Source organism: Spirillospora sp. NPDC052269 (genome assembly GCF_040679435.1).
In the GTDB taxonomy this organism is placed as follows: Bacteria; Actinomycetota; Actinomycetes; order Streptosporangiales; family Streptosporangiaceae; genus Spirillospora.
Map to the genome: position 1 here is coordinate 314,362 of NZ_JBFAUU010000006.1, position 57,671 is coordinate 372,032.

Annotated in this window: 50 protein-coding genes (2 of these 50 only partly in view); 21 read left to right on the forward strand and 29 right to left on the reverse strand. The window is 72.3% G+C overall.

The window, feature by feature from the left end; translation table 11 throughout:
- Positions 1-2,657: the 5' portion of an ATP-binding protein gene (locus AB0L06_RS15305; RefSeq protein ID WP_500231608.1), read on the reverse strand. It extends 709 nt beyond the left edge of the window; only the first 2,657 of its 3,366 coding nucleotides appear in the window; its start codon is at positions 2,655-2,657; the stop codon falls past the left edge of the window.
- Between the two features lie 79 nt (positions 2,658-2,736).
- A complete protein-coding gene (locus AB0L06_RS15310; RefSeq protein ID WP_500231609.1) occupies positions 2,737-4,857 on the reverse strand; it encodes an MMPL family transporter in 2,121 nt (706 codons plus the stop codon).
- 108 nt (positions 4,858-4,965) lie between these two features.
- On the opposite strand from AB0L06_RS15310, the gene AB0L06_RS15315 reads away from it, so the two are divergent.
- Positions 4,966-5,295, forward strand: coding sequence for a cytidine deaminase-like protein (locus AB0L06_RS15315; protein WP_500231610.1), 330 nt, complete (start codon positions 4,966-4,968; stop codon positions 5,293-5,295).
- Positions 5,296-5,334: 39 nt separating this feature from the next.
- Here the strand turns inward: AB0L06_RS15315 and AB0L06_RS15320 are convergent, their stop codons facing one another.
- The 5 genes from AB0L06_RS15320 to AB0L06_RS15340 all read right to left on the reverse strand — a co-directional run bounded on the left by AB0L06_RS15320 (position 5,335) and on the right by AB0L06_RS15340 (position 9,764).
- Positions 5,335-6,018 (reverse strand): hypothetical protein, encoded by a 684-nt coding sequence (locus tag AB0L06_RS15320; protein ID WP_500231611.1) that lies wholly within the window; start codon positions 6,016-6,018, stop codon positions 5,335-5,337.
- Positions 6,019-6,411: 393 nt separating this feature from the next.
- The gene (locus AB0L06_RS15325) at positions 6,412-7,692 is read right to left on the reverse strand and encodes a hemolysin family protein (protein ID WP_500231613.1); all 1,281 of its coding nucleotides are present in this window, start codon (positions 7,690-7,692) and stop codon (positions 6,412-6,414) included.
- Positions 7,689-8,168 carry an rRNA maturation RNase YbeY gene (ybeY, locus tag AB0L06_RS15330; RefSeq protein WP_500231614.1) on the reverse strand — a complete coding sequence of 160 codons (480 nt, stop codon included), beginning with the start codon at positions 8,166-8,168 and terminating at the stop codon, positions 7,689-7,691. The genes AB0L06_RS15325 and ybeY overlap by 4 nt, the downstream gene beginning before the upstream one ends.
- 6 nt (positions 8,169-8,174) lie before the next feature.
- Positions 8,175-9,236 (reverse strand): PhoH family protein, encoded by a 1,062-nt coding sequence (locus tag AB0L06_RS15335; RefSeq protein WP_500231615.1) that lies wholly within the window; start codon positions 9,234-9,236, stop codon positions 8,175-8,177.
- A 171-nt stretch (positions 9,237-9,407) separates the two neighbouring features.
- On the reverse strand, positions 9,408-9,764 hold the full coding sequence (locus AB0L06_RS15340) for a histidine triad nucleotide-binding protein (protein WP_500231616.1): 357 nt from the start codon (positions 9,762-9,764) through the stop codon (positions 9,408-9,410).
- A gap of 418 nt (positions 9,765-10,182) precedes the next feature.
- On the opposite strand from AB0L06_RS15340, the gene AB0L06_RS15345 reads away from it, so the two are divergent.
- Both AB0L06_RS15345 and AB0L06_RS15350 read left to right on the forward strand, forming a co-directional pair.
- Positions 10,183-10,770: a SigE family RNA polymerase sigma factor gene (locus AB0L06_RS15345; RefSeq protein ID WP_500231769.1), complete on the forward strand. Its 588-nt coding sequence runs from the start codon at positions 10,183-10,185 to the stop codon at positions 10,768-10,770.
- On the forward strand, positions 10,767-11,450 hold the full coding sequence (locus tag AB0L06_RS15350; protein WP_500231617.1) for a hypothetical protein: 684 nt from the start codon (positions 10,767-10,769) through the stop codon (positions 11,448-11,450). The genes AB0L06_RS15345 and AB0L06_RS15350 overlap by 4 nt, the downstream gene beginning before the upstream one ends.
- A 45-nt stretch (positions 11,451-11,495) precedes the next feature.
- Here the strand turns inward: AB0L06_RS15350 and AB0L06_RS15355 are convergent, their stop codons facing one another.
- Entirely contained in the window at positions 11,496-12,227 is a 732-nt protein-coding gene (locus AB0L06_RS15355; protein ID WP_500231618.1) for a 16S rRNA (uracil(1498)-N(3))-methyltransferase, read from the reverse strand.
- Here AB0L06_RS15355 and AB0L06_RS15360 point away from each other — a divergent pair.
- Positions 12,147-12,476: a hypothetical protein gene (locus AB0L06_RS15360; protein ID WP_500231777.1), complete on the forward strand. Its 330-nt coding sequence runs from the start codon at positions 12,147-12,149 to the stop codon at positions 12,474-12,476. The two genes, AB0L06_RS15355 and AB0L06_RS15360, sit on opposite strands and share 81 nt — an antisense overlap.
- Here AB0L06_RS15360 and dnaJ read toward each other — a convergent pair.
- Both dnaJ and hrcA read right to left on the reverse strand, forming a co-directional pair.
- Positions 12,463-13,599, reverse strand: coding sequence for a molecular chaperone DnaJ (gene dnaJ / locus AB0L06_RS15365; protein WP_500231619.1), 1,137 nt, complete (start codon positions 13,597-13,599; stop codon positions 12,463-12,465). The genes AB0L06_RS15360 and dnaJ overlap by 14 nt on opposite strands.
- Positions 13,600-14,613, reverse strand: a complete 1,014-nt coding sequence (gene hrcA, locus AB0L06_RS15370) for a heat-inducible transcriptional repressor HrcA (protein ID WP_500231620.1) — start codon at positions 14,611-14,613, stop codon at positions 13,600-13,602.
- A 140-nt stretch (positions 14,614-14,753) separates the two neighbouring features.
- Here hrcA and AB0L06_RS15375 point away from each other — a divergent pair, with 140 nt between their 5' ends.
- A complete protein-coding gene (locus tag AB0L06_RS15375) occupies positions 14,754-15,572 on the forward strand; it encodes a DUF3097 domain-containing protein (RefSeq protein ID WP_500231621.1) in 819 nt (272 codons plus the stop codon).
- A gap of 231 nt (positions 15,573-15,803) precedes the next feature.
- Entirely contained in the window at positions 15,804-16,352 is a 549-nt protein-coding gene (locus AB0L06_RS15380) for a DUF4870 domain-containing protein (protein ID WP_500231622.1), read from the forward strand.
- A gap of 59 nt (positions 16,353-16,411) precedes the next feature.
- Here the strand turns inward: AB0L06_RS15380 and hemW are convergent, their stop codons facing one another.
- Positions 16,412-17,614 carry a radical SAM family heme chaperone HemW gene (hemW, locus tag AB0L06_RS15385; RefSeq protein ID WP_500231623.1) on the reverse strand — a complete coding sequence of 401 codons (1,203 nt, stop codon included), beginning with the start codon at positions 17,612-17,614 and terminating at the stop codon, positions 16,412-16,414.
- 70 nt (positions 17,615-17,684) lie between these two features.
- Positions 17,685-18,143 carry a hypothetical protein gene (locus AB0L06_RS15390; protein WP_500231624.1) on the reverse strand — a complete coding sequence of 153 codons (459 nt, stop codon included), beginning with the start codon at positions 18,141-18,143 and terminating at the stop codon, positions 17,685-17,687.
- A 279-nt stretch (positions 18,144-18,422) separates the two neighbouring features.
- On the opposite strand from AB0L06_RS15390, the gene AB0L06_RS15395 reads away from it, so the two are divergent.
- The 3 genes from AB0L06_RS15395 to AB0L06_RS15405 all read left to right on the forward strand — a co-directional run bounded on the left by AB0L06_RS15395 (position 18,423) and on the right by AB0L06_RS15405 (position 21,625).
- Complete coding sequence (locus AB0L06_RS15395; RefSeq protein WP_500231625.1) at positions 18,423-19,292, forward strand: hypothetical protein; 870 nt, start codon at positions 18,423-18,425, stop codon at positions 19,290-19,292.
- 110 nt (positions 19,293-19,402) lie between these two features.
- The gene (locus AB0L06_RS15400; RefSeq protein WP_500231626.1) at positions 19,403-20,809 is read left to right on the forward strand and encodes a hypothetical protein; all 1,407 of its coding nucleotides are present in this window, start codon (positions 19,403-19,405) and stop codon (positions 20,807-20,809) included.
- Positions 20,810-20,998: 189 nt separating this feature from the next.
- Complete coding sequence (locus AB0L06_RS15405; RefSeq protein ID WP_500231627.1) at positions 20,999-21,625, forward strand: magnetosome magnetite crystal formation protein family; 627 nt, start codon at positions 20,999-21,001, stop codon at positions 21,623-21,625.
- 7 nt (positions 21,626-21,632) lie between these two features.
- Here AB0L06_RS15405 and AB0L06_RS15410 read toward each other — a convergent pair whose 3' ends face one another.
- A complete protein-coding gene (locus AB0L06_RS15410; protein WP_500231628.1) occupies positions 21,633-22,529 on the reverse strand; it encodes a Uma2 family endonuclease in 897 nt (298 codons plus the stop codon).
- A gap of 237 nt (positions 22,530-22,766) precedes the next feature.
- Positions 22,767-24,620, reverse strand: a complete 1,854-nt coding sequence (gene lepA, locus AB0L06_RS15415; RefSeq protein WP_500231629.1) for a translation elongation factor 4 — start codon at positions 24,618-24,620, stop codon at positions 22,767-22,769.
- A 339-nt stretch (positions 24,621-24,959) separates the two neighbouring features.
- On the opposite strand from lepA, the gene rpsT reads away from it, so the two are divergent.
- Positions 24,960-25,226, forward strand: a complete 267-nt coding sequence (rpsT, locus tag AB0L06_RS15420; RefSeq protein ID WP_500231630.1) for a 30S ribosomal protein S20 — start codon at positions 24,960-24,962, stop codon at positions 25,224-25,226.
- A gap of 97 nt (positions 25,227-25,323) precedes the next feature.
- Positions 25,324-25,860, forward strand: coding sequence for an RNA 2'-phosphotransferase (locus tag AB0L06_RS15425; protein WP_500231631.1), 537 nt, complete (start codon positions 25,324-25,326; stop codon positions 25,858-25,860).
- On the opposite strand, the gene AB0L06_RS15430 is transcribed toward AB0L06_RS15425, so the two are convergent.
- Positions 25,857-26,354, reverse strand: a complete 498-nt coding sequence (locus tag AB0L06_RS15430) for a hypothetical protein (protein ID WP_500231632.1) — start codon at positions 26,352-26,354, stop codon at positions 25,857-25,859. The genes AB0L06_RS15425 and AB0L06_RS15430 overlap by 4 nt on opposite strands.
- A gap of 69 nt (positions 26,355-26,423) precedes the next feature.
- Between AB0L06_RS15430 and AB0L06_RS15435 the strand changes: the two genes are divergently transcribed.
- The gene (locus tag AB0L06_RS15435) at positions 26,424-27,290 is read left to right on the forward strand and encodes a LysR family transcriptional regulator (RefSeq protein WP_500231633.1); all 867 of its coding nucleotides are present in this window, start codon (positions 26,424-26,426) and stop codon (positions 27,288-27,290) included.
- 725 nt (positions 27,291-28,015) lie between these two features.
- On the opposite strand, the gene holA is transcribed toward AB0L06_RS15435, so the two are convergent.
- From holA to AB0L06_RS15450, 3 genes are all read right to left on the reverse strand, one after another.
- Positions 28,016-28,975: a DNA polymerase III subunit delta gene (gene holA, locus AB0L06_RS15440; protein WP_500231634.1), complete on the reverse strand. Its 960-nt coding sequence runs from the start codon at positions 28,973-28,975 to the stop codon at positions 28,016-28,018.
- A gap of 177 nt (positions 28,976-29,152) precedes the next feature.
- The gene (locus AB0L06_RS15445) at positions 29,153-29,299 is read right to left on the reverse strand and encodes a hypothetical protein (protein WP_500231635.1); all 147 of its coding nucleotides are present in this window, start codon (positions 29,297-29,299) and stop codon (positions 29,153-29,155) included.
- Positions 29,300-29,537: 238 nt separating this feature from the next.
- Positions 29,538-31,535, reverse strand: a complete 1,998-nt coding sequence (locus tag AB0L06_RS15450; protein ID WP_500231636.1) for a DNA internalization-related competence protein ComEC/Rec2 — start codon at positions 31,533-31,535, stop codon at positions 29,538-29,540.
- Positions 31,536-32,891: 1,356 nt separating this feature from the next.
- On the opposite strand from AB0L06_RS15450, the gene AB0L06_RS15455 reads away from it, so the two are divergent.
- Positions 32,892-33,218, forward strand: a complete 327-nt coding sequence (locus AB0L06_RS15455; protein ID WP_500231637.1) for a hypothetical protein — start codon at positions 32,892-32,894, stop codon at positions 33,216-33,218.
- Positions 33,219-33,268: 50 nt separating this feature from the next.
- Here AB0L06_RS15455 and AB0L06_RS15460 read toward each other — a convergent pair whose 3' ends face one another.
- A complete protein-coding gene (locus AB0L06_RS15460) occupies positions 33,269-33,910 on the reverse strand; it encodes a ComEA family DNA-binding protein (protein ID WP_500231638.1) in 642 nt (213 codons plus the stop codon).
- Between the two features lie 778 nt (positions 33,911-34,688).
- On the opposite strand from AB0L06_RS15460, the gene AB0L06_RS15465 reads away from it, so the two are divergent.
- Entirely contained in the window at positions 34,689-35,048 is a 360-nt protein-coding gene (locus tag AB0L06_RS15465; RefSeq protein ID WP_500231639.1) for a hypothetical protein, read from the forward strand.
- A gap of 8 nt (positions 35,049-35,056) precedes the next feature.
- On the opposite strand, the gene AB0L06_RS15470 is transcribed toward AB0L06_RS15465, so the two are convergent.
- The 3 genes from AB0L06_RS15470 to hflX form a co-directional block, all read right to left on the reverse strand.
- Positions 35,057-35,902 carry a DegV family protein gene (locus tag AB0L06_RS15470; protein ID WP_500231640.1) on the reverse strand — a complete coding sequence of 282 codons (846 nt, stop codon included), beginning with the start codon at positions 35,900-35,902 and terminating at the stop codon, positions 35,057-35,059.
- 168 nt (positions 35,903-36,070) lie between these two features.
- Complete coding sequence (gene hutI / locus AB0L06_RS15475) at positions 36,071-37,285, reverse strand: imidazolonepropionase (protein WP_500231641.1); 1,215 nt, start codon at positions 37,283-37,285, stop codon at positions 36,071-36,073.
- Between the two features lie 688 nt (positions 37,286-37,973).
- On the reverse strand, positions 37,974-39,437 hold the full coding sequence (gene hflX, locus AB0L06_RS15480; protein ID WP_500231642.1) for a GTPase HflX: 1,464 nt from the start codon (positions 39,435-39,437) through the stop codon (positions 37,974-37,976).
- A 333-nt stretch (positions 39,438-39,770) separates the two neighbouring features.
- On the opposite strand from hflX, the gene aceB reads away from it, so the two are divergent.
- The 5 genes from aceB to AB0L06_RS15505 all read left to right on the forward strand — a co-directional run bounded on the left by aceB (position 39,771) and on the right by AB0L06_RS15505 (position 46,030).
- Entirely contained in the window at positions 39,771-41,372 is a 1,602-nt protein-coding gene (aceB, locus tag AB0L06_RS15485) for a malate synthase A (protein WP_500231643.1), read from the forward strand.
- 111 nt (positions 41,373-41,483) lie between these two features.
- A complete protein-coding gene (locus AB0L06_RS15490; RefSeq protein ID WP_500231644.1) occupies positions 41,484-42,938 on the forward strand; it encodes an FAD-linked oxidase C-terminal domain-containing protein in 1,455 nt (484 codons plus the stop codon).
- Positions 42,938-44,092, forward strand: a complete 1,155-nt coding sequence (locus AB0L06_RS15495) for an FAD-binding oxidoreductase (RefSeq protein WP_500231645.1) — start codon at positions 42,938-42,940, stop codon at positions 44,090-44,092. Before AB0L06_RS15490 ends, AB0L06_RS15495 begins: the two co-directional genes overlap by 1 nt.
- 3 nt (positions 44,093-44,095) lie before the next feature.
- On the forward strand, positions 44,096-45,376 hold the full coding sequence (locus AB0L06_RS15500) for a (Fe-S)-binding protein (RefSeq protein WP_500231646.1): 1,281 nt from the start codon (positions 44,096-44,098) through the stop codon (positions 45,374-45,376).
- Between the two features lie 357 nt (positions 45,377-45,733).
- Positions 45,734-46,030, forward strand: a complete 297-nt coding sequence (locus AB0L06_RS15505) for a hypothetical protein (protein ID WP_500231647.1) — start codon at positions 45,734-45,736, stop codon at positions 46,028-46,030.
- Here AB0L06_RS15505 and AB0L06_RS15510 read toward each other — a convergent pair.
- The 5 genes from AB0L06_RS15510 to AB0L06_RS15530 all read right to left on the reverse strand — a co-directional run bounded on the left by AB0L06_RS15510 (position 46,027) and on the right by AB0L06_RS15530 (position 53,065).
- Positions 46,027-47,712 carry an ABC transporter family substrate-binding protein gene (locus AB0L06_RS15510; RefSeq protein ID WP_500231648.1) on the reverse strand — a complete coding sequence of 562 codons (1,686 nt, stop codon included), beginning with the start codon at positions 47,710-47,712 and terminating at the stop codon, positions 46,027-46,029. The two genes, AB0L06_RS15505 and AB0L06_RS15510, sit on opposite strands and share 4 nt — an antisense overlap.
- Positions 47,709-49,781 carry a dipeptide ABC transporter ATP-binding protein gene (locus AB0L06_RS15515; RefSeq protein WP_500231649.1) on the reverse strand — a complete coding sequence of 691 codons (2,073 nt, stop codon included), beginning with the start codon at positions 49,779-49,781 and terminating at the stop codon, positions 47,709-47,711. The genes AB0L06_RS15510 and AB0L06_RS15515 overlap by 4 nt, the downstream gene beginning before the upstream one ends.
- Positions 49,778-50,704: an ABC transporter permease gene (locus AB0L06_RS15520; protein ID WP_500231650.1), complete on the reverse strand. Its 927-nt coding sequence runs from the start codon at positions 50,702-50,704 to the stop codon at positions 49,778-49,780. Before AB0L06_RS15520 ends, AB0L06_RS15515 begins: the two co-directional genes overlap by 4 nt.
- A gap of 8 nt (positions 50,705-50,712) precedes the next feature.
- Positions 50,713-51,711, reverse strand: coding sequence for an ABC transporter permease (locus AB0L06_RS15525; RefSeq protein ID WP_500231651.1), 999 nt, complete (start codon positions 51,709-51,711; stop codon positions 50,713-50,715).
- Positions 51,712-52,021: 310 nt separating this feature from the next.
- A complete protein-coding gene (locus AB0L06_RS15530; protein WP_500231652.1) occupies positions 52,022-53,065 on the reverse strand; it encodes a hypothetical protein in 1,044 nt (347 codons plus the stop codon).
- A 105-nt stretch (positions 53,066-53,170) separates the two neighbouring features.
- Between AB0L06_RS15530 and AB0L06_RS15535 the strand changes: the two genes are divergently transcribed.
- Positions 53,171-53,803, forward strand: a complete 633-nt coding sequence (locus tag AB0L06_RS15535) for a TetR/AcrR family transcriptional regulator (protein WP_500231653.1) — start codon at positions 53,171-53,173, stop codon at positions 53,801-53,803.
- Between the two features lie 167 nt (positions 53,804-53,970).
- Positions 53,971-56,052, forward strand: a complete 2,082-nt coding sequence (locus AB0L06_RS15540; protein WP_500231654.1) for a sensor histidine kinase — start codon at positions 53,971-53,973, stop codon at positions 56,050-56,052.
- A 231-nt stretch (positions 56,053-56,283) separates the two neighbouring features.
- Here the strand turns inward: AB0L06_RS15540 and dapF are convergent, their stop codons facing one another.
- Positions 56,284-57,120 (reverse strand): diaminopimelate epimerase, encoded by an 837-nt coding sequence (gene dapF, locus AB0L06_RS15545; RefSeq protein ID WP_500231655.1) that lies wholly within the window; start codon positions 57,118-57,120, stop codon positions 56,284-56,286.
- 57 nt (positions 57,121-57,177) lie between these two features.
- Positions 57,178-57,671, reverse strand: partial view of a tRNA (adenosine(37)-N6)-dimethylallyltransferase MiaA gene (miaA, locus tag AB0L06_RS15550; protein WP_500231770.1) — the 3' portion only. The gene runs 394 nt beyond the window's last position; the window shows 494 of its 888 coding nt (coding positions 395-888); its start codon lies beyond the right edge, outside the window; the stop codon is at positions 57,178-57,180.

Below are 57,671 nucleotides of genomic sequence, written 5' to 3' on the forward strand. Positions count from 1 at the left end.
AGGAACGCCATGTGCACCTGCTGAAGCTGCAGGTGGGCGAGGACCTGGTAGGACCCCAGCCCGTGCTCGGTCGCGAGCTCCAGCAGTTCGGTCGCGATCTCGTGCCGCCTCTGGCGGTCGCCCGCGCTCCGGTAGGCGTTGATGTAGCGACCGTTCAGGGCGGCGGCCAGGGGCTCCGGACGGCCCAGGCGGCGGGCGAGGACCAGCGCCTGATCGGCCGCCTGCGGGCCCTCGTCTCCGGCCTCGCCCTCCTGCTCGACGGCGATCATGGTGAGCAGCCGGGCGCGCAGCTCGGCGGCGTCGTCCGGCAGTCCCGCGAGGGCCTCGTGCGCCGCGTCCAGCAGCCCGGTGTCGAGGACGCCGTACTCGCGGGCCGTCCACAGCGTCGGCACGTCGAACGCGATGATCGTGCGGGTCAGCAGCTCGACGTCGCCCAGCGCCCGCGCCTCGGCGACGCAGCGGGCGCGCCGCTCCCGGGACGGCACGACCGCCCCGGCCAGCGCGAACGCCCGGATCGCCCGGATCTCCAGCTCCAGCCGCTCCCGGACGCGTCCGGTGTCCAGGGCGGACGCGGCGCGGTCCCAGAGCTCGGCGGCCGAGGCGTAGGCGAACCGGGCTTCCGCGGCGCCCGCCGCGAGCGTCGCGTACCGGACGGCCCGCTCCGGGTCGGTGCCCGCTTCGAGGTAGTGGTGGGCGATCGCGCCGACCTCGCCGGGCGCGTGCGTCTCCATCGCCGCGGCGATCCGGCCGTGCAGGCGGGTGCGGCGGGCCGCCGACAGCCCGGCGGACAGCGTGTCGCGGACCAGGGCGTGCGCGAACCGCATCCGGCCGGGCGCGGGCTCGGTGACCAGCCCGGCGGCGAGGCCCGCCTCCACCGCGTCCAGGACGGCGTCCTCGTCCCCGCCGGACAGCTCGGTCAGCACCCGGACGTCGGTCTCCGCCCCGGCGACGGCCGCGTGCCGCAGGACGGTCAGCGCGTCCCCGGGCAGCCGGGCGAAGCGGCGGCGCAGCACGTCCCCGACGCCCGCGGGCACCCCGCGCGCCGCCGCGTCCGGCCCCTCGGCGTCGAGCAGCCGCGCGGTCTCGCGGGCGAAGAACGGGTTCCCGCCGGTCCGCTCGGCGATCGAGGCCAGCTCCCCGGCGCCGACCTCGGCCGCGCAGGACGCCCTGACCAGCGCGGCGACCTCGGCGTCGGCCAGCCCGGCGAGGTCGATCCGAACCGGCTCGTGCCGGGCCAGTCGCGCGAGGGCGCCCGCCATGCCGTCCGCCTCGGCCGGGCGGAACGTCCCGACCACCATGACGGGCAGCTCGGCCAGCCGCTCCGGCAGCCGGGACAGCAGGACGAGCGTCTCCTCGTCGGCCCAGTGCAGGTCGTCCAGGACGAGCAGCAGCGGCCCGCCGTCCGCGAGACCCGCCAGGTAGTCGCCGACGGCGAGGTGCAGGCGGAACCGCCCGGTCGTGGCGTCGGCGGCGGCCAGGTCGGTGTGCGCGGCGGACGCGTCGTCGAGCAGCGGGGCGAGCCGTCCGGCGAGGGCCGCGTCCGGGACGTTCTCCGCGGCGAGGACGCGCAGGATCTCCACCCACGACCAGGCGGCGGGGGCTCCGTCGGCCTCCTCGGACCGGCCCCACGCGACCCGCCAGCCGTCCGCCGCCGTCCGCTGCGCGAACCGCTCGACCAGCGCCGTCTTGCCGATCCCGGCCTCTCCGCCGACCAGGACGACCTGGAAGCGGCCGTCCCCGGCGCGTTCCGCGGCGCCCGCGAGGCGCGCGGTCTCGGCGTCCCGTCCGACGAAGGCCTCGCCGCCCGGCGGAACGAGGCGCAGCCGCGGCCGCGCGAAGGCCGACGCCGGGGCTGGACGGGCCGTTGCCGGGAGGACTTCCGGCGCGCGCCGGGGCGCCTCCAGGTGCGCGGCCTGCGCGAGGATGTCGGACTCCAGCGCCCGCAGGGCCGGTCCGGGATCCACGCCGAGCTGCTCGGTCAGGCCGTCCCGAGCCCGCCGCAGCGCGCCGAGCGCGTCCCCCTGCCGCCCGGCGCGGTAGAGGGCGAGGGCCAGCAACCGCCAGGCGTCCTCGCGCAGCGGGTTCGCGGCGGTGTGCGTCTCCAGGTCCGGGACGGCCTCGGCCTCCGCTCCCAGCTCGAGCATCGCCTCCGCGCGGCGCTCGGCGGCGAGCCGGTGCAGCTCGTCCAGCCGGGCGGCCTCGGCGGCGGCCCACGGCAGATCGGCGAACTCCGCGTACGCGGGGCCGCGCCACAGGTCCAGCGCCTGTTCGGCGAGTTCGCGCGCCTCGGCGGGGTCGGCGGCCTCGCCGGAGCGCTCCACCAGCTCGTCGAACCGCCATGCGTCCACATCGGACGGCTGGAGCCGCAGGGCGTAGCCGGGCGGGGCCGTCACCAGTACCCGCGCGGGCGTACGAGGCGGACGGTCCGGTTCGAGCGCGCGCCGCAGATGCGACACGAACGACTGGAGACCGGCGGCGGCCCGGGGCGGCGCGCCGTCCGGCCACAGTTCGTCCAGGAGCCGGTCGGCGGGGACGAGGCGTCCGTGCGCGGCGACGAGCCGGGCCAGCACCGACCGCTGGCGGGGTCCGCCTAGCTCGGCCGGCTCCCCGCGCACCACGGCCTCGAAGGCCCCCAGAACCCGCACCGCCACCACCACGGACAAAAGCCTAATAGCCCGGCACTCTGGACGATGAGCTCGCCCCTCGCGCCGGGCTGTTCCAGGCCGTTCCGGACGGTCAGGCGGGTACGGGCGTCCTCTCCTCGCTCTCCTCCACCGAACCGTGCGGGTCGAACGCCGGCAGGACGCGCTCCAGCGGCTTCGGCAGCCACCAGTTCGCCCGTCCGAGCAGCGCCATCGTGGCCGGCACCAGGACGAGCCGGACGAGCGTCGCGTCCAGCGCCACCGCGACGGCCAGCCCCACGCCCATCTGCTTGATCACCAGGCTCGGGTCGGAGGCGAACCCGGCGAACACCGCCACCATGATCAGCGCGGCACTGGAGATCACCCGGCCGGTCGCGGCGAGCCCGGACCCGACCGAACCCCGCGCGTCGCCGGTGCGCAGCCAGTCCTCCCGGACCCGGGAGAGCAGGAACACCTCGTAGTCCATCGAGACGCCGAACAGCACCACGAACATCAGCAGGGTGATGAAGCTCGACACCGGGACGCTGTGCGGCAACCCCAGCAATGTCGCGCCCCACCCCCACTGGAACACCGCGACGAGCACGCCGTACGCCGCGCCGATCGAGAGCATGTTCATCGCGGCGGCCTTCAACGGCGCGACCAGGGACCGGAACACCAGCATGAGCATGATGAACGAGGTCGCGACCACCACGCCGATCACGGGCCAGAGCCGCTCGTCCAGGCGGCGGTTCAGGTCCACGTAGATCGCGGTGAGGCCGGTGATCTCCGCGCCGTCCGGGAGGGCGTGCGCGCGCAGCCGGTCCACGACGGCGGGGCCGCGCTTGTCCTGCGGGCCGTACGCGGGCGTCGCGACCAGCACGGCGGCGCTGCCGTCCAGGGACGTCTGCGGCGGCGCGACGTTCACGACGCCCTCGGTGCGCGCGATGCGCTCCTGGAGCGCGGGCAGCTCGGCGCGGTTCACCTTCCGCAGGTCGACGGCGACGAGCAGCGGACCGTTGGCGCCGGGCCCGTAGCCTTCCGCGAGCAGGTCGTAGGCGCGCCGGACGGTGCTGGACGTCGGCTCGCTGCTGGCGTCGCTCGGCCACGTCCGCATGCCTGCGGCGGGCGCCGCGAGGGTGAGCAGGATCACCAGGCTCGCCAGCAGCCAGGCCCACGGGTGCCGTCCGACATGCCCGGCCCAGCGGCGCACCAGCGGCGCGTCGGTGTGCACGACCGCGTCCGCGGCCCGGTCCCGGCGGCGCAGCACGCGGCGTCCGGCCAGGCCGAGGACGGCGGGCAGCAGCGTGAGCGCGCTCAGCACGGTCGCGGCGACCACCAGGCCGGTCGCGAATCCCATGGTCATGAAGACCGGGATGCCCGACAGCAGCAGCCCGCACAGCGCGAGCAGCACGGTGAACCCGGCGAACAGCACGGACAGGCCCGCCGTCGCCGTCGCGCGTCCGGCCGCCTCCGGCACCGCCAGCCCTTGGGCGAGGCCCTCACGATGCCGGGTCAGGATGAACAGCGCGTAGTCGATGCCGACGCCGAGCCCGACCATCATCGCGAGGGTCGGCGCGGTCGTCGCGATGTCGGTCGCGGCGGCCAGCAGGGTGATCCCCGAGACGCCGACGCCGAGCCCGGCGAGCGCCACCGCGAGCGGCAGCCCGGCCGCGACGACCGACCCGAACGCCAGGAACAGGATGACCAGGGCCGCGACGATGCCGACGCCCTCGCCGACGCCGCCCGGCGAGCTCACGTTCTCCGGCAGCTGCCCGCCGAAGTCGACCTTGTACCCGGCCGCCTTCAGGTCGGCGGTCGCGCCCTTCAGCCGGTCGAGTGACGGCTTGGGCTCGAGGTCGGTCACCTGCACGTCGTACCGGACGGTCAGCAGCGCGGTCGCGCCGCCCTTCCCCGGCGGCGCCTGATCCACCCCCGCCACGTGCGGCAGCGCCTGCAGCCTCGTCCATGCGGCCACCAGCTTGGCCTGGTCCACCTGCCCGGACGGGTTGTGCACGACGACCCGCGCGTCCGCCCCGGACAGCGCCGGGAACCGGTCCGACAGCAGATCGGACGCCTGCTGCGCGCCACTCCCCGAGAGCCGGTAGTTGTCGTGGGTCGCGCCGCCGAACGCGGCGGCCAGGCCGCCGAACGCGCCGATCACGACCAGCCAGACAAGGATCATCCGCCAGGGCCGCAGCGCGGCGGTCTTCCCCAGTCGGTACAGCAAACGGGACATGCTCGGGCCCCCAGAGACGTCGCAAACGGAACGCCGCAAGGCTGCCCCGCCCCTCTTGCCGCCCACTTGGCGGCCGCTTGCGAACGGGCCGTCGGTAGGCTTGCGGGCGTGACCGAGCTGAACGCCGAGGACTCCAAGATCATCACGCTGGCCCGCTCCTCCCGGGCCCGCACCGGCGCCGCCGAGGGCGCGGCCGTGCGCGACGAGACCGGCCGCACCTACGCCGCGACCAGCGTCGACCTGCCGTCGCTCAAGCTGTCGGCGCTCCAGGTCGCGGTCGCCATGGCCGTGTCCAGCGGCGCGGAGGACCTCGAGGCCGCCGCGCTCGTCACCACCGGCACGGCGTCCGACGCGGACGTCGCCGCCGTCCGGGAACTGGGCGCGAAGGCCCCCGTCCTCGTCGCCGCCCCCGACGGCGCCCTCACCGCCACCCTCTGACCTGCCCCTTCACCGGCACCGCCTCCTGGGCACGGCCTTCTACGGCAGCGGCGTCGGCGTCTGCGACTCGGCGGAATCCGGCGTCTCGGTGCGCGTCGGCGTCTCGGTGCGCGTCGGCGTCAGGACGACCTTCTCGTCGTCGTGCGCCTTCACCAGCCTGCGCAGCACCCGCGCCTCCATGGTCCGCAGCCGGCGCTCGCCGCCGCCCGTGAACTCCCCCGGCGCGGCGAGCACCAGCAGGTCGTCGCCCTTCCGCGCGAAGATCACGTCCAGCCCGTACCGCCGGTCGCCGTCCGGATGGCTGTACCGGACGGCCAGCGCGTCGTCCATCCCGCCCGAATGCCTCAGGCGCCTGCGCACGAGGCCCGCCTGGTCGAACCCGCGACCGTCCCAGCCCGCGTCCCCCGACTGGCCGAAATCGATCGCCGGGCAGCCCGCGACCGCCTCCCGCGCCGCGTCCACGCGCTTCGCCGCCTCCCCGGACGGCAGCCGCAGCACGTGCTCCACCAGGCTCGCCGCCGGATCCGCCCGGTAGAACGCCACATGCGTCTGCGGGACGTCCCGGTCCGCGGCGGACGACCTAGCGCTCGCGTCGTCCACCATCTTCAGCAACCGCCCGCAATCCGGATCGGACGGCCGCATCCCCCGGAAGACCTCCTGGTCGTCGGCGGGCAGGAACCCGTCCGGAACGTCCTCCTGGCGTAGCGCCGCAGCCGTCGTCAACCCCGCCGGAACCCGTATCACCGCGACATCCGGGACGGCCGCCCGCCGCACCTCGCCGCACCCGGACGCGGCCGCCGCCGAAAACGCCGAAACGGCCGCGGCGACAAGAACACGGCGACATGCCGAGCACGCCATGGAAACCCCCCGGTTCCCGGACCCCGTGCCGCAGCCCGCCCAGCCGACGTGACGCGCAGGATCATGCCCGTGCGCCCCTCAGGTTTAACCCCGCACGATCACGGGTGAAGGCCCGCCGGAGCTCAGGCGGGCCACACACCAGGGCTCAGGCGGGCCACACGCCGCGGCTCAGGCGGCCCGCACGCGCGGCTCAGGCGCACGCGCGGCTCAGGCGCACGCGCGGCTCAGGCGCACGCGCGGCTCAGGCGCACGCGCGGCTCAGGCGCCGTTCGACCCGGCGTTCTCGCGGTGCACCAGGACGGTCCCGATCCGGTTCCGGCGGCCCGCCCGGGACTCGGCCTTCAGCCGCAGCCCGGCCACGGTCGCCGTCGCCCCCTCGATCGGGACGCGGCCGAGCGCGTACGCCAGCAGCCCGCCGACCGTGTCCACGTCGTCCACGTCGATCTCGACGTCGAACAGCTCGGCCAGGTCCTCCACGGGCAGCCGGGCCATGACCCGCGCGGTGTCGTCGTCCAGCCGGTCCACCGGCGGGATCTCCACGTCGTACTCGTCGGTGATCTCCCCGACGATCTCCTCGAGGACGTCCTCGATGGTGACCAGCCCGGCGGTCCCGCCGTACTCGTCGATCACGATCGCGACGTGGATCCGGCGGGCCTGCATCTCGCGCAGCAGCTCGTCCACCGGCTTGGAATCCGGCACGTACGTCGCGGTCCGCATCACCGACTCCACCGACATGCCGCCGCGCGCCGGGTTCTCGTGCGTGGCCCGGACGATGTCCTTCAGGTAGGCGATCCCGACGACGTCGTCCTCGTTCTCCCCCACCACCGGGATCCGCGAGAACCCCGAGCGCAGCGCCAGCGACATCGCCTGCCGCAGCGACTTGTCCCGCTCGATGAACACCATGTCGGTGCGCGGGACCATCACCTCGCGGACCAGCGTGTCACCCAGCTCGAACACCGAGTGGATCATCTGCCGCTCGTCCGGCTCGATCAGGCTGCGCTGCTCGGCGAGGTCGACCAGGTCGCGCAGCTCCGCCTCGGTCGCGAACGGCCCCTCGCGGAACCCCTTGCCCGGCGTCAGCGCGTTGCCCAGCAGGATCAGCAGCCGCGGCAGCGGCCCGAACACGCGCGCCACCGGCGGGATCACCGTCGCGCCCGCGAGCGCGAACCGCTCCACGTGCTGCAGCCCGAGCGTGCGCGGGCCGACGCCGACCGCCACGAAGCTCACGATGATCATCGCGACCGCGGCGGTGACGTAGGCCTCCCACGTCTCGCCCATCCAGGAGACGCACAGGTCCGCCACGATCACCGTCGCGACCAGCTCGCAGCCGATCCGCAGCAGCAGCACCATGTTCACGTACGGCGCCGGATCGGCCACGATCTCGGCCAGCTTCGCCGCGCCCCGGCGGCCCGCGGCGACCAGCTCGCCGACCCGGTGCCGGGAGATCCGGGCGAGCGCCGTCTCGGTGCCGGCCAGCAGCCCGGCCACGATCACCAGGGCGGCCGCCAGCCCCAGCAGCCACCCTTGCCCTGCCGTCATCGCGCGGAGTTCTTCTCCCGCCAGGACCCGAGGAGCTCGTCCTGGAGCCCGAACATCTCCTTGTGCTCCTCGGGCTCGGCGTGGTCGTACCCGAGCAGGTGCAGGATGCCGTGCGTGGTCAGCAGCTCCAGCTCGGCCTCCGTCGAGTGCCCGGCCTGCTTGGCCTGGCGCTCGGCGACCGTCGGGCACAGCACCACGTCGCCGAGCAGCCCGGGGTCGAGCTCGCCGTCGTCGTTCGCGCCGCCGTCCAGCTGGCCGGGCCGCAGCTCGTCCATCGGGAAGGACAGCACGTCCGTCGGACCCGGCTCGTCCATCCACTTGACGTGCAGCTCGGTCATCGCCTCCTCGTCGACGAGGAGGACCGACAGCTCCGCCAGCGGGTGCACCCGCATCCCGTCCAGCACGTGCCGGGCCAGGTCGGCGATGGCGCGCTCGTCCACGGGCACGCCGGACTCGTTCAGTACCTCGATGCTCACTTCGTCTTACCGTCCCCGTTTGCGCGGCGCGCCCCCGCGCGCCGCCCCCTGCTTCAGTTCCGCCACCTGCGACTCGTCGAACCTGCTGTAGGCGTCCACGATGTCGGTGACCAGCTTGTGCCGGACGACGTCGTGGCTGTTCAGCCTGCAGAAGTGGATGTCGTCGATGCCCTCCAGGATCGACTGGACGACCCGGAGCCCGCTCGCCTGCCCGTTCGGGAGGTCCACCTGCGTCACGTCGCCGGTCACCACGACCTTCGACCCGAACCCGAGCCGGGTCAGGAACATCTTCATCTGCTCGGGCGAGGTGTTCTGCGCCTCGTCCAGGATGATGAACGAGTCGTTGAGCGTGCGGCCGCGCATGTACGCCAGGGGGGCGACCTCGATCGTGCCCGCCGCCATCAGCCGGGGGATCGAGTCGGGGTCGACCATGTCGTGCAGGGCGTCGTACAGCGGACGCAGGTAGGGGTCGATCTTCTCGTAGAGGGTTCCGGGGAGGAAGCCGAGCCGCTCGCCGGCCTCGACGGCCGGGCGGGTGAGGATGATGCGGTTGACCTTCTTGTCCTGGAGCGCCCTGACCGCCTTGGCCATGGCCAGGTAGGTCTTGCCGGTGCCCGCCGGGCCGATGCCGAACACGACCGTGTGCTTGTCGATCGCGTCGACATAGCGCTTCTGGTTCAGCGTCTTCGGGCGGATCGTGCGGCCCCGGCCGGACAGCACGTCCAGGGACAGGACCTCGGCCGGGCGCTCGGCGGTGCCCGTGCGGAGCATGGCCAGGCTGCGCTCGACGGCGTCGGGGGTGAGCTGCGCGCCGCCCTTCAGCAGGTCGATCAGCTCGGCGAACAGGCGGGAGACCAGGTCGGTCTCGGCGGGGGCGCCGGTGACGGTGATCTCGTTGCCGCGGACGTGGATGTCGCTGCGGAACGCCTTCTCGATCACGTGGAGCAACTCGTCCCGGGAGCCCAGGAGGCTCACCATGGAGTGGTCGTCCGGCACCACGATGCGGATCTGGGAGCGGGCGCCGTTCTGCGCGGCGGTCTCGCGCCCCCGGTGTGTTGATTCGACCATCAGCCGGGCCTCGCGGCCTCTCGGACCTGCCTTCTCGTCGCCACGGATATCACGCGGCCGTCGTTGCGGCGGCCACGTCTCCATGGTACCGACCGACGCGTGGCACGGCCTCTCCATTTGATCCGGGCCTGTCCGGCTTTGTTCCGGCCCTGCCGGAGAGGTGCCCCGGGTCTAGCCGGGAGGCCACTCGAGGCCGCGGCCGCCGAGGACGTGGGCGTGCACGTGGAAGACGGTCTGACCGGCGTCCGGGCCGGTGTTGAACACGATCCGGTAGCCCGTCCCGTCGACCCCGTCCTCGGCGGCGACCTCGGCGGCGAGGGTGACCACGTCGGCGAGCAGGGCCGGGGACGCCGCGGCGAGCTCGGCCGCGTTCGGGTGGTGCTCCTTGGGGATCACCAGGACGTGCGTGGGGGCCTGCGGGTTGATGTCGCGGAAGGCCAGCGCCGTCCCGGTCTCCCGGACGATCGTCGCCGGGATCTCCTTGGCGACGATCTTGCAGAACAGGCAGTCGGCCGTGTTCGCGTCCATGCGTCCCTCTTCCTGACCCGCGTCCCGTGACGCGCGTCCCGTGACCCGCTCGTCGCGTGTGTGTCCTAGATCTCGTGAACCGCGTCCGCATCCTAGCGAGCCGGGTTCCGGACCGTCCGACCGGCGCGGCCGGACGACTTTCCCCGCCCCGACCTGCGGCGCCGACTGAGACCGTGACCGGCGGCACGCGCAGCGGGTAAGGTCCTTGATCACCTCGCGGTGGAACCTTCGGTGGAACGGCGCATTCCGGCGTGCCTCTGGATTAGGGTTTCAAGTCAGGCGTTCCCCCCGGCCCGGTGTTCCGAGCCACGCCTGGAGTGGTCGGGTGCGCCTTGTCACGGCCTGCCCCCGCGACCGCCCGAACGGGGGGTGGGGGACGGCAAAGGCGGCGAAATAGGTGACCGAGGCACAGCAGAAGATGCCCTTTCGTAAACCGGACGACGAGGGTGCGCGTCCCACAGACGTGACCGAGACCCTCGTGGCCAGGGGAACGGCGGGGGCAGTCGCCGTCGCCTGGGACGCCGACCAGGCGGTGACCGCGCTCTACAGCGCCAACTACCGCTCCCTGGTGCGGCTCGCCGCCATGCTCGTCCGGGACGCCGGGACGGCCGAAGAGGTCGTCCAGGACGCGTTCGTGGCGATGCACGGCGGCTGGCGCCGGCTCCGTGACCCGGACAAGGCGCTGTCGTACCTGCGGCAGGCGGTGGTCAACCGGTCACGCTCGGTGCTGCGGCACCGCGCGGTGGTGGAGAAGTACGCCCCCAAGGGGCTGCCCGACGCCCCCAGCGCGGAGGCCGGGGCCATCGGCGAGCTGGAGCGCTCGGCGGTGGTGGACGCGCTGCACCGGCTGCCCACGCGCCAGCGTGAGGCCCTGGTGCTGCGCTACTACGCCGATTTGTCCGAAGCGGAGATCGCCGCGACGATGGGCATCTCGAAGGGCGCCGTGAAGAGCCACACGGCGCGCGGGATGACCGCGATGCGCAATGTTCTGGAGCAGTTCTCATGACCACGGGCCCCCACGACGAGCACGGCGAGATCCTGCGCCGTGCCCTGCACGCGGAGGCGGAGCGGGTCACTCCCTCGGCGGACGGCCTGGAGCGCATCCGCGCCCGCGTCGCCGAGCGGGAGCGGCGGAGATTTCCCGGCCGGGCCGGCTGGGACTGGTTCACCGCCAACTGGACGCGTCCGGTCCTGGCGGTGGGCGCGGCCGTGGCCATCGCGGGCCTCGGAGTCTCGGCGCCCCAGACGTTCGACCTGATCCAGTCGCCCATGGGCAACGACGGCCCGTTCTCCAAGGGCCACCACGGCTCCCAGGGCGACAGCGGCGCGGGCTCGATCGACTCCTCCTCGCCGTCGCAGGGCCAGTCCCCCCCGGGGCACGACCCGTCCGGGACGACGCGTCCGACGACCTCCGAGGGGCCGGTGTCGTCGACGGCGTCGCCGACCTGCGAGCCGTCCACGGAGGTGCACTCCTCGGGCGCGCCGTCCCACAGCGCGGCCAGGCACCCGGGGTTCAAGCAGTCCGGCGAGCCGACCTGCCCGACGCACACCTCCACGCCCAGCGGCTCGCCCACGCCGACGCTGCCCCCCAGCCCGACGCCCGACCCGACCGACTCCACCCCGCCGCCGCCCACCACCTCGCCCGAGACCCACGGCAGCGAGGCCCCGGCCTCCACCGGCGAGTAGGCGGGGACGGCCGGTCACCGGCGCGGCGGAGCGGCGCCGGGCGGACTACCAGCGGCCGGTGGCGGCCAGCAGGACGGCCGCGGCGGCGACGCCCGCCGTCGAGGTGCGCAGGACGGTCGGCCCGAGCAGCGCCGGGCGTCCCCCGGCGGCGCCGAGGCGCTCGACCTCGTCCTCGCTGAGGCCGCCCTCGGGGCCGACCACGATGACGATCTCGCCGTCCGCGGGGGGCGCGAGCGCGGTCAGCGGCTCGGCGGCCTCCTCGTGCAGCAGGACGGCCGCGGACGCGGCGGCGACACGCTTCTCGACGTCCGCCGTGGAGGCCAGCTCCGACACGATCGGGAAGTGGGCGCGGCGGGCCTGCTTGGCGGCCTCCCGCGCCGTGTTGCGCCAGCGGCCGAGGGACTTCTCGCGGCGCTCGGGCTTCCACTGCGTGATGCAGCGCGAGGCGGCCCACGGGACGATCTCGTCGACGCCGACCTCGGTCATGGTCTCGACGGCCAGCTCGCCCCGGTCGCCCTTCGGCAGCGCCTGGACGACCACCAGCCGCGGGCTCGGCGCGGGCACCTGCCGCCGGGACAGCACGTCCAGGGTGAGGGACGCCTTGTCGGCGACGGCCACGACGCACTCGGCGACCAGGCCCGCGCCGTCGGTCAGGTCGACGCGCTCACCGGCGCGCAGCCGCCGCACGGCCGCCGCGTGGCGGCCTTCCGGGCCGTCCAGCAGGACGCGCTCGCCCGCGAGGCGGCCCGGCTCGGCGAGGAACACCGGCGCGCTCACCGGCCCCCGCCCTTCGTCGTCACAACGCTCGCGCGCACGGCGTTCGCGCGCACGGCGTTCGCGCGCACGGCGTTCGCGCGCACGGCGTTCGCGCGCACGGCGTTCGCGCGCACGGCGTTCGCGCGCACGGCGTTCGCCGACGCGGTGTTCGCCGACGCGGTGTTCGCCGACGCGGCGGACGACCGCCCGGAGGCCGCCGTCCGCGCCGTTCGCTCAACCGTTCGCCGGAGCGTCATCAGTGCTGGTTGAAGACGTCCCGCAGGCGGGAGAAGACGCCCCGCTGCCCGGGCGCGAACTTGCCGGGCGGGCGCTCCTCGTCGCGGAGCTGGGCGAGCTGGCGCAGCAGGCCCTCCTGCTCCTCGTCCAGCTTCGTCGGGGTCTCGACGTTGACGTGGATGTGCAGGTCGCCGCGGCCGGACTCGTTCAGGTGCCGGACGCCGCGGCCGTAGAGCCGGATCACCTCGCCGGACTGCGTGCCCGGCTTGATGTCGATCTCCTCCGCGCCGTCCAGCGTCTCGACGGTGACGTTGGTGCCGAGCGCGGCGGCGGTCATCGGGATGCCGACCGTGCAGTGCAGGTCGTCGCCCTCCCGCTCGAAGATCGGGTGCGGCTTCTCGACGATCTCCAGGAACAGGTCGCCGGGCGGGCCGCCGCCGGGGCCGACCTCGCCCTCGCCCGCGAGCTGGATGTGGATGCCGTTCTCCACGCCCGCCGGGATCTTGACCTTGACGGTCCGCCGGGTGCGGACCCGGCCGTCGCCGGAGCACTCCGGGCAGGGGTTGCGGATCACCGAGCCGAAGCCGCCGCACTGCGGGCACGGCCGGGACGTCATGACCTGGCCGAGGAAGGACCGCTGCACCTGCTGGACCTCGCCCCGGCCCTGGCACATGTCGCAGGTCTCGGGGTGGGAGCCGGGCGCCGCGCCCTCGCCGTGGCAGGTGTCGCAGACCACGGCGGTGTCGATGGACAGCTCGCGGGTGGTGCCGAACGCGGTCTCGTTCAGGTCGAGCTCGACCCGGAGCGTGGCGTTGCGGCCGCGCCGGGCCCGCGAGCGGGGTCCGCGCGCGGAGGCGGTGCCGAAGAAGGCGTCCATGATGTCGCTGAACGGGAAGCCCGCGCCGAAGCCGCCGGCTCCCGCGCCCGCGCCGCCGCCCGGGGCGAACGGGTCCGCCCCCAGGTCGTACATCTCGCGCTTCTTGGGGTCGGAGAGCACCTCGTAGGCCTGGGTGATCTCCTTGAACTTCTCCTGCGTCTCCGGATCGGGGTTGACGTCGGGGTGCAGCTCGCGGGCGAGCCTCCGGTACGCCTTCTTGATCTCGTCCGGGCCTGCGTCGCGGCGGACGCCGAGGGTCCCGTAGTAGTCGTTTGCCACCTACGACCCCGCCAGGATCTGTCCGACGTAGCGTGCCACTGCCCGTACCGCTCCCATCGTGCCGGGGTAGTCCATCCGAGTAGGCCCGAGTACACCGAGGCGGGCCAGGGTGAGGTCGCCGACCCCGTATCCGGCGGCGACCACGGATGTCGACCGGAGCCCCTCGTCGGGGTTCTCCGTGCCGATCCGAACCGTAACAGTAGAGGAGTCGGCGGACTCCCCGAGCAGCCGCATCAGCACGACCTGCTCTTCCAGCGCCTCCAGGACGTCCCGGAAGCTGCGCGAGAAGTCGACGTGCGCGAGGTTGGCGGCGCCGGCGAAGACGACCTTCTCCTCGTGCTTCTCGACCAGGGTCTCCAGCAGGACCGACAGCACCGCCGCGGCGGCGGGCCGCTCCTCCGGGGAGACCTTCTCGGGCAGGTCGGAGACCGCGCCCGGGACGTCGCCGAACGCCAGGCCCGACAGGCAGGTGTTCAGCAGCGCGCGCAGGTGGCCGACCGACTCCTCCGAGAGTTCGTGGAAGGTCTCGATGAGGCGCTGCTCGACCCGTCCTGTGTCGGTGATCAGGACGAGCAGCACCCGCCCGGTCGCGACCGGGACGAGCTCCACGTGCCGGACGTAGGAGCGGGTCAGCGACGGGTACTGGACCACGGCGACCTGCCGGGTCAGCTGGGCGAGCAGCCGGACGGTGCGGCCGACCACGTCGTCCAGGTCGTAGGCCCCGGACAGGAACGTCTCGATGGCCCGCTTCTCCGCCTTGGAGAGGGGCTTGATCGTCGACAGCCGGTCGACGAACAGCCGGTACCCCTTGTCGGTGGGGATGCGGCCGGCGCTGGTGTGCGGCTGCTGGATGTAGCCCTGCTCCTCCAGGACGGCCATGTCGTTGCGGATGGTCGCGGGCGACACGCCGAGATTGTGCCGATCCACCAGAGCCTTGGAGCCGACCGGCTCGTTGGTGGAGACATAGTCCTCGACTATGGCGCGCAGGACCGCGAGTTTCCGGTCGTCGAGCACGTCGTCACCTCCCCTGCCCCCGCTACTGGCACTCCATACTTCCGAGTGCCAAGTGTACGACCCTGAGGGGACATCCCGGATCCGCCCGAAGCATGGTTCGGTCTGTGAGCCCTCTCGGTGAGTCGTTATTGTCATCCCCCGTGCGGAGCAAGGACTACGGTGACGACGTTCTGGCGGGCGACTGGCGGCGGCCCCTGAAGGGCACGATCCCGGACGTCCCGGCCGATCCCGGCCTGGTCGCCGAGGACCCGGCCAGCGGGTTCTGCGGCGCGGTCGTCGGCTGCGACAAGTTCGGCGTGACGCTGGAGGACCGGCACGGCAGGCGCCGGATCTTCCCGCTGGCCAAGGCGGGCTTCCTGATCGACGGGAAGCCGGTGACGCTCGTCCGGCCGGGGCCGTCCGCGCCGCCCGGGCCGCTGCGCTCGGCGTCCGGGTCGGTCGCGGTCCAGGGGCTGCGCGCGCAGGTCGCCAAGGAGTCGCGGATCTACGTCGAGGGCGCCCACGACGCCGAGCTGGTCGAGAAGATCTGGGGCCACGACCTGCGCGTCGAGGGCGTCGTCGTGGAGTTCCTGGAGGGCGTGGACGATCTTCCCGCGATCGTCGAGGAGTTCGCGCCGGACGAGGGCCGGAGGCTGGGCGTCCTGGTCGACCACCTGGTGGAGGGCTCCAAGGAGAGCCGGATCGCCGCGCGGGTCACGTCCCCGTACGTGCTGGTCACCGGGCACCCGTTCATCGACATCTGGGAAGCGGTCAAGCCGTCCGCGGTCGGCATCCGCGCGTGGCCCCGCGTCCCGCGCGGCCTTCCCTGGAAGGAGGGCGTGCTGGAGGCGCTGGGCTGGCGGATGGAGACCGGCGAGGCGTGGAGGCGCATCCTCGGGCGGGTGAACACCTACGCCGACCTCGAGCCGGAGCTCCTGGGACGGGTCGAGGAGCTCATCGACTTCGTGACCGTCCCGTGACTCTGCGTAACTTTACCATTACCCTCTGCATTTACCCCTGATCTGGCGGAATATCGGACAGCGATCGGTTCGTTACCCGTTGCGAGAGACGTGTTGTGTTCTCACGCCAGAGGGGGGCCGAAAATGACCAGCCGAGGCAGAACACCCACGCAGGGCCATGGGTCCGTCCTCATCGACTCCGCGCGCGCCCACGAGGCGCGTGACCACGAGTCGCGCACACACGAGCCACACGTGGACGAACCGCTCGGGCATGAACGGCGCGAGCACCGGGCGGACGACCCGGCGCCCGGCGTGTACCTGTCCGGCCACTACGTGCCGCCGACGTTCGTCCCCAGCTCCGACTGGACTCAGGTCGAGCTGGGAATGCCGCTGCCGCCGCCCGTCACGCCGTGGGAGCGCGACAAGGCCGGCTGGGCCGAGCTGAGCGGACTGATCGGCATGTCCGCCGCGGCCGTGTTCTCCGCGTTCACGCTGGGGCTGCTGGTCCTGGCCACGTGGATCGCGCCGTTCGTGTTCTTCACGATCTACAAGAACCGTTCGCCGTTCGTCCGCTACCACGCGGCGCAGGCCCTGAACGTCCAGCTCACGGGCATGGTCGTCGGCGTGGGCGCGGTGGCGCTGTCGGCGGCCACGCTCGGCCTCGGCGCCGTGCTCGCGGTCCCGATCACGCTGGTCTTCTGGCTCGTCCAGTTCATCTTCATGATCATCGCGACCTCGCGGGCCGAGGCGGGCGGCTGGTACGCGATCCCGGCCTTCCTGGCCTGGCCGATCGTGCGCTGATCAGACCGGACACCCGGCGGTCCGCGCACTTGAGGCCCGGTCCGCTCGGGTGAGTCCGCTCAGGTGAGGTCGCGGACGACGGCGTCCGCGAGGAGTCGGCCGCGCAGGGTGAGAACCGCGCGGCCGTCGCCCACCGGCTCGAGCAGGCCGTCCGCGACCAGGTCGCGGACGGCTCGCTCGTCCAGCAGGTCGACCGGGCAGCCGTCCGCGAGCCGCAGTTCCAGCATGATCCGCTCGATGTGCCTGTCCTCGTCGGTGAGGAGCTCGCGCGCGTGCGCGGGGGTGACCCCCTCGGCGAGGCGGGACGCGTAGGCGGCCGGGTGCTTGACGTTCCACCAGCGGGTTCCGCCGACGTGGCTGTGCGCGCCCGGGCCGACGCCCCACCAGTCCGCGCCCGTCCAGTACAGGAGGTTGTGGCGGCAGGCGGCGTCGGCGTCCCTGGCCCAGTTGGAGATCTCGTACCAGCGCAGGCCGTGCGCCGACAGCATCTCGTCGGCCATCAGGTAGCGATCGGCCATCGCGTCGTCGTCCGGAGCGGCCAGCTCACCGCGCCTGACCTGCGCGGCGAGGCGCGTGCCGTCCTCCACGATCAGGGCGTAGGCCGAGACGTGATCCGGTTCACACGCGAGCGCCGCCTCCAGGGACGCCCGCCAGTCGTCGTCGCTCTCCCCCGGCGTCCCGTAGATCAGGTCCAGGTTGACGTGCTCGAACCCGGCGGCGCGCGTCCAGTCGACCACCTGCGGGACGCGGCCGGGCGTGTGCGTGCGGTCGAGCACCTTCAGGACGTGCTCGCGCGCGCTCTGCATGCCGTACGAGACGCGCGTGAAGCCGACCTCGCGCAGGCGCGCGAGATACGCCTCGTCGACCGACTCGGGATTGGCCTCGGTCGTGACCTCGGCGCCCGGGGCCAGGCCGAACTCCTTGTCGATCGCGTCCAGGACGCGGCCCAGGTCGTCCGGGGAGAGCAGGGTCGGCGTGCCGCCGCCAACGAAGACCGTCTCGACCGGGAGATCCACGTCTCCCAGCACGCGGCGGGCCATCCGGACCTCGGCGACCGCGGTCTCCGCGTAGGAGTCGCGGCTCGCGCCGGGGCCGAGCTCGGTGGCCGTGTAGGTGTTGAAGTCGCAGTAGCCGCAGCGCGTCACACAGAACGGCACATGGACGTAGAACGCGAACGGGCGCGCACCCAGCCCCGCGAGGGCGCTGCCGGGCAGCGCCCCGTCGGCGGGGACGGGATCTCCGTCGGGAAGGATCGAGGGCACCCTTCAAGTCTGCCCCGCCCCGCCCCCTGCTCGGACCGTCCGGCCCGGGCGCGGCGCCCCCGGTGGGCGGTCAGCGGCCGGAGGAGAGCCCGGACGCGCGGAGCTTGGCCCGCAGCCACCCTGGGATGTGCTCGTCCGCGCGCGGGAAACGATCAAGATCCTGCCGGTAGGCGGACGGCCCGAGCGGCGGGGTGAAGTCGGGCTCGCCGTCGTAGTCGAACTCGGCGCTGAACCGGCCGGACCGCTCGACCGACAGCCGCGCGGTGAACCAGGCGCCCTTGTCGCGCCGGTACATGGCGCGGCGCAGCTCGTCCATCCGGCCGACGGCCTGGCCGGGCGGCATCGCGGTGCGGGTCCGGCCGTCCGGCTCGACGATCTCGAAGGTGGCGCTGTCGATGCCGACCGTCGCGCGGAACTCCAGCCCGAGCCGCTCCCAGTCCTCCGGGGCCGCCGACCGCAGCGCGCGGACGGCGCCGTTCACCGCCTCCCGCTCGCGCGGACTGCGGAGAACCTGCTCGGAGTGGGTCACGGTGGAACCTCCGGACATTGCGGAAGCTGCGGGAACGGCGGACGCGAACCGGCGCCCCGTGGCGTCCCGGGCCTGGCGGCCGGGCCGTCCTGACGACGGTACCGACATCGCGGCGCGGGCCAAGCTCGGCCCGCCGTGTCGCGCCCAACCCGCTCCGTCCGGGCGGGGGACACCTCGGACATCCCGCCGTGATCATCACGAAGGCCCTCCCCCGCGAGGCGCCGTCCGCCGCCTGATCGCCGGGATCGCCCGGCCGTCCGGGGCGGATAGGGTCGCGGAGTGGGATGGGAACGGGGTCTGGTGCCCGCGCGGGTGATGCTGCGCGGCGGCGACGAAGGCTGGGAGTACACGGTCGTCTCCGAGTGCGGACGGTCCAGCGACGAACCGCTGGCCGGGGCCGGCGCGACCTGGCGGACCGGCATCCGCGCCCGGGACCCCCATCCGCCCGCGTGGTGGGCCGGGCATCTGGCCACCATGGCCGAGGGCATACGCATGGTGGTCGAGCGGGAGCTCACCGACCGGACCTTCGCCGAGCTGGGCGTGGAGACCGAGATCTCCTGGTTCGCCGTCCGCGACCCGGTCGAGTGGGAGGGCCTGGTCACGCTCCGCGACCCCGACCCGGCGCGGTTCCCCGGCGAGGTCCCGCCGTTCGTGGTCACCCTCCAGCCGGGCCGCGGCGCCGTGCTCCCGGACGACCACCTGCTGTTCTTCACCGAGGCCGCCGACGCCTGGACGACCCTCGCCGCCATCGCCGAACGCTGTGGCACCGCCGCGCCGCGCGCGTCCTTCCTGTGCGGCTGGGACGGGCACCGCACCATCCACATCGGCCGCGGTGCCCTCTCGGTTTCGACCATCAAGGGCCCGGACGGCGTGGAGCGGATCGGCCAGGTCTTCGCCAGCCGCGTGCCCGGCTGGGGCGGCAATCCCGAGCTGCGTCCCCGGCTGGAGGGCATCGATCTGCTCGACGAGCCCGCCGCCGACGTCACCGGCCTGTTCCGCGAGCTCGGGCACGAGGTCCTCGAGCACGGAGGGTCCACCTCGGTGCCCGCGATGGGCCTCTACCTCACCCGCCCGCACGACGCCCCGGAATCGCCGGTGTTCGGCGGCGCGTCCCTGGAGTTCCCGGGCCTCAGCAGCAGGTACGAGTAGCCGAAGGACGGCGACGGCGCCTCCGGTTCGCCGCTTCCCCACGAAGCCGACACACACCGGGGATCTTCCTTTCACCGGCCCGCAACCAAGCGGGCCTACCTTCCGGGCTCATGGACATTCGCCTGCGCCACCTCACCCTCGGCCTCGCGGCCGGCCTCGCCGCCGTCCCCCTCGTCACCGCTCCCCCCGCGTCCGCCGCGTCCGGGCTGGTCGTGGAACGGTCCGGCCCGGCCCGCTCGCTCTCGTTCACCGCCGCCCGCGACGGCGAGGCGGTGATCGGCTTCACGGTCGCGGCGCCCGGCGTGTCCTGGGCGCGCAAGGGCGCGGAGGCCGCGCTCCTCGCGGTCGAGGTGGACGGACGCCACGTCACCGACCTGCTCGTCCCGTCCGCCGACCCGACGCCCCGGACGCTCGGCCTAGGCGGTGTCAGGCACGGACGACACAAGGTCACCTTCCGGTGGGCCAAGGGCTCCGCGGCGGACGCGAAGCGCGTCGTGCTGTCCAAGCCGAAGGTGCGGCAGCCCAAGGACGACCAGCTCGTCCTGCGGCACGCGCCGGTCGTGGTGGGACGCACGCTCGACACGTCCGGCAAGCCCGGCGGCGACCCCTACCAGAACGGCTACACCGACGCCCCGCTCATCGCCTGGCACGAGACGCTGCCCGCCGCGACGCCCGGCCACAAGGTCCTCGAGTACTCGGTGATCTGGAGCAACGAGGACGGCGGCACCGACACGCCCGCGCTGATGGCCCGCTGGGGCCGCACCACCGACATCGAGTGGGTGTACCGCGTCGAGGTGGACGCGGCCGGGAACCGCGTCCGCGACACCGGCGTCTACCAGGCCCCCGAGCACCAGACGCTCAGGTTCACCGGCCGCTACGAGGGCGACCACCCGGTCATGCAGACCTGCACGCTGAACAACAACATGTGCGACGCGGTCACCCCGGACGCCGAGCTCCGGTTCCTGCTGGACACGACCGAGACGCGTCCGGCCGACCGCGCCCGCGAGTACCTCATGGACCAGAACCCCTGGACGTACCGGATCACCGCCCAGGAGATGGACCGCGAGGGCAAGATCGAGAAGCCGTCGTCCCCGGACACCCAGGCGGTCGGCGACCTCCGCACCTACCTCTACCTGGAGTTCAGCAAGACCACGGGCGCGGCCTCCGGCGCCGGGTCGGCCCCGGGCGTCAGCCTCGGCGTCCGGCTGAAGAGCGACCCGTCCCGCCTCTACCGCTCGGACCACTCCGTGCCCTCGTGGTCGGTCAGCCGGGACGGTTCGCCCGCCACGACCGTCGAGCTCCCGACGGGGACGACCCTCGCCGACGTCGTGTCCGTCGAGGCCGTCCGGCAGCCGACCGGCGACGGCGACAACGGCGCGTCCGCGACCGTGACCTCGATCCGCCGCGGCTTCTTCCTCGACCAGGACTACCTGCCGCAGGCCGGCTCCGGCATCAGCTGGACGGGTTCGGTGACGGTGTCGCCGTCCGCCCCGTCCGCCGTCCTCTGGCATTCCTGATCCCACGGACGGCCCCCCGAGCAGCCTGCTCGGGGGGCCGTCCCATGCCGGAGGTGGAACGCGCGGAACCGCCGAGGTCGTGACCGGGCCGAGACGCCGAGGCCCGGAACCTCGGCGCCTTCGGCGGCGTCGAAAGGGTCGTTACACTTCTCGCTCACCCTTCGCCGCACCCCGGAGAGGAAGCACCGCATGGCCTACGGGCCTCCTCCGCAGCAACCCGGCGCCTGGCAGCAGCCGCAGAACCAGCCGCAGAACCAGCAGTGGCAGCAAGGCGGACGGGACTGGCAGCAGCCGTCCCCCCAGAGCTGGCAGCAGCCCCAGGGCGGACAGCAATCCGCCGGCCAGAACTGGCAGCAACCCCAGGGCGGGCAGCAGCCCGCCGGCCAGGGCTGGCAGCAGCCGCCCGCCGGGGCCGTCCAGGGCGGTCCGCAGGGCGGCTGGCAGGGCGCGCCGCCCGCCGCGGCGCCCGAGCCCGAGCACTACGGCGAGATCGGCTACGACGAGACGACGTGGGCGCTGATGGCCTACATCGGGCAGTTCCTCGTCGCCGTCGTCGCCCCTGCCGTCGTCTACCTCGGCAAGGCCCGGCACCCGTTCGTCCGGCGGCACGCCGCACAGGGCCTCAACATGGGCATCGCGGGCGCCGCGGTGTGGGCCGTCGGCGGCCTGATCTCCCTCGTGTTCCCGGCGATCCTGTGGCTGCTGGTGCTGTTCTCGGCGGTCGTGATGGTCTTCCTGGTCTACGCCGCGCGCGCCGCCAACCGGGGCGAGTTCCGCCAGGTTCCGGCGGTCATCGCCTGGCCGCTCATCAAGTAGCCGCCGCTCAGGCGGCCGCCTCCCCTTCCCCGGGATCCGAGCCCGGGCCCGCCTTGGGCTCGGACCCGGACTTGGACTCGGACTTGGGGTCAGACTCGGGCTTGGGCTTGGCCCCGGGCTCGGGCTCGGCGTCCGGCTCGGATTCGGACGGGCCGGGCAGGACGGTCATCGTGCCCGGCTCGCCGGGCTCCTGGTCCAGCCGGACGACGCGTCCCGGGTAGGCGCGGCTGGCGATGTCGACGTCGCGGTCGTCCCACTCTCCGTAGAAGACGGGACAGCCGTCCCACAGCTCGACCTTCTCCGCGCCCGTCGGCCAGCGCCGTCCGAACGCGTCGATGAGGATCGGGTCCTCACCGTGCGGCAGGTCGGGCCCGACGCGGCGGGCGAGGGAGTCGTCGGGGGCGGTCACCGGGTCGGGCACGGCGGGGCTCCTTCGGGGGGAGGTGCGGCGGGGCTGCCGATCGAAGATCTGGTCGGGGGCCAGCTCGATGTCGAACGGGACGGTCAGCTTGGCGGAGCGTCCCCAGGTGACGAGCGCGCGCTCGGCGTACCGGCCCGTGTCGTCCAGCTCGAAGACCTGGAAGCACGGCTCGTCGCCGCGCAGGTCCACGATCCAGTAGGCGCCGACGCCGGCGCGCTCGAACAGGGCGCGCCTGGGTCCGAGGTCGGCCGCGCGGGACGCGTCGGAGACGACCTCGACGGCCAGCAGCGGCGCGCCTCGGATGAAGCACCGGTCGCCGTCGGCCTGCTCCTTGCGGAAGACCATGAGGTCGCAGCGCAGCCAGGTGTCGTCGGTCAGGCGCGCGCCGAGGCCGGTCCGGGACTCCTGGCCGCCCTGCTGGGCGAGGCCGACCGGAATGACCAGATCGGACACCAGGACCTGGTGCAGGAGGGTATGTGTCACGACGGACAGTGTTGCTCTCGCGGCGTGGCGTCACCACCGCTTTGGACAAAGCCGCATGGCCTGCGGGGAAGGTTCACCGGCCCGAGCGGACACGCTCCGTCCGCGCCGACACGACCCGTTCCCCCTCGAACAGGGACGGCCTGCCCGGCCCGGCATTCTGACCAGGCCAGACAGGCCGCTCCACATGAACAGGGCGGCCCCGCCAAGCGGGACCGCCCTGAAATCAGCGCCGGGAGGCTACTTCTTGCCGCCCTTGTCGGCGGGCGACGAGGACTCGCCGGTGGACAGCGCGGCGACGAAGGCCTCCTGCGGGACGTCCACCCGGCCGATCGTCTTCATCCGCTTCTTGCCCTCCTTCTGCTTCTCCAGCAGCTTCCGCTTACGGGAGATGTCGCCGCCGTAGCACTTGGCGAGGACGTCCTTGCGGATGGCGCGGATGTTCTCGCGCGCGATGATGCGCGCGCCGACCGCGGCCTGGATGGGCACCTCGTACTGCTGCCGCGGGATGAGCTCCTTCAGCTTGGAGGTCATCATCAGGCCGTAGTCGCGGGCCTTGTCCTTGTGCACGATCTGGCTGAACGCGTCGACCGACTCGCCCTGCAGCAGGATGTCGACCTTGACCAGGTCCGACTCCTGCTCGCCCGCGGGCTCGTAGTCGAGCGAGGCGTAGCCGCGGGTCTTGGACTTCAGCTGGTCGAAGAAGTCGAAGATGATCTCGGCGAGCGGCATCGTGTACCGGATCTCGACCCGGTCCTCCGACAGGTAGTCCATGCCGAGCAGCACGCCGCGCCGGGTCTGGCACAGCTCCATGATCGCGCCGATGTGGTCGGACGGGGTGAGGATGGTCGCCTTCACCACCGGCTCGTAGACCCCGCCGATCTTGCCCTCGGGGAACTCGCTGGGGTTGGTGACGACGTGCTCGGTGCCGTCCTCCATGACCACCCGGTAGACCACGTTCGGGGCGGTGGAGATCAGCGTGAGGTTGAACTCGCGCTCCAGCCGCTCCCGGACGATCTCCATGTGCAGCAGGCCGAGGAAGCCGCAGCGGAACCCGAACCCGAGCGCCGCCGACGTCTCCGGCTCGTAGACCAGCGCGGCGTCGTTCAGCCGCAGCTTGTCGAGCGCGTCCCGCAGGTCGGGGTACTGGTCGCCGTCCATCGGGTAGAGGCCCGAGAACACCATGGGCTTGGGGTCCTGGTAGCCGCCGAGCGCCTCGGCCGCGGCCCGGGTCGCGCCGGTGACGGTGTCGCCGACCCGCGCCTGCCGGACGTCCTTCACGCCGGTGATCAGGTAGCCGACCTCGCCGACGCCGAGCCCGGCGACCGGCTTCGGCTCGGGCGAGATGACCCCGACCTCGAGCGTCTCGTGCGCCGCGCCGGTCGACATCATCAGCGACTTCTCGCGCCGCGACAGGTGGCCGTCCACGATCCGGACGTAGGTGACCACGCCGCGGTAGGTGTCGTACACCGAGTCGAAGATCAGCGCGCGGGCCGGGCCGTCCGGGTCGCCGACCGGCGCCGGGACGGTCTCGACCACGCGGTTCAGCAGCTCCTTGACGCCCTCGCCGGTCTTGCCGGACACCTTGAGCACGTCGGACGGGTCGCAGCCGATGATCCCGGCGAGCTCCTCGGCGTACTTCTCCGGCTGCGCGGCGGGCAGGTCGATCTTGTTCAGCACCGGGATGAGGTGCAGGTCGGCGTCCAGCGCCAGGTACAGGTTGGCGAGCGTCTGCGCCTCGATGCCCTGCGCCGCGTCCACCAGCAGGATCGCGCCCTCGCAGGCCGCCAGCGACCGGGACACCTCGTAGGAGAAGTCCACGTGGCCGGGCGTGTCGATCAGGTTCAGGACGTAGTCGGTGCCGTCCTCGCCGCGCCAGGGCAGCCGCACCGCCTGCGACTTGATCGTGATGCCGCGCTCGCGCTCGATGTCCATCCGGTCGAGGTACTGGGCGCGCATCGAGCGGTCGTCGACGACCCCGGTGAGCTGCAGCATGCGGTCGGCCAGGGTCGACTTGCCGTGGTCGATGTGCGCGATGATGCAGAAGTTGCGGATGATCGCGGGGTCGGTCTTGTTGGGCTCAGGCGCAGGCACCGGGATCCGTTCGCAAACTCACAGGTGGACAGGACATGGCAGACTTCCACTACCGTTCTCCATGGTCCCATGTCCAGGGGGATGCTCGGTGCACCGCCCCGGAGCCCCCGCTCCGGCGGGTCCGAGCGGCCCGGAGCCCCGGTCCCACCGCCCCTGGAGACCTGGTTCGACCGGCCGGGTTTTGGGTGGGGGCGGCGGATTGGTAAGCTGTGCGACTGCGTGTGGCGTAGCGTCGTGCCGAGGGGCACCCTCCGCCCCGTTCAACCTTCGTACAATCCCGGGCGCGCGGCCGTCGCACGCCGGGAACCAGGATCGCAACCAAGGCTGAGGCACTACGACGTGGCTAACATCAAGTCCCAGATCAAGCGGAACAAGCAGAACGAGAAGGCTCGCCTGCGGAACAAGGCCGTCAAGTCGGAGCTGAAGACGGCGATCCGCAAGTTCCGCGAGGCCGCCGAGGCCGGCAACGCCGAGGCCGCGGTCGCCGCGCAGCGTGACGCCGCCCGCAAGCTCGACAAGGCCGTCAGCAAGGGCGTCATCCACAAGAACCAGGCCGCCAACCGCAAGTCGGCCATCGCCAAGCGCGCCGCCGAGCTGGCCAAGTAAGGCCGCTCTCCAGGCTTTTCACGACGAGGCCGTCGTCCCTGTGGCTGGGACGACGGCCTCGTCGTTGTGCGTGGACATGCCGGATAGCGTGGCAATCATGGACGAGCGCCGCCTGGTGAAGATCTCGAAGTATCTCGCCAAGCACCTGCGGCACCGTCCGGAACGGATCGGGCTGACCCTGACCGCGGACGGCTGGGCCGACGTGGACGAGCTGCTCGCGGCCGCCCGGCGGCACGGCTTCCCGATCACCCGCGACGAGCTGGAGCACGTCGTCGCGGCCAACGACAAGCGGCGCTACGCCTACGACGGCCGCCGCATCCGCGCCAGCCAGGGGCACTCGGTCCCGGTGGAGCTGGGGCTGCCCAGCGTCCCGCCGCCTCCCGTCCTCTTCCACGGGACGGTCCGGACGGCCCTTCCCGCGATCATGACCGAGGGGCTGCTGCCGATGCGGCGGCACGCCGTCCACCTGTCCCCGGACCGCGCCACCGCCGAACGCGTGGGCGCCCGCCGCGGCGTCCCGGTCGTCCTGGCCGTGGCGGCCGCCGAGATGGCCGCGGACGGCCACGAGTTCCGCCTGAGCGAGAACGGCGTCTGGCTCGTCGCCCGCGTCCCGCCGCGCTACCTGACCCTCTAGACCGCCAGGTCAGCGCGGATCATCGTGACCGCCTCCGGCCAGGTCAGCGGATTGGGCAGCCACTCGGGGACGAGCCCGCCCTGCGGCCCGAACAGGTACCGGCGCCGCACGACCCCGGCCAGCGCGCGATGCACGTCCACCCGGTCGTCGATCATGTGGGTGATGCCCAGCTGGGCGCAGTGGTCCGCCTTCTGCGCCCGCTTGAGGCAGAACCGGATGTTGCGACGCGGCAGCCCGGTCCGTCCGGCGACATCGTGGTGGTCGAGCCACGCGAGGGTCTTCCGCTGGACGCGTTCACCGCACTTGGAGATGATCCACACCTGTCCGCCGAACAGCCCGACCAGCTCCTCCAGCGCCTCGAACGCCCCCTCGGTGGCCGGGGAGGCGAGGGCGTCGCGCATCGTCCCGCCGAGGAACGCCGTGTCCGCGTTCCCCGGCGCCAGCGGGCCGCCCTGAATGACGCGTCCGAAATCGACGCCGAGTCTGGGTTCCATGCCTCAAGCGTCGCGACCCCAGGACTCGAGCAGAACTATCTATCGAGCCGCCACCTATAGTTTCTCGCTATGGAACGCCTGTCGACGGACGCGCTCGCCGCCTTCGCCGTGTTCGCCGCCCACCTCAACTTCACGCGCGCCGCCGAGGACCTGCACATCTCGCAGCCCGCCCTGCACACCAAGATCCGCAAGCTCGCGGACGACCTGGGCCGCCCCCTCTACCTCCGCCGCGGCCGAACCCTCGTCCTCACCCCGGACGGCGAACGCCTCGCCCGCTTCGCCCGCGAACTGGACGACCGGATGTCCGCCTTCCTGTCCGACCTCAACGGGACGTCCCGGACCCGCGTCCCGGTCCTGGCCGCGGGCGAGGGCGCCTACCTGTACCTGCTCGGCCCCGCCATCCGCCGCCTCCACGCCGACACCGGCGTCCGCCTCGTCAACGGCGACCGCGCACGCGTCCTCACCGCCGTCCGAAGCGGCGCCGCCGACGTCGGGGTCGCGGTCCTGGACGTCCTGCCCGCCGACCTCACCGCGACGCCCCTGGCGTCCTTCCCCCAGGTCCTCTCCATGCCCGCCGACCACCCCCTGGCGTCCCGTCCGGCCCTCACCCTGGCCGACCTCGCCGGAACGTCCCTGATCGTCCCGCCCCCGCACGGCCCCCACCGCGCCTCCCTGGAACGCGCCCTCCGAGCCGCAGACGTCCCCTGGACCGTCGCGGTCGAGGCGTCCGGCTGGCCCCTGATCGTCCACCTCGTCACCCTCGGCGCCGGCCTCGCCGTCGTGAACGGCTGCGTCCCCGCCCCGCCCAACCTCGTCCACCGCGAGATCACCGACCTCCCACCCGTCGCCTACCACACCGTCCACCACCCCGACCGAACCCCCGACCCAGCCGTGACCACCCTCCTCACCGCCGTCCACACCCCCAAAGCCACCTGACCCACCACGGCCCTATCCGCGCCCCGCCAACCATCACGAGCCACACCCCACAAACCAGCCACACTCACCCAGGCGGGCTCCAGAACGCGATACGCGGCCCCACCCAAACACGCGGTCGCCACCACACGAAGCGGGCAGGCTCCAGAACGCGATACGCGGCGACCCGGCCACGCTCACCAGTGATCTCACCGACGCCGCACCCAGAACCCCGTACGGGCTACCACCCGAGCACGCAGACCCCGGCACGCGTGGTGTGGACGTCACCACGCCAGGCGCCGTTCCAGCACACGATGCGCGAGCCTCGCCGCACGGAAACGCGCAGACCCCACCAGAACGCGAGGCCTCGCCACGCGAGGCAAGCACGCTCCAGCCCACGAGCCCGGTCTCACCCCGCGCGAGCACGCATTGACGACCTCAGCCCACGAAACACGCGAGCGTCACTGCTCCAGCGCGAGGCCGGCACGCGAACCGGCGGGCATCAGCGCCCGCCACGCACGGACGTCGGTATCGGCACCGCAGCCGCCGCGCTCGCCGTATCAACGGCCGCGCGCAGAACGAGCAGCCGTCAACACACGACATGCATGGGGCGCCAGCGCCCGGAACGAGCGAGCTCAGCCCACGCCACGCACAGGACGTCAGGCCGGAACGGGCGGGCGTCAGCGCCCGGAACGGGCGGGTGTCAGCGTCCCGAACGGGCAGGTGTCAGCGTCCCGAACGGGCAGGTGTCAGCGCGCGGAACGGGCCGCGACGATGTCGGAAACCGCCTTCTCCAGGGCGTATGCCGGATCGGCCGCGCCTCCCTTGACCTGGGCGTCGGCCTCGGCGACCACGGTGAGGGCCCGCGCGACGCCGTCCCCCGACCAGCCGCGCAGCTGGCGCTGCACCCGGTCGATCTTCCATGGGGGCATGCCCAGCTCCTTCGCCAGCGACGCGCCGCGAGCTCCCCGAGGAGCGCCCCCGACCTTCGCCAGCCCGCGCACACCCTGCGCCAGGGCACTCACGATCAGGACGGGCGCGACTCCGGTCGCGAGCGCCCACCGGAGCTGTTCCAGCGCGTCCGCGAGCTGCCCCTCGATCGCCTTGTCCGCGACGGCGAACCCGCTGACCTCGGCCCGCCCCCGGTAGTACCGCGCGATCGCCGCGTCATCGACCTTGCCGCCGGTGTCGGCGACCAGCTGACTGGCCGCGGCGGCGAGTTCCCGCAGGTCGTTCCCGACCGCGTCCACGAGCGTCCGCGCGCCGTCGGCGGAGATCTTCCCCCCGTGCCGCCGGATCTCGGCGCGCACGAAGTCGATCCGCTCCCCGACCTTGGTGATCTTCGGGCACGCGATCTTCCGCGCCCCCGCCTTGGTCAGCCCGTCGGCCAGGGCCTTCCCCTTGGCTCCGCCCGCGTGCACCGCGACGAGGGCCACATCGGGCGCGGGGTTCTTCACATAACCGAGCACTTCGGCCGCGAGATCCTTGTTCAGATCCTGCGACGACCGCAGCACCAGCACCTTCCCGCCGCCGAACAGCGAGGGCGAGGTCATCTCGGCCAGCCGTCCCGGTTCCATCCCCCCGGGCACGAGGTCGATGACCTCGGTCTCCGGATCCTCCGCCCGGGCCACGGCGACCACGTCCCCGACCGCCCGCTCAACGAGCAGCTCCTCGTCTCCGACGATCAAGGTGATGGCGTCCACTGGCACCCCCCAACAATGCCACACCCCTCCCCCCACCCCGACCCAACAGCCCAAACACCCACCGCCCCAACAAGCCTCGCCCTTCCGCTTCCTCCTCCAGCCCAGCCGCCCCGCCCCAGCCGCTCACCCTCAGCCCTCGCCCCCCACCGTTCGCCCCCGATCCCGCCCCCCAACCATTCGCCCTCAGCCCTCGCCCCACCATTCGCCCTCGTCCCCGCTCCCGCCTTCGCCTTCGCCCTCGCCCTCGCCTTCGCCTTCGCCCTCGCCTTCGCCTTCGCCCTCGCCCTCGCCTTCGCCCTCGCCCTCGCCCTCGCCCTCGCCCAGGAGCATCACAGCCAACAGTCACGGACCGGTGGCCGCGCGAAGCGGACGCGAGCCGCCGTCCACGCCAGGAGAGCAGCAATGCCTTGAGTTCGGGGTCGACGCGTGCCTGGACACGGTCGATGACCGCCTGGACGTCGCCGCGAGCCCCCCAGACGTACGCCACCAGCCACGGATCGGTGGAATGGCCCCTTTGGGGACGGAGAGGACGGAGGCCACGCGCGAGCCGAACGCGTCGTCGCCAGGATCAGTGGCGGGCGACCGTGGCTATGCCTGTGCGGGTTCGGACGACGGCGATGTCTCCTTGTTGATCAGTGCGCAACACCCGAATGCCCAGGTGCTGGAGCAGGCCGACGGTGCGAGGGGACGGATGCCCGTAGTCGTTGTGCTCCCCCACGGAGACCAGGCCGATCGAGGCGTGGGCCGCGGCCAGGAAGGGGCGGTGTTGGCTGCGGGAGCCGTGATGGGGAATCTTCAGGACCTGGACGTGAGGCACGGCCGACACCAGGGCTTGCTGCGCCTCGGTTTCGACGTCGCCTGGTAGCAGGGCGCTGAAGCCTGGCCGGGTCGCGACCAGGACGACGCTGGCGTTGTTCATGACCGTGCCGTCGTCATGCTCGGTGAGACGGGGGTTGGACGCGGCGGGAGCCAGAACGTTCAAAGCAAGGTCTCCGATCCGCCAGGTCTCGCCGGGTAGGGCGGGGCGGATGGGAACGCCCGCCGTGAAGCGGGCCTCGCGGCCAAACCCCAGCGGTGTGACCAGCGCCAACCCGACCCGTCGGCCATGGCGGACACCCGGGATCCCACCAATGTGATCGGCATGTGGATGTGTCAGGACCAGCAGCGGCACCTCGCGCACACGCAGACGGCGGAGGCAGCCGTCTATCGCGGCCGGTTCCGGTCCCGCGTCCACGACGACCGCACGTCCCGGGCCTGCTGACAGAACGAGGCCATCACCCTGACCCACGTCACATGCGACGAGCTGCCAGCCCGGCGGAGGCCAGCCTGGGGCGAGGACGTGCATGCACACCACACCCGCCAGAACTCCTGCGATCGCGGCGGCGAACAGGAGTCGCAGGCGTCGTGAGCGCAGCATCCCAATGGTGATGGCGCCCGCGATGAGCAGGCCGGCCGCGCCCAGCGCGCCGCTCGCCCAGGGGAGGGTGGCGTAGGGCAGGGTCGAAGCCGTCCTGGCGACCCAGATGATCCAGCGGACGGGATACTCCGCAGGCCAGAGGATCAGGCCGGCGAGCGACGGGGAGACCGGCGCCGTCACTGCGGCCGCGGCGCCCAGCAACGTCGCCGGGGCGACCGCCGGATCGGCGAGCAGGTTGGCGGCCACCGAGACGACGCCCAGTTCGCCCGACATCATCACCAGGATCGGCGCCACCGCGAGTTCGGCGGCCACCGCCACGGCCAAGGCGTCCGCCACAAGGTCGGGCAGGCGCCGTCGCAGGCGCTCGCGCCAGGCCGGTGCGAGCACGAGCAGCCCCGCCGTCGCCGCGGCTGAGAGCGCGAACCCGTACGACCGGCTCAGCTCCGGATCGACGAGGACGAGCAGGAGCACGGCCCCGGCGAGCGCCGGCACACCCTGACGTGGACGGCCCGTGAACAGGGCCAGGAGGCCGACGGTCGCCATGACCGCGGCCCGGAGCACGCTCGGATCCGGACGCGCGATCACGACGAACCCGACGATCGCGAGCCCCGCGATCAGTGGCGCGCCCCGTCTGCCGAGCCCGACCACCCGGCACAGTGCCAGGACCGCTCCGACGACGATCGCCAGGTTCGCCCCGGAGACCACGAGGAGATGGCTCAGTCCGGCCGTGGTGAAGTCCTCGGCAAGTGTCGGGTCGAGGCGGGAGGTGTCGCCGACGACCATGGCGGGCAGTACTCCGCGCGCGTCCGGATGCAGGATGTTCGCCGCCTGTCTCAGCTTCGCGCGGACGGCCCCGGCGACCCGCTGAATCTTCGACGGCCCGCCGACCACCGAGGGCGGCCCGCGCACAAGCACCACCGCCGCCAGCAACTCCGCCCGCTTGGGCGGCGCGAGCCGTCCCACGTATCGGACCTTCACACTCGGAACCAGTCCACTCCACTTCCGTCCAGAAGCGAGCAGCAGGACCGGAACCCTCGTCCGCACCCACGTCCCATGCCCCTCGAAGCGCTCCACCCGCGCACGAACGATCACCAGATCCCGCCCGCCGACCTGCTTGGTCTTCGGATCGCCCGTGATGACGGCCACCATCGCCGCACCGTGATGCGCCCGCGCCGCGGCGAACACCGGCCCTGACCGCACCGCCGACGTCCGAAGCCCGACTCCGGCCGCGGAAGCCGCCGCACATAGCGACACGACTCCCCCGACCACCAGCCAGACCTCAACCGCCCCGCCGCCCCGGCTACCCAGCCCGCGCAGGCCGACCAACCTTCCAAGAACGCCCGGTCTGCCCGGCCCCTCCAGCCCGCTCGAACCACCCGCCCGGCCAGGGCCCGGAGGTGTCCCTGGATGGCCCGCCTGTCGATGGGCTTCAAACGAAGCGCGAACTCGCCCACGACGCACACGCAGAAAGCACACGCACGCCGCGAGCACACAGGCCCCCGCCAGGAAGTAGCACGTCCAGGCGGCCCGCCCGAGGCAAACAAAGGCCCCAGCCCAGGCGCCCAGAGCGGGACCGATCAACCGCAAGTCATGCTCGACGACCGTCCGCTCCCCCTCCTCAGAGGAAGAAACTCGTGCAGCCGCCGACCCTCGCGTGGCCTCAGACACAGGCACCGCCCCACCTGCCGACGCGGACCTGCACAGCCGCTGCCCCGCCCGCACTTGCCTGCCCTCCCACGGACGCGAATGCCCGTCCAGACACGGCTCCTCCTTCGAATGCAGACCCTCGCGCAGGCTCAGGCAGCGGTGCCGACACAGGTGCCCGGATGCGCAAGACCCCCCTCACGGACTCAGTCCCTCTCGCGAACGCACCCCTCTCACAGGCACGGCCCCGCGGGCAGGCAGGGCCCCTCTTGTCAGCACCAGGCACCACACGAACGCAAAGGTCCACGCGAACGCGAAGGTCCACGCGAACGCAAAGGTCCACGCGAACGCGAAGGTCCACGCGAACGCGAAGGTCCACGCGAACGCGGAGCATTCTGCGGACACGGGCTGTGCACCCGCGGGCCCCTGCACAGACGCAGACTCCTGCGCAAACGCAGGCACTTCAGCGAAGGCGGGCCCCTGCTCGGCCCCGGACCCTAGTGCGGGCGCGGGGGCCTCTACAGACGCAGGGGCTTGCACAGACGCGGAGCTCCGCCGGGACACTGGGGCCTGCGCGGGTGCGAGGGACCGTGCAGGCGGCAGGTCCCCCTCGGATGGCCTCATTCCAACCTTCACGGTTCGTCTTCCTCGGTGGGTGGTTCGGGTTCTCAGTGGTTGGGCCAGAAGCCTCGTTGGTGGCGGAGTGAAGCTGTGTGGCGGAACGCGTGACAGCCCCTTCGTGGTGGGGCTGACCTCGTTCGTGCGGTCAGGTGTGCGCAATGGGTCGAGCTGGGTTCATACGCGATCGGGCTTGGCTCAAGCGCGTGATCAGACCCGAGCCTGGGCGATCAGCACCCGAGCGTGAGCCCCATCGAGGCAGACAGGTGGCTCTGCCTGGACGTGGCCGGCTTGCCGGTCACAGATGCCCAGCTGCCCCCACCACAGCCCGCCAGGCTGGCAGGGGCACCCACGATTGACCGGCCGGTCCTCCAGGGCGAGGCCGAGGTCATCCTGCGTCCAAGCCCGAAGCCGCCCTGCCGGTCCGATCGGGATCACCCCGTCCTCCACGAACAGGGACAGCTCGTTGGCCTGGCCGAAGACGACGTATCGATCAGCGACGAAGTCATCCTGCTGGTCTGCTCCGTCGGCCTGGACGAGGTGTTCTGGCTCTCTTGGTCGGGAGCGTGACGGGCCTACAGCGGGTGGGTGTGGTCGGTTGTGGGCGGGGTCGGTCGTGGTCAGCCGGGGGCGTTGAGCAGGGGTTTGAGGTCTGTCAGGCGGCGGGCTCCTATGCCGGGGACCTCCTGGAGTTGGTCGACGCTGCGGAACGGGCCGTGCTGGGTGCGGTAGTCGATGATGCGGCGGGCCAGGACGGGGCCCACTCCAGGGAGTTGGTCGAGTTGTTCGGCCGTCGCGGTGTTCAGGTCGAGCGGGGCTCCGGGGGACGTGCCGGACGGCGAGCCCGGCATGGTTCCGCCGGGTGGGGCCGGGCCCTGGCCGGGTGGGGGCGCGGGTGGGTGGATCCCGACGGCGATCTGCTCGCCGTCCATGAGCTTGCGGGCGAGGTTCAGTGCGCCGGTGTCGGTGCCGGGGCGGACGCCTCCGGCGGCGTTGAGGGCGTCCGCCACGCGTGATCCTGTGGCGAGGGTCAGGACGCCCGGGCGGCGGACCTTGCCGATCACTTGGACGACCAGTTGCGGCCCGCCACTGGGCCCGGCGGAGGCGTGGCTGCTCGTGTCACTCGCCGACACCGACAAGGACGGGGAAGCTCCGGCGGATGCCGTCACAGGCTCGGGACGTGGGCGTGCCATCCAGAGGTAGCCGACCGCGACCAGCACCGCGACGGCCCCAACGATCATCAGGGCACGGACCCCGCCCATGCCGGGATCCAGGCGATCACGTTCGAGCAGGCCCCGGACGCGCCCCAGAAGTCGCGTGCCGAGGGGCTCGGCGCGTTGGTCAGGGCCCTGGTGATCATGCTGCGGCGTCCGTGGGGCGGACGGTGAATCCGTTCCGGACAGGCGCCGCTTCGGCTTCCTCGGTGCCGCGTCCGGAGGTAGGGCGATGTCCAGTGGGCGTTCGAGGCGAGGCGCCGGTCTCGTGTCGCGTTCCTGCTGCACGCCGGCTTCTGGGTGCGCCCAGCTCTCGAAGCGGGCGGTCGCTTCGGCATCCACCCGCGCGGAGGGGCGTCTCCCCTCGCCGACATGAGCCTGCGCAGCGAAACGCGATCCCTCACCGGTATGAGCCTGCGCGGCGAAACGCGATCCCTCGCCAAGGTACGTCTGCGCTGCGGGACGCGCCCGTTCGTCGCCGTGGGGCCCTGTGGTGGGTTGCGAACGGCGTTCCGGACGAAGACTCGCCTCGCGCTCGGCGCTCGCATCCAGTAAGGAGGCGGCCTCGGGCCCTGCCAGGCCGTTCGAAGGCCCGGCGTCCGGCATGGAAAAGACGGGACGGGCGGGGGCCGAGCGAAAGTGGGCGGCCGGTGGGGCCGTTGAGTTGAGAATGTCCATGCATAGGACGCTAGAAGACCCGAAGCACCGGTTGAAAGCGCAGCGGCCAACTGTGGATAACTTCCGTTCTCGCAGGTGAGAGAGTCGATTCCGAGCCGCAAATCGAGATCACCGGTAACTGTGGGCGGTGATCGGTAGATTGCCGGGCGTGATCCGGACGGCGGAGATTGTCGCGATCGTTCTCGTCGGCATACCGTCGGCGGATTCCAGGCGAAGCGAGGTGATCAACCAGGGAACTCCAGCATGGCGTGCGGGTTTCTCCGGCGCCGCCACCGAGATCACCGCCCCTCCACCCCGCCGGGAAGGAGGGATCGTTCTCGCCTTCTTCTCGTTCTCCGGGCCTCGGAACCCCTATGCGCGATGCAGCGCATTGTTCGAGGTCAAGCACGTCGAGAAGGGCGATATTCCGGCTTGGCCGATGCCCGCCCCCATTCGCCCCGGCACCAAGACCGGCCTCGAATACAAGGCAGGATGGATCGAGCGCTGCCTCCGGGACCGGCCCAGGTAGCGCCTGCCTCAGGGCAGCGGCGCGACCACCACACCCAGCATCCCCGGGCCGACGTGCGCGCCGATGACCGGGCCGACTTCTCCGATGTGGACGTCCGCGACCTTCGGGACGCGCTTCCGGAGATCGGCGGCGAGCGTCTCGGCCCGGGCGGGCGCGTCGAGGTGCTGGATCCCCAGGTCCACGGGGCGGTCGGCGGCTTCGGCCACGGCGAGGTCGGCCAGCCGGGCCAGTGCCCGCGAGGTCGTGCGCACCTTCTCCAGCGGCGTGACGCGTCCCGACGAGATGTCCAGCAGGGGTTTCACCATGAGCGCCGAGCCCAGCAGGTTCGCGGCGGCGCCGATGCGTCCGCCGCGCCTCAGGTGTTCCAGGTTGTCGACGTAGAAGAGTGACCGCGTCAGCGCGGCACGGCGTTCGGCGGCCGCCACGACCTCGGCGGGTGTGCCGCCGCCCAGTGCCCTGGAGACCGCGGACAGGACCGCGAACCCCAGCCCCATGCCGATGGTGCCCGAGTCGACCACGTGGACGGGCACCGGCGAGCCCGCGGCGGCGAGGCGCGCGGCCTCGACCGTCCCCGACATCGAGGCCGACAAATGCACCGAGACGACGGCGGACGCGCCGGCCTCCGCGGCGGACGCGTACGCCGCGGCGAAGCGTTCCGGGGACGGCCTGGACGTCGTGACCGGGTGCCGTTCGCGCAGCGCACGCGCGGTTTCGGCGGCCGTGGTCGCGTCCTCGTCACGGACGTCTCCGCCGACCGCGAGCCGCAGCGGGACGACCGTGATCGCGCGCGGGTCGGCGAGGTCCGGGGGGAGGAAGGACGAGGAGTCCGTGACGACCGCTACCGCACTGCCCATGGGTGAGGCTACTCCCGGGTGACCAAGACGGGTGACCGAGTTGTATCGGTCTGTGACGGTCCCGTGAACCAAAGAGCATCACGCCCGAAGGGGCGACATCCCCGAGTGCGGTCCACGTCCGGGCCGGCCGGAGACGGTGGGCCGCCCCGGGGTCGGCCCGGGACGGCGTCAGGGCTGGACGGGAACGCCGCCGCGCCAGACGCGGAGCGCGCGGAGGCCGAAGGCCCAGGCGAAGGCGCCCTCGTGGTCGGCGTCCCAGAGGACGAGGTCGGCGAGCATGCCAGGGGCGAGGGAACCGCGGTCGCCGACGCGGAGCGCGGCGGCCCCGCCGAGGGTGGCGGCGCGGAGGGCCTCGGTGACCGACAGGCCGTACATGGCGACGGCGAGGCCGATGACCAGCGGCATGGACGTGATACCGCACTGCCCGGGGTTGTGGTCGGTGCCGAGCGCGACGGTGACGCCGCGGTCGAGCATCGAGCGCACGGGGGCGGCCGGACGGGACGAGTTCAGCGCGCTGCCGGGGCAGACCGTCGCGGTCACGCCCGCGTGCGCGAGGGCCTTCACGTCGTCGTCGTTGGCCTGGGTGAGCAGGTCGGCGGACGCGCAGCCGACCTCGGCGGCGACCTGCGCCGCGCCGACGCGCTCGTTGGCGCAGGCGTGCATGCGCGCCTTGAGGCCGTTGCGCTTGCCGGTCAGCAGCAGGATGCGGGCCTCTTCGGCGGTGAAGTGGCCCTCGTCGCAGTAGACGTCGATGGAGTCGGCGCCCGCGACGGCGGCGTCGCCGGCCCACTGCCGGACGGCCTCGATGTAGTCGCGGCGACGGCCGAAGTACTCGGGCGGCAGGATGTGCGCGGCGAGGAAGGTCGCGTGGATGCGCGGCATGGACGGCTCGGACTCCAGCGACCGCAGCATCCGGATGTCGGCGAGCTCGCCGTCGCGGGTGAGGTGGTAGCCGGTCTTGGCCTCGACGGTCGTGGTGCCGGCGAGGATCCACTGGCGCAACCGCTCGCGGACGCCGTTGCACAGCGTCCAGGGGTCGGTGCCGCGGGTCACGGTGACGGTGGAGTTGACGCCGCCGCCGGCCGCCGCGATGGCCGAGTGGGACGAGCCGCTGGTGCGCATCGCGAGCTCGGCCCAGCGGTTGCCCGCGTAGACCGGGTGCGCGTGGGCGTCGATGAGGCCGGGCGTGACCAGGCCGCCGCCGAGGTTCTCGACGTGGTCGACGTCGACGATGTCGTCGATGATGCCGGGCACGCTCTGCGGCAGATCGGAGGCCGGACCCGCCCACACGATGCGGTCGTCGTGGATCAGGACGGCGGCGTTGCTGCAGACGTCGGTGCCCGTCCAGAGACGTCCGATGTTGGTGAGCAGCCTGACCGTCACGGGGTCACCGCCCGGTGGGGGTGGGAACGCCGCGCGGCGTGGGGTATGACGCCATGGACTGGGCCACCTGCTCTCGATACGGAACGCCGACTGGGTGCCGGCGGTTCACCACTGGGGGAATGGGTGATCGAATGATCACCTTGAGCAACGAGACCGGAGATATCGGTTTCGTCACGGTAGTGCACTGAAGGCCCGGCGGACAACCTTCGCCCGGCCAACGCCGCGCGCCGCCGGAAAGTTCCCGGACGGTGAAGGCGTCCCTGGGCGTCGGACCAGGCAGAACACGACCGACATCCGGCCATAACCCGCCCAACGTCCAATAAACCGCCAAATACCGGGACACACCGCATCGACGCCATCACCCCACCCTTAGTCCTACGACCGTACGGATTCCGGCAGACCCGTCAAGCGGAATGGAGAAGCTGTCACCTTACGGCGACGACCGCACGTCCGGAAACGATCAGAGAACGGGTGCGGCCGCACGATCGTGCGGCCGCACCCGTTCTCTTCGCGTCTGTGCTCCCCGCAGCTTTCCCTGAACGCATGCCGGGTCGCAATTACACGCGCCCGCGCGTCGCCGCACGTCCCCTGGACCTGCCGGAGAACCTTCGCGACGTCCAGGAAACGTTCAGCTACTCCAGGCAACATTCAGGAAACCGAGCGGAAACGCGTGCCAACCTGAGCGGGCTCAGGACGTCGCGGTGACCGGATCCTCATACCGGGCGAGTTCGCCGGCCAGGTCCTCCGGGACGCGGGCCAGCATGACGGTGCCCGCGGCCTCGTGCTCCTGCTTGAGGACCTCGCCGCGGTCGTGGATCGCGGCCACCAGGTCGCCCCGCTCGTACGGGAGCAGGACGCGGACCTCGTGCGCGAGCATGGGGAGGGCGGCCTCGATCGCGGCCCGCAGGTCGTCGATGCCCTGGCCGGTGCGGGCCGAGACGACGACGCTGTGCGGCTCGCGCCGGCGCAGCCGGGCGATGGCGAGCGGGTCGGCCGCGTCCGCCTTGTTGATCACGATGAGCTCGGGCAGCGAGTCGGCGCCGATCTCGCGGAAGACCTCGCGGACGGAGTCGATCTGCCGCTCGGGGTCCGGGTCGGAGCCGTCCACGACGTGCACGACCAGGTGCGCGTCGGTGACCTCCTCCAGGGTGGACCGGAACGCCTCGACGAGCTGGTGCGGCAGGTGCCGGACGAACCCGACGGTGTCGGCCAGCGTGTGCGCGCGTCCGGACGGCGTGGTGGCGCGCCGGACGGTCGGGTCCAGGGTGGCGAACAGCGCGTCCTCCACCAGCACGCCCGCGCCGGTGAGCCGGTTCAGCAGGGAGGACTTGCCCGCGTTGGTGTAGCCGGCGATGGCGACGGCGGGCACCATGTTGCGGCGGCGCTCGCCGCGCTTGGTGTCACGGGCCTTGCCCATCTCGGCGATCTGGCGGCGCAGCTTGGCCATCCGGGTGCGGATCCGGCGCCGGTCCAGCTCGATCTTGGTCTCACCGGGGCCGCGGCCGCCGATGCCGACGCCGCCCGCGGCGCGCCCGCCGACCTGCCGGGACAGGTTGCCGCCCCAGCCGCGCAGGCGCGGGAGCAGGTAGTTCAGCTGGGCGAGCTCGACCTGGGCCTTGCCCTCGCGGCTCTTGGCGTGCTGGGCGAAGATGTCGAGGATCAGCGCGGTCCGGTCGATGACCTTGACCTGGACGATCTCCTCCAGGTGCCGCAGCTGGCTCGGCGCGAGCTCGCCGTCGCAGATCACGGTGTCGGCGCCGGTGGAGATCACGACGTCGCGCAGCTCCTCGGCCTTGCCGGAGCCGATGTAGGTCGCCGCGTCCGGCCGGGTGCGGCGCTGGGTGAGGCCCTCCAGGACCTGCGACCCGGCGGTCTCGGCGAGCAGCGCGAGCTCGCGGAGCGAGATCTCGGCGTCCTCGGCGGTGCCCTCGGTCCAGACGCCGACCAGGACGACCCGCTCCAGCCGGAGCTGGCGGTACTCGACCTCGGTGACGTCTTCGAGTTCGGTGGACAGTCCTGTGACGCGGCGCAGCGCGCGGCGCTCCTCGAGGTCGAGCTCACCGGTCATGGGCTCGTCCCCGTCGAAGCCGTCGAGGCCGCCGAAGTCGTCCAGGACGTCGTCGGTGCGGTGTTCTGAGAAACGTTGAGTCATATGCCCTCTGTCAAACGCCGTGGGGGCCCGGTCGATTCCCCACGACGGCTCGTACCCGCGCTACACCGTGGCATCCCCGCGATGTCCGCCCCTTCTGGACGGTCCCGAGGTCGCCCGCGGTCGTCCCGGACGGTTCCCCGAGATCGTCCCACGCGCGCCTGGGCAGGTCACCCGATTATCCCGGCCCTTCCGAGGGGAGTTCCCCAGGAACGCCCCCGCTTTGACCCGGATCCGTACCGGCGAGTAGCGTTCTCCACAGAACAGAACCGGAATTTCGCTAGACGAAATTCGCACGCGCACCACGAAGCGGCACAACGAAGGAAGGGCGGGCACATGACCGACGGTGTCGAGGTCCGGGGACCTCTGGGCGAGCGCTACGACGAGATCCTCACCCCCGAGGCGCTCGGCCTGCTCGCCACGCTCCAGCGCGAGTTCGGCGCGCGCCGCAAGGAGCTGCTGCAGGCCCGTGAGGAGCGCCAGGAGCGCCTGTCGGCGGGCGGCACGCTGGACTTCCTGCCGGAGACGGCCGAGGTCCGCACGGACGATTCCTGGCGCGTCGCCGAGCCCGCGCCGGGCCTGCGGGACCGCCGGGTCGAGATCACCGGCCCGACCGACCGGAAGATGACGATCAACGCGCTGAACTCGGGCGCGAAGGTGTGGCTGGCCGACTTCGAGGACGCCAACACGCCGCTGTGGACGAACATGATCGAGGGCCAGCTGAACCTGCGGGACGCCCTCGACCGCACGATCGACTTCACCGACGCCAAGAGCGGCAAGTCCTACGGACTCAAGGACGACGAGGAGCTCGCCACCATCGTCGTGCGCCCGCGCGGGTGGCACATGGAGGAGAAGCATCTGCTGGTGGACGGCGAGCCGATGTCCGGCTCCCTGTTCGACTTCGGCTTGTACTTCTTCCACTGCGCGCGCCGCCAGCTGGCCAAGGGCAAGGGCCCGTACTTCTACCTGCCGAAGATGGAGTCGCACCTGGAGGCGCGCCTCTGGAACGACGTCTTCAACCTGGCCCAGGACACCCTGGAGATCCCGCGGGGCACGATCCGCGCGACCGTCCTGATCGAGACCATCCCGGCCGCGTTCGAGATGGAGGAGATCCTCTACGAGCTGCGCGACCACTCCGCCGGGCTGAACGCGGGCCGCTGGGACTACCTGTTCAGCGTGATCAAGAAGTTCCGGGACCGGGGCGCCGACTACGTCCTGCCGGAGCGGAACGCGATCACGATGACCGCGCCCTTCATGCGCGCGTACACCGAGCAGCTCGTCCGCACGTGCCACAAGCGCGGCGCGCACGCGATCGGCGGTATGGCCGCGTTCATCCCGTCCCGCAAGGACGCCGAGGTCAACAAGGTCGCTCTGGAGAAGGTCCGGGCGGACAAGACGCGCGAGTCGGGCGACGGCTTCGACGGTTCCTGGGTCGCGCACCCGGACCTGGTGCCGGTCTGCCGCGAGGTGTTCGACGGCGTCCTCGGCGACAAGCCGAACCAGCGCGACCGGCTCCGCGAGGACGTCAAGGTCTCGGCGTCCGACCTGCTGAACTTCAAGGCGACGCCGGGCGACATCACCGAGGCGGGCCTGCGCAACAACATCGACGTGGCGCTGCGCTACCTCGCGACCTGGCTGAACGGCTCGGGCGCGGTCGCGATCCACAACCTGATGGAGGACGCGGCGACCGCCGAGATCTCCCGGTCGCAGGTGTGGCAGTGGATCCGCAACGGCGTGATCCTCAAGGACGGCCCGACCGTCACCCGCGAGCTGGTCGAGCGCCTGCTGGACGAGGAGATGGACGGGATCCGCGCCGAACTGGGCGACGCCTTCAACGAGCCCCGTTACAACGAGGCCCTGGCGCTGTTCAAGGAGGTCACCCTCGCGGACGAGTACTCCGAGTTCCTGACCACTCCGGCCTACATCCACTTCCCGTAGGCGTACATCCGCTTCCCGAAAGGGAAGGACTCCCGCAAGATCATGGGCGCGGTGGCCCCGGCTCGTCATGGACGGCCAGGGCCGCCGTGCCCCTCGCCCTAGGGAGACGGCATGGCAGACACTCTGCGGGCCCTGGCCGAACGCTGTACCCGCGTTCTCGGTCCTGAGTCGGTCATCACCGATCCCGTGCGATTGCGCACGTACGAGTGCGACGGGCTGACGTCCCACCGTGCCTCTCCCGGGCTGGTCGTCCTGCCTGAGACGGCCGAGCAGATAGCCGCCATCGTGCGCGCGTGCGCTGAGGCGGGCATCCCCTACGTGGCCCGGGGCTCGGGGACGGGCCTGTCCGGTGGGGCGCTCCCCAGGACGGACGGCGTTCTCATCGTGACGGCGAGAATGCGCCGCATCCTCGATATCGACGTGGCGAACCAGCGCGCGACGGTCGAGCCAGGCGTGATCAACCTGGACGTGACCCGAGCCGCGCGCCCGCACGGCTATTACTTCGCGCCCGACCCGTCCAGCCAGCAGATCTGCTCGGTCGGCGGGAACGTGGCGGAGAACTCGGGCGGCGCGCACTGCCTGAAGTACGGGTTCACCGCGCACCACATCCTGGCCTGCGAGATCGTCACCCCGGACGGCGAGATCGTGGAGCTGTCCCGGGACGATCCGGGCTTCGACCTGCTGGGCGTGTTCGTCGGCTCGGAGGGCACGCTCGGCATCACCACCAAGATCACCGTGCGGCTGACCCGGCTGCCGGAGGCCGTCCAGACGCTGCTGGCCGCGTTCGACACGATCGAGCAGGGCGGCGAGGCGGTGTCGGCGATCATCGCGGCCGGGGTCGTGCCCGCGGCGATCGAGATGATGGACGCGCTGTCCATCGAGGCCGCGGAGGCGGCCGTGGCCTGCGGCTATCCGGACGGCGCGGGCGCGGTGCTGGTGGTCGAGCTGGACGGCCCGGAGGCGACCGTCGCGCACCAGTTCGCCGAGGTCGGGCGGCTGTGCCGGGACGCGGGCGCGTTCGAGATCCGGGTCGCGGCCGACGACACCGAGCGGGCGCTGATCTGGAAGGGCCGCAAGTCCGCGTTCGCCGCGATGGGCCGGATCAGCCCCGCCTACATCGTCCAGGACGGTGTGATCCCGCGGACGGCGCTCGGCGAGGTGCTGGGACGCATCGACGCGCTGAGCCGGGAGTCCGGCGTGCGTGTGGCGAACGTTTTCCACGCCGGGGACGGCAATCTGCATCCGCTCGTGCTCTTCGACGACGCCGTACCGGGCGCGCAGGAGCGGGCCGAGAAGGTCTCCGGCGCGATCCTCGATCTCTGTATCGAGCATGGGGGCTCCATCACGGGCGAGCACGGCGTGGGTGTGGACAAGGCCCGCTACATGCCGCGCATGTTCAGCGACGAGGACCTCGACACGATGCAGATGGTCCGGTGCGGATTCGACCCGGCGGGGCTGTGCAACCCGGGCAAGGTCTTCCCGACGCCGCGCCTGTGCGGGGAGGTTCCGGGCGTCCGGAAAGGCCCGCACCCGCTGGTCGCCGAGGGAAAGGCGGACCTGTTCTGATGTCGGTTCTGGATGCGTTCGCCAAGGTCTGCCCCGACCTTCGGCCTGGTGAGGTCGCCGATCGGGTCGACGGTCTGGTTCCGGGGGTCGTCGCAGCCCCCGCCAGCCTGAATGAGGCTTCTGCGGTGATGCGGACGGCCGCCGAGCACGGTCTGTCCGTCGTCCCGTCCGGCACCGGGACCAAGCTCGACCACGGCCGTCCGGTCGAACGCTGCGACGTGCTCGTCACCACCCGCAACCTCGACCGGATCATCAGGCACTCCCCCGGCGACCTGACGCTGCACGTCGAGGCCGGATTGACGTTCGAGGCCCTGCGCGCGGCCGAGGCCGGCGGCTGGGGACAGCACCTCGCGCTCGCCCCGCCCGTGAACGGGACGATCGGCGGCGCGATCGCCACGGATGTCGCGGGTCCGGGCCGGTTGCTGCACGGATCCGCCCGCGACCTGCTGATCGGGATCACGGTCGTCCGGGCGGACGGCACGGTCACGCGCTCCGGCGGCAAGGTCGTCAAGAACGTCGCCGGATACGACCTCGGCAAGCTCTACACGGGCTCTCTCGGCACGCTCGGCCTCATCGTGGACGCGACGTTCCGCATGCACCCGGCCGCGCGCGTCGTGCGCGTCGCGGCCACGGTGAAGGATCCAGGACGGGCCGTCCAGGCGGTTCTGCACTCCCAAGTGGTCCCGCGCGCGCTCGAGATCGACCGTCCGGCCGGTTCGGACGAGACGACGGTCGTTGTGGAGGCCGAGACCGAGACCCCTGACGAGACGTCCGCGCGCCTGCGCGAGCTGCTCGGTGGTTCGCCCGCTCCCGAGCCGGACTGGTGGAACAGGCTTCCTGAGGGCGAGCTCCTCGCGGAGATCCGCAGCCTCCCAGCCCAGTTGCCGAACGTCATGGACGCCGCCAAGGGGCTGCCTTTGCGCGGCTCTGCCGGTGCCGGACGCCTCTACACGGCACCCAACGACCTGGAAGCACTGCGTGAAGCGTTGAAACCGGCCGGAGCCCGGGTCGTCCTCGTGCGCGCGGGGCAGGCCGTCCGTGAGTCCGTCGACGTTTGGGGGCCGATGCCGACTCTCCCCCTCATGCGACGAGTGAAGGACCAGTTCGATCCCGATCACCGGCTCTCGCCCGGTCGATTCGCCGAAGGAGTGTGACCCGTGACCCGGCCGGACGAACTCCCAGACTTGCTGAACGACTGCGTCCACTGCGGTTTCTGCCTGCCGACCTGCCCTACCTACGTGCTGTGGGGAGAGGAGATGGACTCGCCTCGCGGGCGCATCCACCTCATGCAGCAGCACGAGGAGGGCGCGCCCCTGGACGACGCCATGGTGCAGCACTTCGACGCGTGCCTGGGGTGCATGGCGTGCGTGACGGCGTGCCCGTCCGGTGTCCAGTACGACCGGCTCATCGAGGTCACCCGGGCCCGGGTCGAGACCGAGCATCCTCGCTCGCGGAGCGAACGAGCGGTCCGTGAGGCGATTTTCCGGCTGTTCCCGTACCCGAATCGACTACGAGCACTCCGAGGCCCGCTACGGGCCTATCAGCGCTCCGGGCTGCCCACCCTGATCAGGCGTAGCGGCGTCCTGGAGCGTCTTTCCCCGACCCTCGCGGCGATGGAACGGCTCGCGCCGCCATCGCAGAAGGCCCCCAGGCTGCCCGAACGGGTGTCCGCGCGCGGCGGGCACCGGGCTACGGTCGGGATGCTCACCGGCTGCGTCCAGCGCGAGTTCTTCCCCGGCGTGAACGCGGCGACCGCACGCGTACTGGCTCTGGAAGGCTGCGACGTGCTCATCCCGCGTCACCAGGGGTGCTGCGGGGCGTTGTCACTGCATTCGGGACGCGACGAGGAGGCCCGCGCGTTCGCGCGTAAGACGGTCGAGACGTTCGAGGGTGTGGACGTCATCGTGGTCAACTCGGCGGGCTGCGGCTCGGCGATGAAGGAGTACGAGACCCTGCTCGCGGACGATCCCGCTTGGTCCGCTCGTGCGCGCGCTCTCTCGGAGAAGACCCGTGACCTGGCCGAATTCCTGGTCGAGCTCGGACCGCGCGCGGAGCGGCACCCCCTGCCGGTGGCCGTCGCCTATCACGACGCCTGTCACCTCGCGCACGCACAGGGGGTGCGGTCGCAGCCGCGTGCGCTGCTGGCGGGCATCCCCGAGCTGACCGTGAAGGAGATCGCGGATCCGGAGATCTGCTGTGGCTCGGCCGGCACCTACAACCTGCTCCAGCCGGACGCGGCGGCGGAACTGGGCGATCGCAAGGCGGCGAACGTCGCCGCCGCCGGCGCGGAGCTCCTCGTCGCCGCGAACCCCGGATGCTCGCTCCAGATCGCCCAGGCCCTGGAACGGCAGGGCACGCCGCTCCCGGTCGCGCACACCGCCCAGGTGCTGGACGCGTCTCTCCGCGGGCACTCCGCCGCAACGTTGCTCACCCGCTGAAACGCGATCACGCTCACCCGGATCCCGGCGTCACCCCCCGCCGGGCCCGGACGCCCCCGGCTCGCCCTCGATGACCGGGACGGGCCGCGACGCCTCGCAGCGGGGGCCTGCCCCCAGCGGCGTCCCGTCCGGTGGCCCCACCCCTGCGGCCGCGCCCAAGGCTGGGCGTGAGCTCAGCTTCACCACGCCCGAGGGCTACGCGGCTACACGCTCGCCGCCATCCGCTCAGGGACCGACAAGCAGCCCCTGCCGGCCGGTCAGCCGCCCAAGGAAGGCGAGACGTACGCCTACGCGGACTACGTCCTGACCAACAGCCAGCGCCGTCCCATACCGCTCGACTTCCCCGCCGACCTGTTCATGCCGCGCGACTCGGTCCCCTCGTCCGCGCGCGAACGGTGCATGCCCCAGCCCGGCGTGCCCGAGAGCATGTGCACTCTGCCGAACCACAGTGAGGTCACCGCCCGCATCGGCGACGCCAAGGCGCCCTTCGTCCAGGACGGCGACACCGTCCTGCCCGCAGGCGGCTCCTACGTCGTGCGGGTCGCGTCCGACCTGCCCGTAAGCGCCGACACCTCGTCGCGCGACCTGCGCCTCTACGTGTGGGACGTCCGGTTCACCAGTGACCGCAAGGGCGTTCAGATCCCGCTCCCCTAGCTCCTGCCGCTGAACCCGATGTCCTCGAAGGCCGGCTCCCAGAATCCGCACGCGCCCAGGTTAGCGAGCCCCGACTTCACAGCGACGACCTGCGGACGCTGGTAGAGGGGCAACACCGTCGCCTCCTGCCAGACCAGCTTGTCGGCCGCGTTGATCAGCCTGCGCGCACGAGCCGTGTCCACCTCGCCTATCGCCCGGTCCATGGCCGAGTCGATCTCGGGCGACCCCACGCGCGCGTAGTTCTGCTGGATGTGGTCGCCCTGCGGACGAGCGAAAACCGACCGCAGCGGAGACAACGGGAAGGCCGTGCCGAGCCAGGAGAACGGCACAATGTCGAAGTTGCCGGGTGCGACGTACTGGTCGAACAGGTCGTCCGTGGGGACGGGCACGATGTCCACGCGCACACCCACGCGCGCGAGCAGCGCACGGGTCAACTCACCCTCGCGCCTACTGACCGCCACACCGGACGGGACGACGAAGCGCAGCGCAAGCGTCCGGCCGTCCTTCACCCGGTGCGCGCCGTGCCGGATCCAGCCGGCCTCGTCCAGAAGCCGCCCGGCACGGTCCGGATCGTAGCGGCCGAGGTCACCCGAGTCGTCCCGATATCCAGCCTGAGTGTTGACGTAGAAGTGGTTCCCCAGCGGACGCGGCGGACGGCCCAGCCCCGCCAGATCGGACCGGACGATCACGTCGCGGTCCACGGCCATGAACAGCGCACGCCGAACCCGCACGTCGGACAGCATCGGCGAGGCCGCGTTGAACGTCAGGTGCCGCCAGTCGGGGCCGCCCGCGCGGCGGATCCGCGCGCCCCTGAGCTCGGCGGCGCGGCGCAGCCCGGCAGGGTCGGTGCCGACGTCCATCAGGTCCACCTCTCCGTTGGCGAACGCGCCCGGCATCGCGCCAGGGTCCAGAGCGCGGAAGACGATCCCGTCCAGCTTGGCGGGCCGCCCCCACCAGCCCGGATCCCGGACGAGCTCGACGGTCTTGGAGGTCTCGTCGATCCGGCGGACGCGGAACGGCCCGGCGGTCACCGGCACGCGGTTCACCCAGCCGTCGTTGAACACGCGCGGGTTCCTGCTGGTCGCGGCCGGATAGAGCGGGCTGAACAGGCTGCGCCAGTCCGCGTAGGGACGGTCGAAGGCGACCTTGACCTCCCGGTCGCTCGAGCCGCGCTGGACCTTCACGATCTCCTTGTAGCCGGTGACGGTCGCGACCTGGAAGCGCGGGTCGCGTCCCGAGAGCGCCCGGGCCTGTGCGGCGAAGTCCGCGTATCCGATGGGCCTGCCGTTCGACCAGTGCGCGCGCGGGTTGATCCGGTAGGTGACGACCTGGCGCGGCTTGGTCGAGGTGACACGCGCCGATTCCAGAAACTCGGGCACGAGATGCGGGACGGCCTTCTCGTCCGCGCGCATGAGGAACGGCATGACGCCCTGCAGGACGAGGGCCACCGTCCCCTTCCCGCCGTTGACGTGGTGAAAGTTGAACTGCGCGGGGAACTCGGGCAACGGCCAACGCAGCGTCCCACCGAAGCGGATGTGGTCGCGCGGCTGGCGGTTCACGTCGTAGGCGGGCGGCTGGCCGTCACCCGCCGACGCCATCGAGGACGAGTAACCCGGCGCGCTGCACCCTGCCGCCACGCACGCCGAAGCGACGACGAGGGTGTTCCAAGGCCGCACGATCATGCGCTGACGCCCAGCGCATAGTGGCAGGCGACCATCCGGTCCGGTTCCCCGTCGACGGCTCGGGACTCGGGATCCTCCTTGTCACAACGCGTCCGCGACTCTTCGGACAGTGCCAGATAGCGCGGGCAACGCTGCCGGAAGCGGCATCCTCGTTCCAAGCGTGGCGCGTCGGGCGGAACGTCCGGCAGCCGAACGCGTCCGCGCTTGCGTTCCAGCACTGGATCGGGGATCGGGACGGCGTCCAGCAGCGCGCAGGTGTACGGGTGCGCAGGAGTTTCGTAGACGTGCTCGACGTCGCCGATCTCTACGATCCGTCCCCGATGCATCACGGCTATCCGGTCGGCCACGCGCCGCACCACAGCCAGGTCGTGCGCGACGAACAGGTACGCCAGCCCTAGCCGGGCCCTCAGCTCCTCAAGCAGATCGATGATTCCGGCCTGCACGGACACATCCAGTGCGGCGACGGGCTCGTCCAACAGGACCAGGCCCGGTTCCAACGCCAGCGCACGAGCGATCGCCACGCGCTGCCTCTGTCCTCCAGAGAGACCATGCGGATGACGGCCTGCGTGCGATGGCTCTAGGCCGACGAGCTTGAGCAGCTCCTGGACGCGATCGGGAATGTGTTCGGTAGGAAAGCCATGGGTGCTCAGCGGTTCGGCGAGGATTCCTGAGACCCGCATCCTGGGATCGAGCGAACTGAACGGGTCCTGGAACACGACCTGGACGTTGCGACGCAGGGCCTTACGTCCCGCGCCGTTCAAACTGGCGGTGTCCTCGCCGAAAACCTCGATCCGACCACCGTGCCGGGTCCGCGCCATCGCGAGGACCTCCATCAGGACGGTCGTCTTGCCGCACCCCGATTCCCCGACCAGCCCCAGCGTCTCGCCCGCGCGGATGTCGAAGGTGACGCCGTCCACCGCTCGTAGGACTCCCGTCCCGCGTCCGAACGGACTCCTGTGCTCGACGTGGAAGCGGTGGAGATCCTTGACGTCCAGGACCGCCTCACGGCTCGTACGTGCGCGCGTGGCGTCGTGCGGGCCGTCCGGTGGGAAGAGCTCAGTGGACGTCAGCGGGAACACGGCGTCCGGGTCGCGCGTCGCGGGGGTGTTGACGCACGCGGCGGCATGTCCGGGACGCCCGACCGGGAGCAGCAGCGGCTCCTCGTCCCTGCAGGCCGAGATGGCGATGGGGCAGCGCGGGGCGAACGGGCAGCCGGGTGGGAGCGCGTTGAGCGGCGGCGGCGCACCGTCGATCGGGACCGGGCGGCCGCCCACGCCGTCCAGGCGGGGCAGCGAGCGCAGCAGCCCGATCGTGTACGGCATCCGGGGCCGCCGGTAGATGTCCTCGACCGGGCCGCTCTCCACCGCCCGGCCCGCGTACATCACCAGCACCCGGTCGGCGAACCCGGCGATCATGCCGAGGTCGTGGGTGATCATCAGGATCGCCGCGCCGGCCGCCTCGCCCGCCGTCCGCAGCACGTCCAGCACCTGCGCCTGGAGCGTCACGTCCAGGGCGGTCGTGGGCTCGTCGGCGACGATCGCGAGCGGGTCGTTGGCGACCGCCATCGCGATCATGACGCGCTGGCGCATGCCGCCGGAGAACTCGTGCGGATGCGCGCGGCAGCGGCGCGCGGCGTCGGGGATGCCGACCAGGTCCAGCAGTTCCACCGCGCGCGCACGAGCCGCGCCCCTGGTCGCCCCAGAATGGATGCGGATCGCCTCCGCGATCTGGTCCCCCACCGCATGCACGGGGGTGAGCGAGGACAGCGGGTCCTGGAACACCATCGCCAGGTCCTTGCCACGGATACGGGACATCTCGCCGTCCGACAGTCCGAGCAGCTCGCGCCCGCGCAGGCGCACCGACCCGGTGACCTTCGTCCGCTCCGGCAGAAGCCCGAGGACGGCCAGGGCGACCGCCGTCTTGCCCGAGCCCGACTCGCCGACCACGCCGAGCACCTGGCCTCGCCCGACCGAGAGGCTCACCCCGCGGACGGCCCGGACGTCCGGCCGGTAGGTGACGCTGAGGTCCCGGACCTCCAGCACGTTCATCCCGATCCCATGCGGGTTCATCCGGCGCTCCCTTCCACGGCGGGTTCCCCTGCGCCGGCCCGCGTGCCGTCCGCCGCGTCCGCACGGCGGGACGGCCCCGAACCGGACGGCTCGGACGCGTCGGACACCGGGCTCAGCTGCGGGTCGAGCACGTCGCGCAGCCCGTCCGCGAGGAGGTTCACCGCCAGCACGATCAGCACGAGCAGCCCGGCGGCGAACCCGAACAGCCACGGGAAGACCGTCGCCGAGCCGCGGCTCTCCGCGATCACCGTGCCGAGCGAGGTGTCCGGCGGCCGCACCCCGAACCCGAAATAGGACAGTCCGGACTCGGCGAGGATCGCGACGCTCACGTTCACCGCCGCGTCCACCAGCAGCAGCGACGCCAGGTGCGGCAGGACGTGCCGGACGATCGTGCGCCCCGCGCCGACGCCCAGGAACCGCGCCGCGAGCACCCACTCGCGCTCGCGCAGCGACACGGTCATGCCGCGCACCATCCGCGCCGTCACCATCCACAGGAACGCTGCGAGCAGCCCCACCAGCGCCTGCCAGCTGCCGCCCAGCGCGGGCGACAGGACCGCCACGACCAGGAAGGACGGCAGGACGAGCAGCAGGTCCACGCCCCACATGAGCGCCCGGTCCGCCCAGCCGCCGAGGTATCCCGCGACGGTCCCGACGACCGCCGCGAGGCCGGTCGACAGCACGGCGACCGACAGGCCGATGATCAGTGACTTCTGCATCCCGCGGAGGGTCAGCGCGAACACGTCCCGGCCGCTCTGCGTGGTCCCGAACCAGTGCTGCGCGGACGGTGGGCTCAGGAACGCCGTGAAGTCGATGTCGTCCCAGCCCCATGGCGACACCAGCGGCCCCGCGAACGCGAGCAGGAACAGCAGGAACAACAGGACCGCCCCCGCGATCGCCCGCCCCCGCCCCGGACGCCCCCGCATCGCGCCCGTCACCTCGCCCTCGTGCGCACGCGGGGGTCGAGGATCCCGTACAGGACGTCCGAGCACACCCCGGCGAGCAGGACGGTCACGGCGGCGAAGCAGGCCGTCGCGGCGACCACGTTGACATCCCCGCGCGAGATCGAGTCCACGAGCCACTCGCCCATCCCGTGCCAGCCGAAGATCTTCTCGGTGAACATCGAGCCGAGCAGCAGCATCCCGAACGTGTAGGAGAAGTACGTGGTCATCGGGATCAGCGCGGTGCGCAGCCCGTGCCGCAGCAGCGCGGCCCGGCGTGTCAGGCCCTTCGCGCGCGCCGTCCGGACGAAGTCGGCGCCCAGCACGTCCAGCATCAGCCCGCGCTGGTAGCGCGCGTACAGGGCCGCCTGCCCGAACGCGATCGTGAGCATCGGCAACAGCAGGTGCCGCACCCGGTCGGCGAACGCGTCGAGCCCGCCGAACGTGCCGTCGCCCGCGCCCGGTGTGGACTCCCCCACCCACGCGAACAACTGCGTGCCGGTCATCGCGTTCACCCGCTCGGCCGCGTACTGGAGCAGGACGGCCAGCACGAACACCGGCACCGACAGCAGCAGGTACGAACCGTAGGTGGCGGCCCTGTCGGGGAACCGGTCGCGGCGCATCGCGCCGAACGCGCCGAACAGCACGCCGAGCACCCCGCCCAGCACGGCGCCGCCGAGCAGCAGCCGCAGGCTCACCCACGCGCGCCGCCACATCTCGCCGTCGACGGACTCGCCCTCCCACGTGTGCCCGAAGTCGCCGTGGAGCACACCGTCCCCCCAGGTCAGGTAGCGATGCGCGAGCGGCGTGCGGTCGTTGAGGTTCAGCCGGGTCAGCTCGGCGTCCACCACGGACGCGGACGGACGGGGACTGCGGTCCATGAGGTTCGCGCGCGGATTCAGGGCGCAGGCGGCGAGGACGTAGGCGAGGCTCGCGGCCAGGACCACGAGGACCGCGTAGTTGGCCAGACGCCGTAGCAGAAAGCCCGCCATCCTCTCCTCTCCACACGCTAGGTGGTCACGGAATGCTACTTATCGCTCACGTCCCGCGCAGGGATTCAACCGAAGAATTCGGAGCCCACGCGATCACGCGCGCACGAGCCCGTCCCCCGCGCGCGCACGAGCCCGTCCCCCGCGCGCGCACGAGCCCGTCCCCCGCGCGCGCACGAGCCCGATCCCCGCGCGCGCACACGAGGCGGGGCCCGCGCGTGCATGAGCGTCCGTGCATGCGGCCTGCATGGCGAAGGCGCACGTTGCCCGGTGGGGGGCATCGTGCGCCTTGGGGAGGTGCGGTACGGGCGTGTCAGGCCAGGGCGAGCTCGGACTCGGGAGCGGGCGCGGGCACCGCGCGCCCGCGGTTGCGGAGGCCGCCGAGGGCCAGCAGGAGGAGGCCACCGAGTGCCCAGGCGCCCAGGACCGTGAGCGGGGTCGTGATGCTCGCGCCGTCGAAGAAGGCCGTCGTGCGGATCAGCGTGGCCGCGGCGCCGGGCGGGAGGTACTGGCCGATCTCGCCCCACGGGCGGGGCAGCATCTCGGGGGCGGAGGTCGCCGCCGACAGCGGGTTGCCGATCAGCAGGAGGGTCAGGCCGCCGAGCCCGAGCCCGGGCCGTCCGAGGAGGGCGGCCAGGCCCGCGACCGTCGCGGCGCACGCCAGGATCGACAGGCCCGTCACGCCCGCGATCTCGAGGTACGAACCGGGCAGCAGGGACAGTCCGTACCGGGCCAGCCAGGCGGAACCGAACCCGCCGGCGATCGCGAAGAGCAGCACTCCGGCGAACCGCCACGCGACGGACCGGACGGCCAGGGTGAGCAGGACGGCGCCGGCGATTCCGGACATGATCAGCGGCAGCACCATGGCGCCGAACCCGATGCCGCGCGGGTCGCCGGCCGCGGCCGGCACCACGTCCTGGACGGCGGGGGCCGCGCGGCCCGCGTCGGCGGAACGGCCGGGCGGGGGAAGCTGCGCGGCCATCTGGCCGAGCTGCTGCGCGATCACCGGCGACGCGGCGGACGCCACCAGGACGCGGGGGCCGGTCGGTGCGACCACGATCGCGCCATAGGCGTCCCGGTCGAGGAGGGCCCGACGGGCGGACGCCTCGTCCGGACGGATCTTCAGGTCGAACATGCCGGGCCGCTCCTGGTCGAGGCGGGTGGCGACCGCCTCGGCGCCGGGGCCGGCGACGACGATCGGCACCTCGCGCGGCGCGACCTTCGCCGACGGCCAGGCGAAGGCGGTGATCATCACCAGCTGGAGCAGCGCCACGCCGAGCGCGATCACCAGGGCTCGGCGGGCGGACGCGCCGGAACCGGCGCGGCGAGCGGTGCCCGAGGGGAGGTCTGCGGTCATGGCCGCCTCCAATAAAAGCGGACGTTCGTTCTCTTTAAGTTCCCCGTCACCGTCCCATCGCCCCGGCGACTTGTCAAGAACGAACGTTCGTTTTAGTTTGGGGTCATGCCCCGAGTCAGCGAAGAGCACCTGGAACGCCGCCGCCGCCAGATCATCGACGCGGCCCGCGTCTGCTTCATCCGCAACGGCCTGTACGAGACGTCGATGCAGGACATCTTCGCTGAGGCGGGTCTGTCGGCCGGAGCCGTCTACCGGTACTTCAAGAGCAAGAGCGAGATCGTGGACGAGATCGTCGCGACGGGCGGCGGTGAGCTGCAGAAGGTGCTGTCCGCGCTGGTGGACACCGATCCACTGCCCGCCCCGGACCGGCTCTGCCTGGCGATGTGCGAGCGGATCGTCGAGCTCGCGAGCGACGACGGGCCCGCGCGACTCGCCATCCAGGCCTGGGCGATGGCCGCGCACGACGGGCAGATCAGCGCGAAGGTGCGGCAGACCATGCACACCTCGCGCGATCACTGGGTGACCTACGTCCGGCGGCTCGCCGACGCCGGGCGGCTGCCCGCCGACATCGACGCGAACGCGGCCGGCCGGGTGCTGTTCGGCCTGTTCCCGGGGTTCATCCTTCAGCACCTGCTGCTCGACGACGTGACACCCGAGGAGTTCGCGGCGGGCGTCCGGGCCCTGTTCCCCATGACCGCCCTCAAGGACGCGCCTGCGGCCGGCCCCGTGACCGCCTGAACCACCGCCTCTGTGACGTCGTCCTGACCCCTGCTCTCGCCCGCGCGCGGCAAAAGCGCTAGAAAACTCCTCACACGCCCAACCTCGTCCATCACCGGACGAGGTGCGATGGCGTGGCCATCACCTCAGCGTTTTAACATCTCATTACCTGGGGCGCGGGAGAGGCAGTGGGCAGGGTGAGGATCGGCCGGAGCACCGGAGGGGCGGCGCTGGCGGGCGCGGCGGCGGCAGTGCTGCTGGTCGCGACCTCGCTCGTGCTCGGCCAATGGCTGCCGGACGACCGGCGGATGGTGTGGTGGCACCCGGAGGTGTTCGTCGCGCTGGCCTGGACGCCGGTCGGCGCGCTGCTCGCGACGCACCGGACCGGACGGCGGGTCGGGCTGCTGATGCTCGGGGCCGGGATCAGCGCGGCGGTCTACGTCCTGTCGCTGAACCTCGCGCCGCTCGCGCAGCTCCACCACTGGCCCGGCGCGTGGCTGCCCGTCTGGCTGAGCCACTGGCTGTGGGCGGTCGACACCTACACGCTCACCCTCGTCCTTCCCCAGGTGTTCCCGGACGGACGGCTCGTGTCCACGCGGTTCCGCCCGCTCCTCGTGCTGGCCTGCCTCGTTCCGGTGGTGGTGGCCGTCCACCTGACGATCGATCCGGGTGTGCGGCGGTTCCACAACGGCGTCTCGGTCTACCCGCTGCAGTCGATCCCGCCGGTGATCGCGATGCTGACCGTGGCGACGCTGGTCCTCTCGCTGGCGTCGCTGGCGGTCCGGTTCCGGCGGGCCTCGCCCGACGTGCGGCGGCAGATCGCGTGGGTCGTCTACCCGGGCCTGCTCACCGAGGTGATCATCTACGTCGGGGAGAGCACCCGCGTCGGGGACCTCGTCCGGGACACCGCGATCGTCACCATCCCGATCTGCGTCGCCATCGCGATCACCCGGTACCGGCTGTACGACATCGACGTCGTGATCAACCGGACCCTGGTGTACGCCGGGCTGGTCGGCGTGATCACCGGCGTGTACTTCACGCTCGTCGGCACGGTCAGCCTGTTCGCGTCCGACCACGGCGGGATGGCGGGCCTCGCGGGCGCGGTCGCGGCGGGCGTGGTGTTCGAGCCCACCCGGCGGCAGCTGCAGCGCGGCGTGGACCGGATGCTGCACCGCGAACGCGACCCCTACCGGCTCGCCGACCGGCTGCAACGGCGCCTGCAGACCGCGTCCGACCCGTCCGCGGCACTCGCGACCGCCGCCTCGGCCGTCCGGGAGGCGCTGCACGCGTCCGGCGTCGCGATCGAGGTGCTGGACCGGGACGGCAACCTCGCCGCGCTGGTCGAGGACGGCGCGCCGGACGCGCGCTCGCAGCGGGTCCCGCTGGTCTGGCACGGCGAGCCGGTCGGCCGGATGATCTTCAGCGGCGTCCGCGTCCCGGACGCCCGGCTCGCCGGGATCCTCGCCCGCAACCTGGCCGAGCTCGCCAACGCCGCCCGGCTCGCGATGGACGTGCAGCGCTCGCGCGAGCGGATCCTGCGCACCCGCGAGGAGGAGCGCCGCCGCCTCCGCCGCGACCTGCACGACGGGCTCGGCCCGACCCTGGCCAGCCTCGCCATGACCGTGGACGCGGCGCGGATCACGATGCGCAGCGACCCGGAGGCCGCCGACGGGATGCTGGAGCGGCTGCGCAGCACCATGGGCCGGACGATCGGCGAGCTGCGGGACCTGGTCTACGGGCTGCGTCCGCCCGCCCTGGACGACCTCGGCCTCGCCGGGGCGATCCGCGCGCTCGGCGGCGTGGTCGGCAGCGGCGGGCACGGGCCGCGGGTGGACGTGGAGGTCGAGGGCGACCTGGCCGCGCTCCCGGCGGCGGCCGAGGTCGCGGCGTACCGGATCGTCCAGGAGGCCCTGACCAACGTGTACCGGCACGCGAAGGCCGCCCGGGCGGTCGTCCGGCTGGACCTGAGCGGCGACCTGGACGTGACCGTCCGGGACGACGGGGTGGGGCTGCCGAAGGACGTCCGGGCCGGGGTCGGGATGTCGTCGATGCGGGAGCGGGCCGCCGAACTGGGCGGATCCTGCACCGTCAGCCGCCGTCCGGAGGGCGGGACGCTGGTCCGCGCGCGGCTGCCGCTGTCCGGGGCTCCGCCGGGCCCGTCGCTCGGGAGTCCGCCGGCCGAGTCGGACGGTGTGCCCGGACCACATGAGAACGGGCGGCTCGCCCCCGAAAGCGCCTCGCGGGCTCACGCGCCCGCCGAACGCCGCTGATCGGACCGACGGCGGACATGGTGAGGGCCGGTGACCGCCCCCCGCCAAGAAGGTCGCCACCGGCCCTCGAACACCGCTGCGGTTCCGAGGCTCCCATCCCGGCCCGCGCGGCCTGCACCTTGAGGTGTGCTCGCCACCCGAGGTGTGCACCCAGAAAGTAGGCGACGGAGAGGCCCTGGCGTCAGGGACGGGAGTCCCGAGTCACCCGGGACGAAAAATAGTCATATTTGACTACAGCCAATCGGGCCGGGTCTCCCCTTCGGCCACCAGGACGGCCGGACCGGCCAGGAAGCTGGTCCCGGCCTCCAGAGACACCGTAACCCGGCCGCCCGGGACGTCCACGGTCCACTCCCCGGCCGGCAGGTCCGAGGGCCCGGACGGGACGGATCCGCCGAGCGCGGCGGCCACGGCGACGGCCACCGTGCCCGTGCCGCACGAACGGGTCTCACCCGAACCGCGTTCGTAGACTCGCATCTCGACGTGACGTTCGCCCAAAAGACGGAAGAATTCGATGTTCACGCCCTCGGGGAACGCGGACGGGTCGAACCCGGGCGCATGGCACAGATCCAGCTCCGCGAGGGGGCGGTCCACAAGGCAGGCCAGGTGCGGGTTGCCCATGGAGACACGGACGCCGCCGAACGTCTCGCCCGCCACGGTCGCCTCGGACTCCCCCAGGTAGACCGGCTGGTTCATCTCGACCCGGACGTCCCCGGACGTCCCGAGCCTGACCCGGCGCAGCCCGGCGCGGGTCGCGATGTCCCACTCGCCCGGCTCGGCGAGCCCGGCGTCCACGAGGTACCGGGCGAACACCCGGATGCCGTTCCCGCACATCTCGGCGATGCTGCCGTCGGCGTTGCGGTAGTCCATGAACCACTCGGCGGCCAGGCCCTCGACGGCCGGCTCCCCGGCGACCTTGGTGCGGACGACCCGCAGGACCCCGTCCCCGCCGATCCCCGCGTGCCGGTCGCACAGGCGGGCGACCGCTTCGGCGGTCAGGTCAAGGGCCCCTTCCGGGTCGGGAAGGATGACGAAGTCGTTCTCGGTGCCGTGGCCCTTGATGAAACGCATGCGTTCGATCGTATTACCCCGCCGGAGCGCCCCCTCGAGAGCGGGCCGAGAGCGCCCTCACAGCAGGCTCAGGGCGCGTTCCACGAGGTCGGGGGCGTCGTAGGGCAGCCAGACGACGCGCGGGTCGCGCCGGAACCAGGACTCCTGCCGCCGCGCGAACCGGCGGGTCGCCCGGACCGTCTCGTCCTTGGCCTCGGCCTCGGTCCACTCCCCCGCCAGGAACCGCAGGACCTGGGCGTACCCGAGGGCGCGGCCGGCGGTCAGGCCGTCCCGCAGGCCCTGCTTCTCCAGGGCGCGGACCTCGTCCACGAGCCCGGCCTCCCACATGCGGTCGACCCGGAGCGCGATCCGCTCGTCCAGCTCGGGACGCGGCACCTCCAGGCCGATCTGCACGACCGAGCCGTACCGGTAGCGGTGCTCGGGCAGGGTCGCGGTGAAGGCCCGTCCGGTGATCTCGATGACCTCCAGCGCCCGGACGATCCGCCGCCCGTTGCTGGGCAGGATCGCGTCGGCGGCCTTGGGGTCGAGCTCGCGCAGGCGCGCGTGGAGCA

Bases quoted from the DNA above. Each gene is read 5' to 3' on its own strand.
- AB0L06_RS15310 (WP_500231609.1), bottom strand. From the start codon at position 4,857: ATGTCCCGTTTGCTGTACCGACTGGGGAAGACCGCCGCGCTGCGGCCC.
- AB0L06_RS15325 (WP_500231613.1), bottom strand. From the start codon at position 7,692: ATGACGGCAGGGCAAGGGTGGCTGCTGGGGCTGGCGGCCGCCCTGGTG.
- AB0L06_RS15335 (WP_500231615.1), bottom strand. From the start codon at position 9,236: ATGGTCGAATCAACACACCGGGGGCGCGAGACCGCCGCGCAGAACGGC.
- AB0L06_RS15340 (WP_500231616.1), bottom strand. From the start codon at position 9,764: ATGGACGCGAACACGGCCGACTGCCTGTTCTGCAAGATCGTCGCCAAG.
- AB0L06_RS15345 (WP_500231769.1), top strand. From the start codon at position 10,183: ATGCCCTTTCGTAAACCGGACGACGAGGGTGCGCGTCCCACAGACGTG.
- AB0L06_RS15350 (WP_500231617.1), top strand. From the start codon at position 10,767: ATGACCACGGGCCCCCACGACGAGCACGGCGAGATCCTGCGCCGTGCC.
- AB0L06_RS15400 (WP_500231626.1), top strand. From the start codon at position 19,403: ATGGACATTCGCCTGCGCCACCTCACCCTCGGCCTCGCGGCCGGCCTC.
- AB0L06_RS15405 (WP_500231627.1), top strand. From the start codon at position 20,999: ATGGCCTACGGGCCTCCTCCGCAGCAACCCGGCGCCTGGCAGCAGCCG.
- AB0L06_RS15425 (WP_500231631.1), top strand. From the start codon at position 25,324: ATGGACGAGCGCCGCCTGGTGAAGATCTCGAAGTATCTCGCCAAGCAC.
- AB0L06_RS15430 (WP_500231632.1), bottom strand. From the start codon at position 26,354: ATGGAACCCAGACTCGGCGTCGATTTCGGACGCGTCATTCAGGGCGGC.
- AB0L06_RS15435 (WP_500231633.1), top strand. From the start codon at position 26,424: ATGGAACGCCTGTCGACGGACGCGCTCGCCGCCTTCGCCGTGTTCGCC.
- AB0L06_RS15445 (WP_500231635.1), bottom strand. From the start codon at position 29,299: ATGCTCCTGGGCGAGGGCGAGGGCGAGGGCGAGGGCGAAGGCGAGGGC.
- AB0L06_RS15450 (WP_500231636.1), bottom strand. From the start codon at position 31,535: ATGGTGGCCGTCATCACGGGCGATCCGAAGACCAAGCAGGTCGGCGGG.
- AB0L06_RS15460 (WP_500231638.1), bottom strand. From the start codon at position 33,910: ATGGGCGGGGTCCGTGCCCTGATGATCGTTGGGGCCGTCGCGGTGCTG.
- AB0L06_RS15470 (WP_500231640.1), bottom strand. From the start codon at position 35,902: ATGGGCAGTGCGGTAGCGGTCGTCACGGACTCCTCGTCCTTCCTCCCC.
- hflX (WP_500231642.1), bottom strand. From the start codon at position 39,437: ATGACTCAACGTTTCTCAGAACACCGCACCGACGACGTCCTGGACGAC.
- aceB (WP_500231643.1), top strand. From the start codon at position 39,771: ATGACCGACGGTGTCGAGGTCCGGGGACCTCTGGGCGAGCGCTACGAC.
- AB0L06_RS15490 (WP_500231644.1), top strand. From the start codon at position 41,484: ATGGCAGACACTCTGCGGGCCCTGGCCGAACGCTGTACCCGCGTTCTC.
- AB0L06_RS15495 (WP_500231645.1), top strand. From the start codon at position 42,938: ATGTCGGTTCTGGATGCGTTCGCCAAGGTCTGCCCCGACCTTCGGCCT.
- AB0L06_RS15505 (WP_500231647.1), top strand. From the start codon at position 45,734: ATGCCGCGCGACTCGGTCCCCTCGTCCGCGCGCGAACGGTGCATGCCC.
- AB0L06_RS15510 (WP_500231648.1), bottom strand. From the start codon at position 47,712: ATGATCGTGCGGCCTTGGAACACCCTCGTCGTCGCTTCGGCGTGCGTG.
- AB0L06_RS15515 (WP_500231649.1), bottom strand. From the start codon at position 49,781: ATGAACCCGCATGGGATCGGGATGAACGTGCTGGAGGTCCGGGACCTC.
- AB0L06_RS15520 (WP_500231650.1), bottom strand. From the start codon at position 50,704: ATGCGGGGGCGTCCGGGGCGGGGGCGGGCGATCGCGGGGGCGGTCCTG.
- AB0L06_RS15525 (WP_500231651.1), bottom strand. From the start codon at position 51,711: ATGGCGGGCTTTCTGCTACGGCGTCTGGCCAACTACGCGGTCCTCGTG.
- AB0L06_RS15530 (WP_500231652.1), bottom strand. From the start codon at position 53,065: ATGACCGCAGACCTCCCCTCGGGCACCGCTCGCCGCGCCGGTTCCGGC.
- AB0L06_RS15535 (WP_500231653.1), top strand. From the start codon at position 53,171: ATGCCCCGAGTCAGCGAAGAGCACCTGGAACGCCGCCGCCGCCAGATC.
- dapF (WP_500231655.1), bottom strand. From the start codon at position 57,120: ATGCGTTTCATCAAGGGCCACGGCACCGAGAACGACTTCGTCATCCTT.